The sequence below is a fragment of the Candidatus Omnitrophota bacterium genome (assembly GCA_028715965.1).
GTDB lineage: Bacteria > Omnitrophota > Gorgyraeia > Tantalellales > Tantalellaceae > JAQUQS01.
Window position 1 is genome coordinate 1 of record JAQUQS010000012.1, and the last position, 51,078, is coordinate 51,078.

1 protein-coding gene is annotated in these 51,078 nt (G+C 52.0%); it reads left to right on the forward strand.

Features of this window, described 5'->3' with window-relative positions; translation table 11 throughout:
- The coding region (locus PHH49_06110; GenBank protein MDD5488514.1) for a LamG domain-containing protein at positions 1–51,078 on the forward strand (51,078 nt) is incomplete at both ends.

Consider the following 51,078-nt stretch of genomic DNA (forward strand, 5'->3'; position numbering starts at 1 on the left):
CGGGGCGATAAATCCGGACCCGGCGACGGCCATCGACCAGCAGGTGATAACAACGACGAGTTTCGACTCGAGGGGCAACGCACTCGAGCAGGATATATTAAGGTATTACTGGGAGACGAGTGCGTTCGTGTTCGGCGAGGCGCAGCATATAACGAACGCGGGGCACGATATACATGACAGGGCGGCGACTTCGGAGATAACGAGTTATAGTAATGAAGCCATGACGGCCGTAACGGGCAAGCAGGATATAACGTACTCGAGCTATGACAGGTACGGCAACGTCCTCAGCCAGACGGTAAGTAAATACACGGTGGACGAGGCTACGGGAGAAGCAACGGTATACGCGGGGAAGAGCGAGATAACGAACGTGTACGGCGACGCCGTGGCCCAGAGGCGCGGGAACGCTACCGAAACGACGACTGTTTCATATAATTCCACTAATAACTATGTTGGTAAGACCATTACTCTTTCGAGCAACTTTACGACCGCCGGGTATGCCCAAAACCAGACGATAACGAGCTATGTGATGAACGGGTCGGCGGAAGAGAAGCTCACTAAAGTAACGGTTATCGTGAACGAGAATATCAATAACAGGGGCGATGCGGGCGCGCAGAGGATAACGGTAAGCCAGACGGACGCAGATGGGGCTAACCCGGAAGTCGTAAGCTACCAGGTGCTGACCAATAGAAGCTATGACGCGCAGCACAATATCGTCAACCAGGAAATATTTACCTATACGGAAGAGGGCGGTACGCTACTCGACGTACAGGAAATAAGGAACTCGGGATACCATTCCAGCGGCGTAGCGATGCAGCAACGAATAGCGACGTATTCGGACTCGGACAAGACGGAAATTCTGGACGTAAAAGTGATCGTTAACGAGGACATCGACGCGGACGGTAACGTGGGTACGAGTACGATAACGAAGTATTCGGCGAGGCTCGGTACGGACACCATGGAAGGGGCGATAAACCCGGATACGGCGACCACGATCGACCAGCAGGTGATAACGACGACGAGTTTCGACGAGCGGGGCAACGCGCTTGAGCAGGATATTTTAAGGTATTACTGGGAAACGGATGAGTTCGCGTTCGGCGAGGCTCAGCATATAACGAACGCGGGGCATGACATCCATGACAGGGCGGCGACCTCTGAGATAACGAGTTACAGCAATGAAGCAATGACGACAGTGACGGGAAGGCAGGAGATCGCGTACTCGAGTTACGACCGATATGGGAACGCCCTCAATCAGACGGTAAGTAAGTATACGGTAGACGACGCTACCGGAGAAGCTACGGTATACGCGGGATACACCGAGATCACCAATGTATATGGCGACGCGGTGGCCCAGAGGCGCGGGAACGCTACCCAGACGACGGTCATTACATATAACTCCAGCGATACGCAGACCGGCAGGACGGTCACGGTATCGAGTAATTTCACTACCACAGGATATGCCCAGGACCAGACGATAACGAGTTATGTGATGAACGGGTCGGCGGAAGAGAAGCTCACTAAGATAACGGTGATCGAGAACGATAGCATCAATAACAGGGGCGACGCGGGCACGCAGAGGATAACGGTAAGCCAGACGGACTCAAACGGCGAGAACGCACTGGTCTCTAGCTACCAGATACTCACGAACAGGAGCTATGACACACAGCACAACGTGCTGAACCAGGAGATATTCACTTATACGGAAGAGAGTGGGACATTACTGGACGTACAGGAGATCAGGAACTCCGGCTACCACTCGAGCGGCGTGGCTCTGCAGCAGACGATAGCGACCTATTCCAACGCGGGGAAAACGGACCTTCTGGACGTAAAAGTAATAGTGAACGGCGATATCGACGCGGACGGTAACGTGGGTACGACCACGATAACGAAGTATTCGGCGAGGCTGGGTACGGACACCATGGAAGAGGCTATCAACCCGGACCCGGCTACCGCGATCGACCGGCAGGTGATAACAACGACGAGTTTCGACTCAAGGGGGAACGCACTTGAGCAGGACATATTAAGGTACTACTGGGAGACGAGCGCGTTCACGTTCGGTGAGGCTCAGCATATAACGAACGCGGGACATGATATCCATGACCGCGCGGCGACCTCTGAGATAACGAGTTACTCGGACTCTGACCTGTCGGTCGTAACGGGCAAGCAGGATATATCGTACTCAAGCTATGACAGGTATGGGAACGTCCTCAGCCAGACGGTAAGTAAGTATACGGTGGATGAGGCTACGGGAGAACCGACGGTGTACTCGGGTAAGAGCGAGATAACGAACGTGTACGGTGACGTGGTGGCCCAGAGACGCGGCAACGCCACCCAGACTACGGTCATAACATATAACTCCAGCGATACTCAGACCGGCAGATCGGTCACGGTGTCGAGTAACTTCACGACCACCGGATACGCGCAGAACCAGACCATATCAAGCTATGTGATGAACGCTTCGGCGGAAGAGAAGCTCACGAAGGTAACGGTTATCGTGAATGAGGACATCAATAACAGGGGTGACGCCGGTACGCAGAGGATAACCGTGAGCCAGACGGACGCCGATGGGTTAAATCCCGAGGTCATCAGTTACCAGGTCCTGACCAATCGGAACTATGACGCTCAACATAATGTCCTGAACCAGGAGATATTCACTTATACGGAAGAGAGTGGGGCGCTTCTGGACGTACAGGAGATAAGGAACTCGGGGTACCACTCGAGCGGGGTAGCGATGCAGCAGACGATAGCTACGTATTCGGACTCGGATAAGACGGAACTTCTGGACGTAAAAGTGATAGTGAACGAGAATATCGACGCCGACGGGAACGTGGGTATGACCACGATAACGAAGTATTCGGCGAGGCTGGGTACGGACACCATGGAAGGGGCGATAAACCCGGACACGTCTACCGCGATAGACCGGCAGGTGATAACTACGACGAGTTTCGACGACAGGGGTAACGCGCTTGAGCAGGACATATTAAGGTATTACTGGGAGACGAGCTCGTTCGTGTTCGGCGAGGCGCAGCATATAGCGAACGCGGGTCATGATATCCACGACAGGGCCGCGACCTCCAGTATAACGAGTTACAGTGACTCTGGCATGTCGGTCGTAACGGGCAAGCAGGATATAGCGTACTCGAGCTACGACAGGTACGGTAACGTGCTCAGCCAGACGGTAAGTAAGTACATATTGGACGAGGCTACGGGAGAAGCAACGGTATACTCTGGGTACAGCGATATAACGAACATATACGGTGACTCGATAGCCCAGAGGCGCGGTAACGCCACCGAAACGACGGTAATAACGTATAATTCCTCGGACACCGAGACCGGGAGGACCGTGACCCAATCGAGTAACTTCACGACCACCGGGTATGCCCAGGACCAGACGATAACGAGTTATGTGATGAACGCTTCGGCGGAAGAGAAACTCACGAAGGTCACGGTGATCGAGAACGAGAACATCAATAACAGGGGTGACGCGGGCACGCAGAGGATAACTGTAAGCCAGACGGACGAGTCGGGCGAGAACGCCGAGGTCGTAAGCTACCAGGTGCTGACGAACAGGGGCTATGACGCGCAGCATAATATCACTAGCCAGGAGATATTCGCGTATACCGACGACACCGAGGCGACGCTACTGGACGTGCAGGAGATAAGGAATTCGGGGTACCACTCAAGCGGCGTCGCGATGCAGCAGACGATAGCGACCTATTCCAACGCTGGGAAAACGGAACTTCTGGACGTAAAAGTGATAGTTAACGAGGATATCGACGCGGACGGTAACGTGGGTACGAGCACGATAACGAAGTATTCGGCGAGGCTCGGTACGGACACAATGGACGGCGCTATCAACCCGGATCCGGCTACAACTGTGGATAAACAGGTCATAACGACGACCAGTTTCGACGACAGGGGCAACGCGCTCGAGCAGGATATACTCCGGTATTACTGGGAGACGAGCGCGTTCGCGTTCGGCGAGGCGCAGCATATAGTGAGCGCGGGGCACGATATCCACGACAGGGCGGCGACCTCTGAGATAACGAGTTACAGTGATGAATCCATGACAATAGTGACGGGAAGACAGGAGATCACGTACTCCGGTTATGACAGGTATGGTAATGTGCTCAGCCAGACCATAAGTAAATACGCGGTAGACGACGCTACCGGTGAAGCTACGGTGTACGCCGGATATACGGATATAACGAACGTGTACGGCGACGCGGTAGCGGCAAGGAGGGGTAACGCAACCCAGACGACAGTGATAACGTACAATTCCTCGGATACCGAGACCGGCAGGACGGTAACGGTATCGAGTAACTTCACGACCACCGGATACGCCCAGGACCAGACGATAACGAGCTATGTGATGAACGAGTCTGCGGTAGAGAAGCTCACGAAGGTGACGGTTATCGAGAACGAGAACATCAATAACAGGGGCGACGCGGGCACGCAGAGGATAACGGTAAGCCAGACGGACGCCGATGGGCTGGATCCCGAGGTCATCAGTTACCAGGTGCTCACTAACAGGAGCTACGATACGCAGCATAACGTGCTGAACCAGGAGATATTCACTTATACGGAAGAGAGTGGGACATTACTGGACGTACAGGAGATAAGGAACTCGGGGTACCACTCGAGCGGCGTCGCGATGCAGCAGACGATCGCGACGTATTCCAACGCCGGGAAAACGGACCTTCTGGACGTAAAGGTGATCGTTAATGAGAATATCGACGCGGATGGGAACGTAGGTACGACCACGATAACGAAATATTCGGCGAGGCTGGGGACGGACACAATGGCCGGGGCGATAAACCCCGATCCTTCAGCAACCGTAGACAAGCAGGTGATAACGACGACGAGTTTCGACGAGCGGGGTAACGCGCTCGAGCAGGATATATTAAGGTATTACTGGGAGACGAGCGCGTTCACGTTCGGCGAGGCGCAGCATATCGTTAACGCGGGCTATGATATCCATGACAGGGCGGCAAGCTCCGTGATAACGAGTTACTCGGATTCCGGCATGACGACCGTGACCGGTAAGCAGGCGATAGCGTACTCCGGTTATGACAGGTATGGCAACGTGCTCAGCCAGACGGTAAGTAAGTATACGGTGGATGAAGCTACCGGAGAAGCGACGGTATACGCGGGTAAGAGCGAAATAACGAACGTCTATGGCGACGCGGTAGCGGCAAGGAGGGGTAATGCCACCCTGGCGACGGTCATTACGTACAATTCCTCGGATACGCAGACCGGCAGGACGGTAACGGTATCGAGTAACTTCACGACCACCGGATATGCCCAGGACCAGACGATAACGAGCTATGTGATGAACGGGTCTGCGGAAGAGAAGCTCACTAAGATAACGGTTATCGAGAACGATAGCATAAATAACCGTGGCGACGCGGGCACGCAGAGGATAACGGTAAGCCAGACGGACTCGGACGGCGAGAACGCACTGGTCTCTAGCTACCAGGTCCTGACGAACAGGAGCTATGACACGCAGCATAATGTGCTGAACCAGGAGATATTCACTTATACGGAAGAGAGTGGGACGCTCCTGGATGTGCAGGAGATCAGGAACTCGGGTTACCACTCGAGCGGCGTCGCGATGCAGCAGACGATCGCGACGTATTCCAACGCGGGGAAAACGGACCTTCTGGACGTAAAAGTGATCGTTAATGAGAATATCGACGCGGATGGGAACGTAGGTACGAGCACGATAACGAAGTATTCGGCGAGGCTGGGGACGGACACAATGGCCGGGGCGATAAACCCCGATCCTTCAGCAACCGTCGACAAGCAGGTAATAACGACGTCGAGTTTCGACTCGAGGGGTAACGCGCTCGAGCAGGATATATTAAGGTATTACTGGGAGACGAGCGCGTTCACGTTCGGCGAGGCGCAGCATATCGTTAACGCGGGCTATGATATCCATGACAGGGCGGCAAGTTCCGTGATAACGAGTTACTCGGACTCCGGCCTGACGGTCGTGACCGGTAAGCAGGATATAACATATTCGAGTTACGACAGGTATGGCAACGTACTCAGCCAGACGGTAAGTAAGTATACGGTGGATGAGGCTACCGGAGAAGCGACGGTATACTCTGGGTACAGCGAAATAACGAACGTCTATGGCGACGCGGTAGCGGCAAGGAGGGGTAACGCGACCCTGACGACGGTGATAACGTACAATTCCTCGGATACGCAGACCGGCCGGACGGTGACGGTGTCGAGTAACTTCACGACCACCGGATACGCCCAGGACCAGACGATAACGAGCTATGTGATGAACGCTTCGGCGGAAGAGAAGCTCACCAAGATAACAACGATAGTCAACGAAAGCATAAATAACCGCGGCGACGCGGGTACGCAGAGGATAACGGTAAGCCAGACGGACGCGGACGGGGCGGACCCGGAAGTTGTCAGTTACCAGGTCCTGACTAACAGGAGCTATGACACACAGCATAATGTGCTGAACCAGGAGATATTCACTTATACGGAAGAGAGTGGGACGCTCCTGGACGTGCAGGAGATCAGGAGCTCGGGGTACCACTCGAGCGGCGTCGCTATGCAGCAGACGATAGCGACGTACTCGGACGCGGACAAAACAGGACTTCTGGACGTAAAGGTGATCGTCAATGAGAATATCGACGCCGACGGGAACGTGGGTACGAGCACGATAACGAAGTATTCGGCGAGGCTCGGGACGGACACCATGACCGGGGCTATAAACCCCGATCCGTCGACAACAGTGGACAAACAGGTGATAACGACGTCAAGTTTCGATGAGCGTGGGAACGCCCTTGAGCAGGACATATTGAAGTATTACTGGGAGACGAGCGCGTTCACGTTCGGCGAGGCGCAGCATATAGTTAACTCGGGCTATGACATCCATGACAGGGCGGCGAGTTCCGTGATAACGAGTTACTCGGACGAGGCTATGACGGCCGTGACCGGGAAACAGGTCATAGCATATTCCGGTTATGACAGGTACGGGAATGTACTCAGCCAGACGGTAAGTAAGTATACGGTGGATGAGGCTACGGGTGAAGCTACGGTTTATGCCGGATATACGGATATAACGAACGTGTACGGCGATCCGGTGGCTCAGAGACGAGGCAACGCGACCCAGACGACGGTAATTGCGTACAATTCCTCGGATACGCAGACCGGCAGGACGGTGACGGTATCGAGTAACTTTACGACCACCGGATACGCCCAGGACCAGACGATAACGAGCTATGTGATGAACGAATCTGCGGAAGAGAAGCTCACTAAGGTAACGGTTATCGAGAATGAGAGCATAAATAACCGGGGTGACGCCGGCACGCAGAGGATAACGGTGAGCCAGACGGACGAGAATGGCGAGAATGCCGAGGTTATCAGCTATCAGGTGCTTACTAACAGGAGCTATGACACGCAGCATAACGTGCTGAACCAGGAGATATTCACTTACACGGAAGAGAGCGGGACGCTCCTGGACGTACAGGAGATAAGGAATTCGGGGTACCACTCGAGCGGTGTCGCGATGCAGCAGACGATAGCGACGTACTCGGACGCGGGTAAAACGGGACTTCTGGACGTAAAGGTGATAGTTAACGAGAATATCGACGCGGACGGGAACGTGGGTACGAGCACGATAACGAAGTATTCGGCGAGGCTCGGAACGGACACAATGGCCGGGGTGATAAATCCCGATCCGTCGACAACGGTGGATAAGCAGGTAATAACGACGTCGAGTTTTGATGAGCGGGGGAACGCTCTTACACAGGACATATTAAGGTATTACTGGGAGACGAGCGCGTTCACCTTCGGCGAGGCGCAGCATATAGTGAGCGCGGGCTATGACATCCACGACAGGGCGGCGAGTTCCATGATAACAAGTTACAGTAACGAAGCCATGTCGGTCGAGACGGGTAAACAGGATATAACATACTCGAGTTACGACAGGTACGGCAATGTGCTCAGCCAGATCGTAAGTAAATACACGGTTAACGATGCGACCGGAGAAGCGACGATATATTCCGGCAAAAGTGAGATAGCGAACGTGTATGACGACCCGGTAGCGGCAAGGAGGGGTAACGCGACCCAGTCAACGGTCATTACATATAACTCCAGCAATACACAGACCGGCAGGACGGTGACGGTATCAAGTAACTTCACGACCACCGGATACGCCCAGGACCAGACGATAACGAGCTATGTGATGAACGAATCTGCGGAAGAGAAGCTCACTAAGGTAACGGTTATCAAGAATGAGAGCATAAATAACAGGGGTGACGCTGGCACGCAGAGGATAACCGTGAGCCAGACGGACTCAAACGGCGAGAACGCTTTGGTCTCCAGCTACCAGATACTTACGAACAGGAGCTACGACACGCAGCATAACGTGCTGAACCAGGAGATATTCACTTACACGGAAGAGAGCGGGACGCTCCTGGACGTGCAGGAGATCAGGAACTCGGGGTATCACTCGAGCGGCGTCGCGATGCAGCAGGCGATAGCGACCTATTCCAACGCGGGGAAAACGGACCTTCTGGACGTAAAGGTGATAGTGAACGGCGATATCGACGCGGACGGTAACGTGGGTACGAGCACGATAACGAAGTATTCGTCGAGGCTCGGGACGGACACCATGGCCGGGGCGATAAACCCGGATACGGCTACGGCGATAGACCGGCAAGTGATCACGACGACGAGTTTTGACTCCAGGGGCAACGCGCTTGAGCAGGACATATTAAGGTATTACTGGGAGACGAGCGCGTTCACGTTCGGCGAGGCGCAGCATATCGTGAGCGCGGGGCATGATATACATGACCGGGCGGCGACCTCGGAGATAACGAGTTACAGTGACGAAGCCATGTCGGTCGTGACCGGCAAGCAGGCTATATCGTACTCGAGCTACGACAGGTACGGGAACGTGCTCAGCCAGACGGTAAGTAAATATGTGGTGGACGAGGCTACGGGAGAAGCCACGGTATACGCGGGTAAGAGCGAGATAACGAACGTGTATGACGACCCGGTAGCGGCAAGGAGGGGTAACGCGACCCAGACGACGGTAATAACGTATAACTCCTCGGACACGCAGACCGGGAGGACCGTGACGGTATCGAGTAACTTCACGACCACCGGATACGCCCAGGACCAGACGATAACGAGCTATGTGATGAACGAGTCGGCGGAAGAGAAGCTCACTAAGGTAACGGTCATCGAGAACGATAGCATAAATAACAGGGGGGACGCGGGCACGCAGAGGATAACGGTAAGCCAGACGGACGCCGACGGAGAGAACGCACTGGTCATAAGCTATCAGGTGCTGACTAACAGGGGCTATGACGCGCAGCACAATATCGTTAATCAGGAGATATTCACTTATACGGAAGAGAGCGGGACGCTCCTGGATGTACAGGAGATCAGGAGTTCGGGATACCACTCGAGTGGCGTCGCGATGCAGCAGGCGATCGCGACATATTCCAATTCCGGGAAAACCGATCTACTTGATGTAAAAACGGTCGTGAACGAAGACATAGACGCGGACGGTAACGTGGGTACGAGCACGATAACGAAGTATTCGTCGAGGCTCGGGACGGACATAATGGACGCAGCGATAAACCCGGACCCGGCGACCGCGATCGACAAGCAGGTGATAACTACGTCGAGTTTCGATGAGCGTGGGAACGCCCTTACACAGGACATATTAAGGTATTACTGGGAGACGAGCGCGTTCACGTTCGGCGAGGCGCAGCATATCGTGAGCGCGGGGCATGATATACATGACCGGGCGGCGACCTCGGAGATAACGAGCTACAGCGATGAAGCCATGACGACTGAGACGGGTAAACAGGATATAACATACTCAAGCTACGACAGGTACGGTAATGTGCTTACGCAGGTCGTGAGCAAATACATCCTGGACGATGCTACCGGCGAGGCGACGGTATATGCCGGTTATAGTGAGATAACGAACGTGTACGGCGACCCGGTGGCGGCAAGACGTGGTAACGCGACCCAGGCGACGGTAATAACATACAATTCAAGCGACGTTAAGACCGGCAGGACGGTGACGGTATCGAGTAATTTTACGGCTACCGGATACGCCCAGGACCAGACGATAACGAGTTATGTAATGAACGAGTCGGCCGTCGAAAAATTAACCAAGGTGACGGTTGTCGAGAATGAGAGCATAAATAACAGGGGTGACGCCGGCACGCAGAGGATAACGGTAAGCCAGACGGACGCCGACGGACTGAACGCGGCGGTCATAAGCTACCAGGTGCTGACCAACAGGAGCTACGACACCCAGCACAACGTGCTGAATCAGGAGATATTCACTTATACGGAAGAGGGCGGGACGCTCCTGGATGTACAGGAAATACGCAACTCCGCCTACCATTCCAGCGGTGTGGCCATGCAGCAGACCATTGCGACATATACCGATTCCGGGAAAACCGTCCTGCTCGATGTGAAGACGGTCGTGAATGACGATATCGACGCGGACGGGAACGTGGGTACGACCACCATAACGAAATATTCCGCGAGGCTCGGGACGGACACAATGGCGGGGGCGATAAACCCGAACCCGGCTACGGCTATTGATAAGCAGGTAATAACGACGTCGAGTTTCGATGACCGTGGGAACGCCCTTACTCAGGATATATTGAGGTATTACTGGGAAACGGATGAGTTCGCGTTCGGCGAGGCGCAGCACATAGTGAGCGCGGGCCATGACATCCACGGCAGAGCGGCAACTTCAAGTATAACGAGTTACTCGGACGAAGCCATGACGACTGAGACGGGTAAGCAGAATATAACATACTCGAGCTATGACAGGTACGGTAATGTGCTTACGCAGACGGTGTCGAAATACTCGGTGGATGCGGATACCGGTGAGGCGACGGTATACGCGGGTAAAAGCGAGATAACGAACGTGTACGGCGACGCCGTGGCCCAGAGACGGGGTAACGCGACATCGGCTACGGTAATAACATATAATTCCAGCGATACGCAGACCGGCAGGACTGTGACGATATCGAGTAATTTTACCGCTACCGGATATGCCCAGGACCAGACGATATCAAGTTATGTGATGAACGAGTCGGCGGTAGAGAAGCTCACTAAGGTGACGGTTATCGAGAATGAAAGCATAAATAACCGCGGGGATGTAGGCACACAGAGGATAACGGTGAGCCAGACGGACGCTGCCGGTCTGAACGCGGAGGTCATCAGCTATCAGATATTGACCAATCGTGACTATGACGCACAGCATAATGTATTGAGCCAGGAGATATTTACGTATGCGGAAGAGGATGGGACCCTTCTGGATGTCCAGGAGATCAGGAATTCGGCGTACCATTCGAGCGGTGTAGCGTATGAGCAGAGAATAGCGACATATTCCGATTCCGGCAAGACCAGTCTACTGGACGTGAAAGTGGTCGTGAATGATGATATCGACGTTGACGGTAACGTGGGCACGAGCACGATAACGAAGTATTCGGCGAGGCTGGGGACGGACGTAACGGCCGGGGCGATAAACCCGGACCCGACTACCGCGATCGATAAGCAGGTGATAACGACGTCGAGCTTCGACGGGCGGGGGAATGCCCTTGAGCAGGACGTATTAAAATACTACTGGGGAACCAGCTCGTTCACGTTCGGTGAGGCGCAGCATGTGGTAAATGCCGGATATGATATTCACGACAGGGCGGCTACCTCAGGTATAACGAGTTATAGCGACGTCGGCTTAACGGCCGTGACCGGCAGACAGGAGATCGCGTATTCCAGTTACGACAGGTACGGCAATGTCCTGAGCCAGACGATAACTAAGTATCTGGTGAATGAGGGCACGGGTGAGGCCACGATATACAATGGCTACAGCGATGTAACCAGTGTATATGGCGATCCGGTGGCGGCAAGACGTGGTAACGCGACCCAGACGACGGTAATAACATACAATTCAAGCGACGTTAAGACCGGCAGAACGGTGACCGTATCGAGCAACTTTACGTCTACCGGATACGCCCAGGACCAGACGATATCAAGCTATGTAATGAACGAGTCGGCGGTAGAGAAGCTCACTAAGGTGACGGTTATCGAGAATGAGAGCATAAATAACCGGGGTGACGCGGGTACCCAGAGGATAACGGTAAGCCAGACGGACGAGAATGGCGAGAACGCGGTGGCCATAAGCTACCAGATACTTACTAACAGGAGCTATGATACGCAGCATAATGTGCTGAACCAGGAAATATTCACATATACAACGGAAGGCGGGACGCTGCTCGATGTGCAGGAGATCAGGAATTCGTCATACCATTCGAGCGGAGTAGCCTACGAGCAGAGGATAGCGACCTATTCCGACGCGGGAAAGACCAGCCTTCTGGATGTAAAGGTAGTAGTGAACGCGGATATCGACGTTGACGGGAATGTCGGTACTAGCACGATAACGAAGTATTCAGGGCGGCTTGGGACCGATACTATGACCGGAGCAATAAACCCGGATCCCGCTACCGCCATCGATAGACAGGTGATAACCACATCGAGTTTCGATGAGCGCGGGAACGCGCTTACTCAGGATATCTTAAGGTACTATTGGGAAACAAGTGCCTTCGTGTTCGGCGAGGCGCAGCATATAGTGAACGCGGGCCATGACATCCACGATAGGGCGGCAAGTTCGGCAATAACGAGTTATAGCGACGCCGGCTTAACGACCGTGACCGGCAAACAGGAGATAACATATTCCAGCTATGATAGGTACGGTAATGTCCTTAGCCAGACGATAGCTAAATATGCGGTGGACGAGGGTACGGGGGCGGCTACCGTGTACTGCGGGTATAGCGATATAACGAGCGTATACGGCGATCCGGTGGCGGCAAGACGCGGTAACGCGACCCAGACGACAGTTATTGCTTACGACTCAAGCGACATTAGGACCGGCAGGACGGTAACGGTGTCGAGCAACTTTACGTCGACCGGATACGCCCAGGACCAGACGATAACGAGTTATGTGATGAATGGGTCGGCGGAAGAGAAGCTCACTAAGGTGACGGTTATCGAGAACGATAGCATAAATAACCGGGGTGACGCGGGTACCCAGAGGATAACGGTAAGCCAGACGGACGCCGATGGACTGAACCCCGAGGTCGTGAGCTACCAGGTCTTTACTAACCGGAGTTACGACACGCAGCATAACGTGCTGAACCAGGAGATATTCACTTATACAACGGAAGGCGGGACGCTGCTCGATGTGCAGGAAATGCGCAATTCCGGATACCATTCGAGCGGTGTGGTGATGCAACAGACGATAGCTACATATTCCGACCTGGGAAAGACCGAGCTACTGGACGTAAAGGTGATCGTAAACGGGGATATCGATATCGATGGGAACGTAGGCACATCCACGATAACCAAGTATGCGGCGAGACTGGGGACAGATACAATGGCCGGAGCGATAAACCCGGACCCGGCTACCACGATAGACAAGCAGGTTATAACGACGTCGAGTTTTGACGGGCACGGGAACGCGCTTACGCAGGACATATTAAGGTATTACTGGGAGACAGATGAGTTCGCGTTCGGAGAGGCTCAACATGTCGTGAGCTCAGGATATGATATACACGGCAGGGCGGCGGCGTCCAGCATAACCAGTTACAGTGACGAGGAAATGACGACCGTTATGGGCAAGCAGGTCATCACCTATTCCAGCTATGACAGGTATGGTAATGTTTTGAGTCAGACTGTAAGGAAATATGCGGTGGACGAGGGGACCGGGGAGGCGACCGTGTATGCCGGGTATACCGATATAACTAATGTCTACGGTGATCCGGTAGCTGCAAGGCGGGGTAATACGACCCAGACGACGGTGATCACATACAATTCAAGCGATGTGAAGACCGGCAGGACGGTGACGGTATCAAGTAACTTTACGGCTACCGGGTATGCCCAGGACCAGACGATATCAAGCTATGTGATGAACGCTTCGGCGGTCGAAAAATTAACGAAGATAACGGTTATCGAGAACGAGGGCATAAACAACCGTGGCGACGCGGGCACGCAGAGGATAACGGTAAGCCAGACAGATGCTGACGGCCTGAACGCGCAGGTCATAAGTTACCAGGTACTTACCAACCGGAGTTACGACACGCAGCATAATGTGCTGAACCAGGAGATATTCACTTATACGGAAGATGGCGGCACGCTACTCGACGTACAGGAGATCAGGAACTCAGGATACCATTCGAGCGGAGTAGCGTATGAACAGACCATAGCGACATACAGCAATTCCGGGAAAACCGCCTTGCTTGATGTGAAGACGGTCGTGAACGACGATATCGACGCCGACGGGAACGTGGGTACGACCACGATAACGAAGTATTCCGCGCGGCTTGGGACGGATACCATGGCCGGGGCGATAAATCCGGACCCGGCTACGGCTGTAGACAAGCAGGTAATAACGACGTCGAGTTTCGATGAGCGTGGGAACGCGCTTACGCAGGATATATTAAGGTACTACTGGGAAACGAGCGCGTTCGTGTTCGGAGAAGCGCAACATATCGTGAACGCCGGCCATGACATCCATGACCGTGCGGCGACCTCGGTAATAACGAGTTTCAGTGACGTCGCCATGACGACCGAGACGGGCAAACAGGAAATAACCTACTCGAGTTACGACAGGTACGGCAATGTGTTGGCGCAGACGGTCCGGAAGTATGTGGTGAATGAGGGTACGGGGGCGGCGACGGACTATGCGGGATACAATGAAATAACAAACGTTTACGGGAACGCTGTGGCCCAAAGACGCGGGAATGCCACCCAGACAACGACTATATCGTATAATTCAGATGATGACAGGACCGGCAGGACGGTCACGGTGTCGAGTAACTTTACCTCTACCGGATATGCCCAGGACCAGACGATATCAAGCTATGTGATGAACGCTTCGGCGGTCGAAAAATTGACGAAGGTAACGGTTATCGAGAACGAAAGTATAGATAATCGTGGTGACGCGGGCACGCAGAGGATTACGGTGAGCCAGACCGACGCTAACGGGCTGGATCCCGAGGTCATAAGTTACCAGGTACTTACCAACCGGAGCTACGACACGCAGCATAACGTGCTGAACCAGGAGATATTCACCTATACGGAAGAGGATGGTACGCTACTCGACGTACAGGAGATCAGGAATTCGGGTTATCATTCAAGCGGCGTAGCTATGCTGCAGACCATAGCCACATACAGCAATTCCGGGAAAACCGCCTTACTTGACGTGAAAACGATCGTGAACGAGAACGTCGATGTCGACGGGAACGTGGGTACGACCACGATAACTAAATATTCCGGCCGTCTGGGGACGGATACGATGGCCGGGGCGATAAACCCGGACCCGGCTACGGCGATAGACAAGCAGGTAATAACGACCTCGAGTTTCGATGAGCGTGGGAACGCGCTCGCGCAGGATATATTAAGGTACTATTGGGAAACAAGCTCTTTCGTGTTCGGAGAAGCGCAACATATCGTGAACGCCGGACATGATATCCACGACAGGGCGGCGACTTCGGTGATAACGAGTTACAGTAACGAAGCCATGTCTGTCGTGACGGGCAGGCAGGATATAACCTATTCGGCCTATGACAGGTACGGCAATGTGCTGACCCAGACTGCGCTGAAATACGCGGTGAACGGAGCGACCGGCGAGGCTACGGTATACGCGGGTAAGAACGAGGTGACGAACGTATATGACGACCCGGTGGCCCAGAGGCGCGGGAATGCCACGAATGCCGAAGTGATATCCTATAATTCGGACAATGACAGGACGGGCAGGACGGTGACGGTGTCCAGTAATTTCACGGCTACCGGATACGCCCAGGACCAGACGATATCAAGTTATGTCATGAACGCTTCGGCGGTCGAAAAATTAACGAAGGTGACGGTTATCGAGAACGAAAGCATCGACAGCCGTGGTGATGCCGCCACGCAGAGGATAACGGTGAGCCAGACGGACGCCGACGGACTGAACCCGCTGGCCATAAGTTACCAGGTCCTAACTAACCGAAGCTATGACACACAGCATAACGTATTGAACCAGGAGATATTCACTTACACGGAAGAAGGCGGTACGTTACTCGACGTACAGGAGATCAGGAACTCGGGGCATTATTCAAGCGGCGTGGTCATGCAACAGACGATCGCGACATACAGTAATGCCGGCAAAACCAGCCTTCTGGACGTAAAAGTGATACTTAACGAGGATGTCGACGTTGACGGGAACGTCGGCACGTCCACGATAACGAAATATTCCGGCCGGCTTGGTACGGATACAATGACCGGGGCGATAAACCCGGACCCGGCTACCGCGTTAGATAAGCAGGTAATAACGACGTCGAGTTTCGACGAGCGCGGGAACGCCCTTGAGCAGGACATATTGAGGTATTACTGGAAAGACGGTTCGTTCGTGTTCAGCGAGGCACAGGCCATAGTCAACAGCAACCTGGATATCCATGACCGGGCAGCCAATTCCGTTATTACGACCTATAATAACGAGGCCATGACGGTCGTGACGGGCAGGCAGGATATAGATTATCTGGCATACGACAGGTATGACAACGTGTTGAGCCAGGAAGTTCGGAAATATCTCGTGAATGGATCGACCGGTGAAGCTACGATATACGCGGGTAAGAGCGAGATAACGAATGTGTACGGGGACGCGGTAGCGGCAAGGCGCGGGAATACTACCCAGACTACGGTAATAACCTACAACTCCAGTAACACGAAGACGGGCAGGACGGTAACGGTATCGAGTAATTTCACGGGTACCGGTTACGCTCAGAACCAGACGATATCAAGCTACCTTATGGACGGTGCCTCCGAAAAACTCACAAAGGTAACTGTTATCGTCAGTGAGGACATAAATAACCGTGGTGACGCGGAGACACAGAGGATAACGATAAGCCAGACGGACGCTGCCGGCTTGAACCCGGAGGTCGTGAGCTATCAGGTGCTGACGAACCGGAGCTTTGATACGCAACATAATGTGCTGAACCAGGAGATATTCACTTATACGGATAGTTCCCAAAACGATCTTCTTAGCGTGCAGGAAGTGCGGAACATAGGCTATCACGCAAGCGGGATCGTGTTGCTCCAGAAGGTCGTTTCCTACGCGGAGGCCGGGAAACTAACGATCATCGACGCCAAGACGGTGGAGAACAGCAATATCGACGTGAACGGGAATATCGGTATGACCGAGATCATCAGCTATTCCGGTTGCTCCATCGCCGGTGGCGGTGTGGGGGATATCACGTTCTCCGACCCGATACGCAAACAGGTCATAGCGTCCGACTCCTTCGACGTCTCCGGGAATGTTCTGCATCAGACGGTAAAGAACTACATTTACGATGATGGTTCCAGTGGATTTGTTTTCGCGGATGCGCAGGAAATAACCCATACCGGATACGATATGCATGGGCGCTCCCAGGAAGCGACGGTAAAATATTTCTCTAACGTGACCATGACCACACTGTACAGAATGACAGTGATAGATTACGGCAATTATGATATTTTCGGCAATGTGATCGATCAGGTGGTATACACCTACTCTGCCGGAGTTGTAAGTGAAGCGAACCTGACCTATTGCGAAACTATCGTAAATGAATTCGATGATACGGTCGAAAGAAGCCGCGGTAATCCCGCCGGTACGACCGTCGTCAGGTATTCCGACAGCGCCCGTACCACCGAACTGGTCCGTACCGTGACGGAGATGACGTATACCACTAAGGGGAATGTCATGCGGATGACCCGTACGGTCACGGAACAGGACAAGGTCACCGTAGAAACTGATCTTTCCGACAGGACGTATGACGAAAAAGGCGACCTGTTATATTCTTATGTGCAGGTTTCCGAGACCGGAGGGGACCTGGATCACACGTATACCGTAGAAATGAGTATCGACGCGGATACCGGATATAACGCGTTGGGCCAGGTCATACGGATGACGCAAACTACGGTCGACGGGACCTTGACGGTGGAGGAAACGGACCAGGCCGACCGCACATATGATATGAGGGGAAGGTTGCTGACGTCGCAAGCCAGTATACATGAGTCCGGTGAATGGACGAATAACTCGGACCCGGAAAACCCCGTGACCTATGGGCTAAACCACACCTACGCGACATCGGTATCGATAACCAGCTATGATGATCTCGACAGGGTGCTACGGATGGAGCAGGTAACGACCGACGGCACTTTAGTGACGACCCAGACGGATACGGAAGACAGGACATATGACGGGAGAGGGCGGCTTTTGTCATCAGTAATGGACATAAATGAAGCGGGTGGCGACCTGGACCACACATATGCGGTCACGACCACGATCAATTCATATAACACGGTGGGGCAGGTAACCGGCAAAACGGAGGTGATGACCGATCTGGACCTTATAACGACTACCACGGATACCGAGCTCCGCCGATATGACTCGGAAGGCCGGCTCACCTATTCGAAAACATCGGTCCAGATGGCGAATGCGGCGGGTTCTTCGTTGGAATTGTCGAACAGCTATACTGTTGAAATGACCGTGCTGGAGTATACGACACTGGGGCAGATAGGAGGTATGGTCCGCAAGACGGAAGATGGAGGGCTTGTAACAACGGAGACCGATCTTCTGTTCCGGCAATATGACATATATGGAAGATTGACGTATTCCTGCTCGGAAGTCCATGTCGAAGGCGAGGACCTCGTTAACGGCGGCAGTATCGATACCCTTAACATGGTGGAAACCTTTATTTCCAAGTACAACACACTTGGGCAGATATTGAACATGGCTACCGCAACCCATTATCAGGACGGCAGGATAATTTTTGAGGCGGACTGGAACTTTGACGGAGTGTTGGCGATAGCGACTAACAGCATATTGAACAACTATGATTCACAGCTGCAGTTTGAGCGCCGATATGACTCGAACGGACGCCTTATACATTCGAGGTCCACCGTGCAGGAACAAAGGGTCGACGGCGGGACGATAGAACATGTCACGCGTGAAGTGGTCGAAACCGACATATATTCATACAATGATCTCGGCCAGGTGGATATGATGGAGGTTAAAACGCAGAATTGGGTACTGGACCTTAAGACCGCCTCAACGATGGTATTCGGCATAGGGCTGACGGTTGTGGCGACCGACCTGGATTCGCGGGAATATGACGAAAAAGGGCAGCTTGTGCACTCCAAGACCAATATGCGCGAATTGTCGGATACCAATGTTAACGGTGACGGCATTGCGGATGATTATTATTACGTGTATATAGGGGACGGCGAATATATGGTATCTTTCGCGGCCGACGCCAGCACGAATACCGTAGTTATGGGAACGGACACTCAGCTCGCCCATGGAGACTTGATCGAGATAACCGGGTCCGCCATACCGGAAGGATTAGTGGCCAGTGGCCAGTATTATGTGGTTTACGAGAATCCCTCGAACCCCGGGACAGTGGGGACGTTCAAGCTGGTGGCAAAGGCGGATTACGAGGCCGGTAGCACGACACAATATGCCGAGTTCACGACCAACGGGGCGAACCTGAGCTATTCGCTTGTCGCGGATGCGTGTATATTCCACGCCGATGGCGATACGATAGAGTCCGCGGGACATGGCCTTATGGAGGGGGAAATGGTCATGGTAGGACAGATAGATGGCGACTATTACTATGTTGTAAATGTCGTGGGGGACACGTTCCAACTGGTAAATAATGAAGATTACGCCCAGTACCTCGAGGGGGATACCAGTGTAGTGGTCGATATCCCGGCCGGCAAAGACGGGCTGGAGACCACATATTCCAAAGCGTATATTGAGAAACAGGACGTGGAGTATGTCCTGGAGACCATCATACACAGTTATAACGACCTTGGACAGGTGCTTCAGATGACACGGATAACTTCCGAGGATACGGCTATCACATGTTTCGTGAACGCCGGGGATGATTTCATTACCAAAGAGAACCATGGGCTTGCGACCGGGGACCTGATCCAGGTAAGCGGCTCCGCGGTCACGGGGGGGATATCCGAGAATAAGGTCTATACCGTCATAAAGGTAGATGATGATACGTTCAAGCTCTCCGAGGATGGGGTCAACCCCATAGGTATTCCTTTTGGCGGCGGTAGTGTTACCTATAAGACCGTTTCAGCGTCCTATAGCTGTTCGGTGAACGCTTCGACCGACGAAATAACCATCACCGGCCACGGGTTCTATGACGGTGACAGAGTAAGGTTCATGTCGGATAACCTTCCGGAAGGGATAGAGCCCGATCAGTATTATTACGTTATAGTGACCGGCGACAATACTTTCAAATTAGCTACGGACGAGACGCTGGATACGGTCGTGGTGATCGGTTCGGCGGGAGCGAATGTAGTGTGCAACCTGCTTACCGTCACGACCTTTGAAGTGGACTCGGTTAACAGGCAGTATGATTCGAGCGGCCGAATAACCTATTCCAAGGTGGATATTACGTCGACCGGGGCGATGGACAGGACGGTCGAAACGAAGATAAATAAATATAATGACAGGGATTTGATAGCTAATATGGAGGTATGGACCTATCTCGCGGACGGAAGGATAACGGTCGAGAAGGATGAGATACAGGACATGGTCTATACATATGACGGGAACGGTAATATAAACGGCGTAGTGTATCTGTATGGATTGGATGATACTGGCGCTACGGTGCCCATTGGCATACAGTATACCGGGTTTATCTCATGCGACCGGGTCTATGACATGCAGGGACGTCTTAGGGAAAGCGCCGTCCACAAATACGAACTGGTATCATGTTCTATCGAGAGCAGGAATGTCAGCGGGACGAATTATATCGTGGTTACGCTTCCGGACGAGGCTACGGACCCATATGTGTATTTTTCCGCCGACCAGTTGCCGACCGGGGTCAACAGTACCGACCAGTATGTGCTTGTTACGACAACGGCCGGTGTGCCGGAGTACTATCTTATCAGTAGCCAGGACGCGTCGGGATATATAGCGGCAGGACAACCTTATCAGATAATACAATACGCTGATGCCGGGAACAATGTATATATCACGACGAACGATACTTTCGACTACACGGTCAACCGGGCTATTACGAGACTGGGGAGAGATGTTATCGTTTACACGCAAACGCGGGATGTGAACGAGACCATGTTCGCCATTATCTACCATTATTACGGGCTGGACCTGGGGTCCGCCACTTCGTATACCTATAATTCATTCCTTTCCACGACCCTGGACCTTGCCCCTCGGCAGTTCGACAGCGAAGGGCGCCTTGTCAGGTCTTACGAGATGGTCAGGAACATATATTCCTATCTCGGCATGACGAATTCACAGGGCAATATCGTCATTAAGGGGAACGGACTGAGCCTCGGGGATACCGTTTACATTCTATACGAGGAGGACGGAGAGGTAAGGCGTGCCATGTTCTACGTTATAGGCGTGAACGGGGACGAGTTGATATTGTCTGCCACGCCCGACGGCGAAGCGGTCGCGTTCGAGGCCGGGACGTATCGCGTGGTATTAGAAGAGGTCTCGTACATACTGACGGAGATACTCGCGTACAATGGCTTGAACCAGATAGCGAAAATGAGGACAACTACGGTAGAAGATACGCTGACGACCGTCGCGGAGGATATGGAAGCCAGGGTCTATGACGACGAGGGCAGGCTGATATACTCGAACATAGAATACCATGAGACGGACGTGGCCGGGGATGTAGATGAGACCTATACGGTCGAGACCGTGATCCATTCTTATTATGAGGGGACCAACAACGTGAAAAGGATGACCGTGACCACCGCGAAAGATGGCACGGTTACGGTCGAAAAGGATATTGAGGACCGGAAATACAACTCTAATGACCAGTTGGTATACTCGAAGACAGAGGTTACCGAGACCAAGGGGGACGCCACCGAGGTCTACACCGTTGAAAGGAAGATAGATTCATATAATTCCCAGGGCCAGGTCCTGAGAATGACCCAGACGGTCATCAAGGATGATAAAGTGACCATAGAAAAGGATATAGAGGATCGAGTGTATGATACCAAGGGTCGGTTGGTATATTCAAAGATCGAGGTCAGCGAGGGTACGCTGGAGGATGCGCCCAGAGGATCGCTATTTCCGCCAACGGATGGTACGGCGGGTTCGTTCACGCCGCCGGAAGAAGTCATATACGGCCCGGTGCAGCAACCGGCTAACGGCGGTGAACGGCGGCTCTTGATAGATCCCAGAAGCTTGTCGGGAGAAAAGACCGTGGTCGTAGACGAGACTTATACGGTCGAGACGGAAATATCGCAATATGACTTGCGCGATAACATAGTGAGGATGAAGGTCACGACCACGAACGACGATGGGTCGGTCGAGGTGCGCAATGATATATCCGACAGGGAATATGACAGCAGCGGCAGGTTCATCTATTCGGAAGTGGAAGTAACGGAATATGGCGTGTCCGGGACCACCAATGTGGTCATAGAAAATATCAATGACGGTACGTTCCTTGTCGATGGGCACGGCCTGGTGGATGGGGATATGGTAGAGATCACCGGCTCAGTGGATGGGGCGGAAGTGAGCGGGATATATTACGTGATCGACGCGAGCGAGGATGAGTTCAAATTATCTGATGACGTGAATGGCGCGGAGATCGACTTACCGGATGATATTGAAGATGTGTCGATCAACATGGTGAAAACGCATTATACAGAGGAAACGTCCGTGACCAAATACGATGACAACGACAACGTGTTGCGGATGAAGACCGTTACCACCGAGGGCAATAATGTCCAGACGATCGAGGATATCGCTGACAGGCGGTATGATACTGAGGACAGGCTTGTCTATTCCATGCAGAAAATAAGCGAACTTGACGGGATATCCGAGGATGTGAGTTTCCTGGAGACCATTATCGATTCCTATGATGAGGACGACAACGTTCTACGGATGACGCGCAAAACATTCGAATATGATGTCCTGGACGCGTCGCCGAATGCCAATGATATTTCAGTCAACGGTACAATAAGTTTCGTGGAGGTGCGAGAAGGCGATGATGTGGCCTATTTCAACGGGAATACGTTCCTGAACCTGGATGATCCATACACGAGCGCAAACGAAGTATTCGACCAGCCCATAGATGATCGCAGCGGCGGGTTATGGTTCAACGCCGAAGACGTGGAGGGGCTGCAGGTGCTTTACGAGGAAGGCGACGAAGAGAGCGGATTGAACCTGTATATATATGAAGGCCGGCTGTACGCGGGCGTATGGAACGGCTCGTTCGAAACGTGGCTAAGTGTTGATATCGAGGTCTCGGAATGGTTCCAGGTCGCGTATACGTTCGACGGGAACAACCCGGGCGGCGAGGGTGGGTCCTTTAAGTTATACCTCAATGGGGAGCTGGTCGATGAAGCCGTTTTTGATGGTTCTGAACGTGTTGACGCGCATGGCGGTAATGACGCGATCGGCGCCATGAATGATGGTTCCAGGTTCCATACAGGGAAAGACGCGTCGGAAGATGTAGACCACTACTTCACGGGCTCCATGGATGAAGTGGTGATCTATGACCGTGTTCTTGAGAAGAACGAGATAGAGGTCCTCGCGCGGGAGAACGCGAGCATGATAAGCCCGGAGTCGCTTTCCGCTTATTATTCGTTCAACAACAACTTGACCGTGACCGTCGAGACGGACCTTGAGGACCGGACGTATGATGACGATGGGAATCTCTTGTCATCTAACATACGTGTGACCGAAACTGGGAGCGCGGGAAGTGTTGTGACGGATGTAACGATAGATGGGGATACTATATCCTATGCCGGACACGGTTATTCCGAAGGAGATAAGGTCCAAATAGCGGGTGCTTTAAGCGGTATCTACTACATAATCTACATTGATCCTGATACGTTCAAGCTTTCCGCCGAAGCCGGCGGACCTGCCGTTGATGTCGGAGATTTGATCTCGGGTGGCAGTAATGGCTTGAATTTCACCTTATTGACGGAGACGACATACACGGTTGAGACGATCTTTACCGCCTATGACGGGGATGGTAATGCCCTGAGACTGATGCGGACAATAATTGAAGGGGATGGCGTAACGGAAGAGATAGATGTTGAGGACAGGGTATACGATTCCAGGGGAAGACTCATCCACTCTAGGACGATAGTGCATGACGCGTCCAGTGGGGTTACAGTAGTGAACGTATCCGAGGTTGACGCGGCTTTCAATAAGATCGTGGCGGAAAGCCACGGGCTTAAGAGCGGGGATATCGTCATGCTCAAAGGGCTTGTAGGGGTCTCTTCAGAGGAGATGTTCTATGTCATCTATGCGGACGAGAACACATTCCAGATATCTTCTGTCCTTGATGGCGACGCGATCGATATCAAGGGAGACCTGGGAAATGTGACATTTGTGGCAGTTGACGTATATACGGTCGAACAGGACGTCCATCGGTACGACGCGTCCGGGAATATCCTGCGCATGACGAAGTCCGTGACCCGCGGTGATTCCGTGACCATAGAAAAAGATATAGAGAACCGCAGGTACGATTCGCGTGGACGCCTGCTTTATTCCAAGATAGAGGTGACAAGTACTGTAACAGATCCACAGATAAGCGGCATATCGGGGATCATCGTCAACGAGAACACCTTTGTCAAGACCGATCATGGCCTGGAGGTCGGCGACCAGATACGTGTATACGACGATATGGGTGGGTATAAGGATTATTTCGTCGTATATGTGGACGGGGACAATTTCAAGGTTTCCGCGAGCCCTGAGGGGACAGTCACTGACATAGGTACATATAATTACGCCAGTTTTGAGAAGATCGAGAGCTATGTGGTCGAAACCAACATAATAGCCTATGACGTCGAGAACCGTATAGTGGCGATGACGGAAAAACAGATATTCGACGGAGGGAAAACAGTTTACGAGACCACGACGTCGATAGGAGCCTTTAATTCAAGGGACCAGATACGCAGAATGACCAGGACCTCCAAAACCTATGAGGATGGAGAGCTTACCGGCGATGTGACAGAGACGGATATCTCGGACAGGAAATATGATTCTAAGGATAACCTTACGTATTCCAAAATACATGTTACGGGTACGGATGGAGATTATACCCTGGAAAGGAACATGGTTTATGACGACAACAGCAATCTGATCCGCATGAAGCAAACAAAGAAAGAGGGGTCGGAGACCACGATCAATGAGGATGTGGAGGATAGGCAGTATGACTCTAGGGGTCGATTGACCTACTCCAAAATGCGGACGACTGTGTCTGACACATCGAACGATGAGGTCTTTGTGACCACGGAAGAGACCAGGATCCATAAATATAATTCTGAGGACCAGGTCGTAAGGATGACCCGGACCACGATCGACGGGGAACTGTGCACTGTAGTTACCGACACCGCGGATAGGCAGTATGACGCCAAAGGCAACCTTATTTACTACGATACGGATGTGACTGAGACCGCAGGAGAGAACTACCTTGGTGAATTAGTGAGCCTTGGCAATGGTGAATATTCCCAGAACGTATATTCGGATGAAGCGATGACCAATTTCGCCTCTGTATACTACTTTAAGGACATTGGCGGGCAGAGATACATCACGAGGAAAGAAACCATTGAGGATGGCATCGCGGTTACCTATTACTGGGCTACCGACCAGGGAATAGAGAACAACCGAATAGTAAGGAAAGTGCTTATTTCGCCGGACGAGAACGGATGTATCGAATACCGGTATATGAACGAGGACTGGCAGGGACGTGGTTACGGCAGGGTCCAGTATGCCTTTTTCGCGGAAAACCAGGCCGCGCCGGATGGGACGGGGTACAACATATCCGAATACCGGTACAATGACGAGGGACAGGTCATAAGCGAGCGCTTGTTCAGTGAAGTGTTCTCTTCGGCTACAGGGAACGTAAGAACGATATATTATGACGGATATGAAACTGTCGATGATGTGGCGTATGTGGCGGCCCGTTATGTTTCCGCCGATGGCGAGGAATACCAGATGATCGATTATTCCGAAGTGGAGAGCCTCGTTGGATTCATCGGGGACCTTGCGGAAGCTTTTAACGAAAATGATTATTTATTCGGGGATCCTGTCCAGGTCCGGACGTCGAGTAATTATATCTACTACAGACAGATGCTGTACTTGGGGGATGAAAGGACCGATGACAACAATGTCGGTTATTACGAGTATTATGTGAAAAAAGGCGATACGGAGGCGCACCCGGGTACTATACATCTCAACAAGGACGAATATTCGTTGGAATATCAGTATGGGCAGGAAGACGTGCTGTATTATCTGACGATAACCCCGTATGGCAGCACGGATATGAGTGACAAATTCGGCAGGGTCTATGTCTATTATGACAAGACGGACGAAAACCGCGTCAGCGCGGTGTCTTTTTCGAAAAAACAAAAAGACACGGTCTCCGGCAAGGACTATAACACCGTGTATTATTCATATGATGGATCCGGGAACGTTATAGGCGCGGACCTGTATGACGGTGTTGGACAAAGCTACATAGGCGACAATAACTCCCTCCTAGCCAGTTATTCCTTTGAGGGTCAGGTGGATGGGGCCATCATGGTGGAATGTCTCGGGCGTGACGGAGAGCTCATGGTCTCGAAACACATAAAAGATCCAATGAGGACGATGGCGATAACCGAACAGGAAATAACGTTCATTGGCACGAACAAGGGATATGCGGTGAACCATACTTACTCTGTAGAGGTCTCGATAGATAAATATGATTCTCGTGGGCAAGTGCTCAAAATGACCAAGACAACTACGGACGGTGATGATATTACCGTCGAGAAGGACATAGATAACCGGGCGTATGACGCCGAGGGCAACCTGTCTTATTCAAATGTCGCCGTATACGACCATTCCACGGGAGCGGATATTTTGATGAATGAGGACGGTTCGGGACGTTTCTGTGGGGATCTCGTCGAGGTCTCGACCGGAAAATATGAAGTGAAGGTCTATTCCAATAGCTCAATGACAGATATTGTCGCGGTTTATACATACGCTAAGGTCGACGTGGGGGATGGCGTATATAACATGATGCTCTCTTCCATAGAGACCGAGGAGAACGGGGCGAAGGTAATTTACGGGTTCAACGAGGCAGGCGGTTTTATCGTATCGAAAACGATCGAAACGGCCGATATGGGCACGCTCGAGTTCGCCTATACCGCCTCAGGCGAGGTAATATCGGTCCGGCAAACTCCGGAAGGCGGGGCCCAAACGCCTGATGGGAACACGGCCACATCGGTTATTTACTATTTTGACGGTAACGGCGCTATGAACCGTAAGGATTTCCTCGACGCCGAGGGAAGTGTGGTAGGTAACAGCCGGTATGTCAATAGCGGCGGTGTGCTCGTTAACCGGTATTATCCTGGTAGCACATCTTCCAGCGGGAATTTTGTCGGAGAGTATGCCGTGGGAGCGTCTGAATTCATCGAAGTAACCGGGATGACTGATATTGACGGGATATTGACCACATTTAACACGCCATACACGATAGTAACTACTACCATACATGAATATGACAGCGAGGGCCGCGCGCTCAGAATGACGCGAACGACGGTGGACGGTGGCCAGACGACTACGGATGTTACCGGGAATATCGACGGCCGTGGCCGTACAAGTATAGTGAACGGTGAGATCGTGGTCGACGCCGTGATCGTCAAAAATCATGGGCTTGAAGGCGGGGAGCGGATACAGATTGATGGCGGGGCGTTCGCCGGGACATGGTATGTTGTGTACATCGATAAGGATACGTTCGCGTTATCTTATAACGCCAATGGCACCAATATCGCGACCTTCGAATGTTTCTGCGCTAATTATTATGCTGACCCGAGCCTCATAATGGACCTGATATCCCGGGGTATCGACCCGGCTACATATAATCCGGATAATCGCGAACATCTATTGCATACGGATTGGTCCCTGATAGACCCAGACCATTATGACGGGTCGTTCAAGGTCATATCAGGAGGAAAAGCCGCTTCGTGCAATCACATTACAACGGTAGAAACGGTCATTGACAGTTATAACGCCAAGGGCGAGGTCCTGCGCATGACGCGTACTATCACCGATGGAAGCAATATGAGCGTGGAAAAGGACGTTGTGGACCGGGAATACCGTAACGGCTTGTTAGAGTATTCGAAGGTTGAAGTTACGGAGATCGAGGATTCCGTGAGTAGCGAATATATGGTCGAGACCCGGATCCTTAAATATGATCTTTCCGGCAATGTTGTCAGGATGGACCGGACAACGCGGGATAATGAAAAAACTACCCGAGAAAAAGACCTGGCCGACCGCGTATATGATTCTAATGGACGTATTGTGTATTCCAAAATGGTGGTCGGGGTCACTGATAATGCCAAGAATGAAACTTCGGTCACTACGGAAGAGACGATCATACACGCCTATAATGATGACGACCAGGTGCTGAGAATGACGCAAACCACTGTTGATGGCGATCTTTGTACGGTCGTGACCGATACCGCGGACAGGCAATATGATAATACCGGGAACCTGGTTTACTATAACACTGACGTAACGGAGACCGCAGGGGAGAATTATTTTGGAGAATTAGTGAACATGGGAGGCGGCGAATATTACCAGAACGTATATTCGGACGAGGCGATGACGAATCTTTCCGCGACATACTATTACAAGAACATAGGAGGCAAACGATATACGACCAGGAAGGTGACCACGGAGAATGGTATCGGCGTTACATATTATTACACTACGGACCAGGGGATTGATAAGAACCGCGTGGAGAGAAAGGTCCTCGACGAAGCCGATGCTAATGGGTGTACCGAATACGGGTTCTATAACGAAGACTGGCTGGGGCGAGGGTACGGCAGGGTTGAATACGCTGTATTTGCCGAGACCAGGACGGCGCCGGACGGGGTAGGTTACACGGTCGCCCGGTATGAGTATGACAGCGAGGGAAAAGTCTCAAGTGAAAGTTTCTATGACGGAAGCATATCCGATGGGACCTATGTAGGCACAGCTTCTTATTCCGGTTATTACGCTTCGGGTAGTACCGAGTACGCGTATATGAGCTATGTGTCTTCGTCCGGCGAAGATCATATGATGGTAAGCTTTATCAACCAGTATTCAAGCGTTTCCGAGCCGCTTACTGAAGATTCATATTACTTCGGTGATATAGAGGAAACCTCTTCCTCCGGCAAGTATACATACTTCACGCAGAAGGTATACAGTGACGCGGACAAGACTAACCTTGTCGCGACATACCAGTATATGCAGGTAGAGGGTGAGGATATGTACCTGAGATATAAGATACTGTCTTCGGAGGATGGTTTCAGGACCATGTATTACTATAACGCTGACGGAAGTCTTTTGTATAAGAATGTTTACGACGGATATAACGGACAGGATGTAAAGGTGTACTACGACCGGGACAATAATGACAGGGTGTCGTATATTGTTTTTGATTCAGCCCAGACGGACGTGTTGAGCGGAGAGAGTTTCAAGGCCGTTGAGTATGTCTATGATCCTAGCGGTAAGATAATAGAGGCGAAGTTGCGTGACTACGAAAGCGCTGTGGGCAAGAGTTACGGCCTCGTGGCATCATACCTGTTCGACGGCGCCAGCGGGACGGTGTCGTGTGTGGACGACACCGGTGAGTTGGTCGCGGTAAGAAAGAACATGGGTACGATGGACCTCTCAAAGACCACACAGCAGTCTACCATGCCGCTGAGCCTGAACAATTCATACTCCGTCGAGGTCTCTATAGACAAGTATGATGCCCGCGGCTTGATACTGATGATGACCCGTACCACTACCAGGGACGGCGTGGTGACCGTGGAAAAGGATGTAGAGGAAAGAACGTATGACGCGAGCGGTAACCTTACCAACTCCAATATCGCGGTGTACCAGTATTCCCTGGATCCCGATACGGCGATGAATGAGAACGGTAGCGGGAGTTTCTTCGGTGATATCATGGATATCGGAAACGACCTGTTCCAGGTCAATGTTTACAGCGACGAGGCCATGACCGACCTGGTCTCGGTATATACGTATAAGAAGGTAAAGGACAGCTCCGGTGCGTATTCAATGGTCCTGTTAAAAATTGAGACTACTGAGGATGGCAATAAGGTCACGTATAATTTTAACAGTGACATGAACTATATCGCGTCTAAAGTGGTGGAAACCGCGGATGGTGGTTCCATTGACTACCGCTACCGCAGCGATGGCCGTCTTTACTATATGATACAAACCCTGCCGGGCGGTATTACTGCCCCAGACGGCTCCAGGGCGGACGACGCGATATATTCTTACAATTCCGACGGCACTCTCTACTGTGTACAGTATCGTAAAGATGGAAATATAATAGGCAGAAGCAACTATGATACGATCGGAGGGAAGACCACCAAATCATATTATTCCGGCAACAATACTTCTGACCGTGATCTGATAGGTGAATACACGTTTACCGATGACGATAACGAATACATGATGCTTGACGCAAAAGGCGATATTACGGGCGTTATGGCTGATATGGACGTGCCGTTCAGTTTCGTTTCGACGACGGTCCACAGTTATGACTCCAAGGGGAACGTAAAGCGTATGACGCGGGTAACTTCCGAGGGCATGGTCCGCATGGTGGAAAAAGACACAAGCGACAGAAGATACGACGCGGCCGGTAACCTTACTTATTTCAGCACTGAAACAACGATCACGGAGAATGGCGATTTCCTGAGCCGGACCGTTGAGGAGACCAACATCTATTCCTATAACTCACTGGGACAGGTCGCGCGTAAGAGAACATCCATAGATACATATAACGAGAGCGGAAGCCGTATCGGCGAAACGACCACGACCGATATCGCCGACCGCAAATATAACCTTGAGGGCACGCTTTCTTACTCGTATGTCACGGTCTCCGAATACAAGGGCGGATATACAACGGCTTCCACCATTGAGACGGAACGCGCATACGATACGGATAACAATGTGGTTAAGGTGCGAAAAACAACTACGGAAGGCACAAAGTTGACCATAGAGGAAGACGCGGTGGCGCGACAGTATGATACTGAAGGACGGTTGGCATACTCAAAGATAACAACGACAACTGTGGACAACAGCACCGGGGAAAGGACGGTCTCTAGCGAAGAGACCGTTATCCATAAGTACAACTCGAAGGACCAGGTAGTAAGGATGACGCAAACCCGGGTAGACGGGGCTGTCTGTACGGTCGTTACCGATGTCGAGGACCGTAGGTACGACTCTAAAGGTAATCTTGTTTACTACAATACGGATGTGACGGAGACCGGAGGGGAGAATTATCTTGGCGATATCGTAAGCCTCGGCAACGGGCAGTATAAACAGAACGTGTATTCGGACGAGGAGATGGTGAACCTGGTGTCCGTATATTACTATAAAGACATAGGGAGCGATAGGTATACAACGAAAAAGGAAACAACGGAAAATGGCGTTGGAGTAACGTATTATTACGCCACGGACCAAGGGATAGACAAGAACAGGATCGTCAGGAAAGTGCTCGACGCGCCGGATGCGAACGGATGTGTTGAATACAGGTTCTATAACGAGGACTGGCAGGGACGTGGGTATGGGAAAGTACAATACGCTTTCTATGCCGATACACAAACCGCACCATATGGCATGGAATACACAATTTCCCGGTTCATCTATGACGGGGAAGGCAATTTGACGGAAGAAAAGTTGTATAACGGTAAGGTGTCAGCGGAGACTTACGTTGGCAGTGCTAAATACAGCGATTATCACGTTAGTAATGGTGCCGCGAGGACGGAATACATATACGTTACTTATGAGCCGCGTATAACCGAAGATCCGGACATCGTCGGGATGATAGAACAATACGGATCTATGCCTGGCTCATTGGCTGGGAAGTATATGGGTGATATGGAGCAGACCAGTACTTCCAGCAGCTGGACATATTACCGGCAGTATGTATACGCGGATGCGGCCAAAACACAACTGGTCGCTACATGTTATTACAGGGAGTCGGCAAGCCAAGGAGTGGACAGGTTCATGTACAGCATGTCCGTCAATGAAGACGGCGTCAACGCAAGCTATAACTACGACCAGAACGGCAATATTACGAGCAAACGTATAAACAATGCTTTCGATTATGTTGATGTTGAGGTGCGTTTTGATCCCGAGAATAGTGGCCGAGTGAGTTCGATAACATTCTCCTCCTCCATAGGCGACCAGTATAGCGACCTGGAGTTCCAGGGAGTATCCTGCGAATATGACCAGAGCGGTAAGCTCGTTTCCCTGCATGCCTATGAATCCAAGTATAACATGGACCAGGATGACCCGGTCAAATTCAGCTATACCCTGGGCTCGGATGGCTGGACCCGCGGGGGAGAGGCTACGCGTTCATATATAAGTTCCAGCAATTCGGACCTATTCGATATCATAGCGGTCAAGATCGACACCTCGAGGCTCGATCATGCATACAATGTAAAAGTAGAGGTGGACTTATATGATTCCAAGGGCCAGGTGCTCAGGATGACAGAGACCGTTACGGACGGGAACAACATAACGGTAACTGCCGATATATCCGACAGGGTGTACAACGTCTATGGCGACCTATTATCGACAGAAAAATCCGTACTACAGGCTACAGCTGATCCCGAGCTGGCCGCGAACCAGAACAGTGCCGGGTATTATTTCAGCGGTTTCACATCAAGCGACGGCAAGAGCTATACGGTGAAGGTCTACAGTGATGAAGCCATGACCGACCTTGTCGCCACCCGTTACTATACCAAAAGTGTGGAAGGTGAGGGGAACGATGCTGTAACGGTCATGGTCCTGAAAAGCATAACGGCGGTAGAGGACGGATGCAATGTGGTTTACAAATATAATTACGCTTACGGGTACCTTGACACGAAGATCGTGAACACCGTTGATGAGAGCGGGAACCCGGTCACATACACATATCATTACAATGGTGAGAATGTCACCAGCATTTATTATGCCGGCGGCGACGGAATAACGGCGCCTAATGGTGAAACGGCCGCCAGGGTCGATTTTTCATATGACAGTGAAGGCCGTGTATACCTGAAGAGGTTTTACGATACTACAGGCGCGAGCCATGAGATCGCGAGCTGTAAGTATGAGTATGATGCCGAAGGCAATGTGACAAAACATTTCTACAATGGCTCACATTCCAGTTCGTCCGCCTATGTGGGGACCCTCCCGATGGACGAAGATGAGTTCCTGGCTGCGGATAAAATGAACGCCGGCATCATGGTGGATAAGTACCACGCGCCATACACTATCATACTCACGACCATCAACAGTTATAACGCGGACGGGAATGTTAACCGAATGACCCGTTCCACCCTTGATTGTGGGTCAACTTCAAGAAATATCGGCACATTTACCATTGAAAAGGATAGCCGTAACCGGACATATGACTCCAGCGGTCGTCTTATCTATTCGGATGTCTCTGTGCGAAAGGGCGAAAGTTCGTATAACATCGATGGAGGAAACGAACACCTGTCGGTACAGCCTGAAAAATACAGTGTCGAGACGCGGTATGCCTATAATTCCTTGGGGCAGGTCGCGCGGATGTACGTCGAGACCGATCGGACGTCCGGTATTGATACCATTGAGCAGGACGTTGAGGACAGGAAGTATGACATGAACGGGGCGCTCACGTATTCTAACGTTCATGTCCACCAGGGGTATACGTCAAGGACCGAGCTATACACACACGGCGTGCAGGATTATCATAGTAAAACCTTCTTTGAATATGACGAGGATGGCCGTGTCATCAATTCGCTGGTCATCGACTCCGCTTCGGACAGCCACGGGGACAATATCTTCACATACACTACTAATATCCATGTTGATGAGTATGATGCGATGGGGAGGATAGCCCGCGCTACAACGACAGTTACGAAAGAAACGCAATATGTGAAGCTGGAATCCGTTGAAAAAGATGTTGCCGCGCGCCGATATGACAACGCCGGGAATATCGTGTACTCAAGGACACAGAAGAGCGAAACAACTACGGATCTTGTGTCCGGAGAGGTCTTTGCCCGGAACTATATCGAGGAGCATACGATACACGAATATGATAAGGACGGCAACGTGCTCAATGAGACCATGACCGTCATCGAGAACGGGAGAACGACGACAACGCGCGACCTTACTAATAAGGTCTATTATAACGGGGTTGTCGCCCGTTCCTATGTGGAAGTATGTGAGTCTACCGGTTCGGGGAACGACCATGTCTATACGGTAAAAATAGATGCCGGTACCTACGAAGGTAATTATTATTCTGGTACCGTGCTGCCCAAAAGGGTGACCGTGACCATCACCGACGGGGATACCATAACGGTCGAGCAGGACGTAAAAGACCGGGAATATGACAATTTTGGCCAGCTTATACGCGCTTACATGCGCGTGTCCGAGACCACGGGCGATAGCGTTGTGACGACAAATAAGGTAGTGAACATAACTTCCTATGATCATTTTGGTAATGTGTTGAGCTATAAAGAGGATATCTTGAAGGGGTACGCGGGCAGTTCATATAGTTCCAAGGACATCATTCGCACTAACACATACACGCTTAATTACGATGATGCGGGAAATGCCATGAACGCGACCTGTACCGTAAAGATAACGGGCGGGAGTACGACAACGACCACGGTATCGTCTGGGGAATTCCGGTTGCCTGCTACGCTGAAAACGTCACGTCAGGAGATGATCTTTATCTCGAACGCTTCCATTGGGAGGCGGACATATTATTATAGCCCGCCGCCACCCCCGAGAGTTTCAGTAACGAACCAGACATTCGATGAGAATGGTAATGTGCTCAGGGAGACTGTTACTATTCTGGATGGCGGCAAAACGACCGTCATTACGGATATTGAGGACCGGCAATATGACGAGAACGGGAATGTTACTTATTCCAAGAAGGAAACGACTGTTACCACTTCCGGAGGGTCCAGCCAAACATCCATACAGGAAATAGTCGTGCATGGATATGACGTGGACGGCAACATATTGCAGATGACACAGACCACGGTATCCGGGGGTATCACTACGGTAGTTACGGATATGTGTGACAGGACATATGATGAAAATGGACGTTTGACCTCATATTCGCAAAAGGTGGTTGAGACCGGCGACGGACTTGATCATACATATTTCGAGTCGCTACAGATACTTTCTTATGCGAATGGTACGGACGATATACTTCGCATGACAAAGACCATTACGGATAACGGGGTCACCACGGTAATGACGGACATTGCGGATCGTGAGTACCAGGCCGGCGGGCTTCTCCGCTATTCGAATGTGGAGATACATGAGACCGGGGAAGGGCTGGACCATGTTTATACCAAAGAAACAGATATCGTGATGTACGACCAGTATGACCAGGTCCTGCGCATGAACGTTACTATCCATGATGGGGGGCTGACATCGATAGAAAAGGATATAGCGAACCGGACATATGATGACTTCGGGAATCTTCTTTCAGCGACGACAGAAGTGACCGAGCTTGGAACCGGCCTCCGCCATGTATACACTGAAACGCTGGAGATAGCTTCTTACAACGGTCTGGGACAGATAAACAGGATGACGAGGACGACGGTCGACGGCGTGACTACGACCATCGTCGAGGATATCGCTGACAGGGGGTATGACAGTGTAGGAAGGTTCATCAGCTCGACCGCGAATAAAAGCGCGTACGAGATGTCCGGAAAAGATCGGAACACATTGTATGAGAACGTAAAGTCGATAACGCAGGTCAACGCGTATAATAGCGTCAGCCTTATATCGCGAATGACCACGATAGAGAACGGCGTTACGAAGAAAGATGTAGCGGACCGGCTTTACGACCTGCAAGGCCGCCTTCTGTACTCCAAAGTGTCTGTGCCCAAGAAACAGGTCGCGTTATCTTCTGCCACGACCAGGACATATCTGGCGTATGTTGAAGAAACGACTGTGCAGGAATATAACGATCTGGGCCAGATAATGTACCAGTCAGTCGTAAAGATATATGAGGACGGGGATAATCGTTCATTTGAGAACATCCCCGACCCGATGGAATATGACAGGGAGGGTAACCTCCTGGATGATTTCGCGTTCCCGGATGATCGGAGATATGTTGACCAAACGATGGCTGAACCGGAGGCCGAAGCGAGTTCAAGCGCCAAATCCACGCTGAACAACAGGCAAATTGTCCAGAAGCAGAAGAGCGGGGCGATAAATTCCGGTGGATCGTTCAATTTCGGGGGCTCGCAGAGCTACACGCCGTCATATTCTCCATCTTACCCGACGAACTCATATTCGAGTTATTTCGGAGACTTCTATTCGGATCCCTACTCATTCAATTACTCTACCTATGAGGCGCTGCCGTTGTATGACTTCCTGATACCGGCGTCGGAGATGATCGTCCCACTGTATGATTTCAGCTCCGGGGATTATTTCTCGTCATCAAGTTATTCTTATCCAACATACCAGAACTATTATGACCCGTATTCGAACTATTTCAATAATTCGGGAAGCTACTATTCTTCGTCGTATAGTTTCGAAATGTTCGATTACGGGCAGGATTATTCCATACCGATATCTCCCTATGCCGGAAATCTCAACCAGGCCTGGTTCGGTTCAGACAACTCTTACTATGCCGCGACCACTTCGGACAGCATGTGGGCCTCGTCTGGATATAACTTCTTTGATTTTACCGATCCGGGGATTGGCCTGGACGGCCTTTATTCGGACGATTCCTGGCTTACTTATTACGCGACGGACAATAAGAATCCGTATGATGTCGGTTTGTGGAATTCGGGTATGTTCAATAGCACCATACAATCAGTAATTGATACCGGCACGGCGAGCGCAGAGTACGGCTATCTGGACCTTATGGGGTCGGTAGCGAAGGGTTACAATGACATCTATGGAACTAACCTGGACATCTCAAACATCTACGACTATGTTACGGTCCTTGATTATATATCAACATACGCCGAAGATAGTGCTATATACGGCGTGACCGGGGCGGATGTCATGTTTGAAAGTTCATATTTCTCCGCCGGTTCCATATACGATATGATCGGGTCCACCTATGACGACCTTAATAATTTTGACTGGAGTGCCTTTGCTCTGGAGAACGATACTGAAGGTTATGGGACCGACACATCATCAAGTTGGTGGTCCGATCTCTATGACAATAGCGGTTCATTCTTCCAGGATGTAATGGATGAGAGCTTGACGGTATTCGATACGATACAAGATATCGTCAAGATCGATTGCGATGGCGGCGCCGCTCTCGGTTATGAATATTTTTCCTCCATGGCAGATGAGTGGATCGATGCCGGTCTGGGCGTTATGCGGCAGGGCGATGATAGCATGTTCAACCATGCGATAGCTTACGCGACCAACGCGATCACCGGTACCATCGGTTTCTTCAGTAATACCGATTTCATGCTGACCACCGCTACTAATCTCGAAGAATTCGCTTCGGGGTTATGGGATACCATGACGGTGCCAGAATCATACACATCATATGACTATATGAGTACCTATGACCTCCCGACCGTTGATTATACGGAAACATATAGTCAGCCGGTCCAAATATATGATTCTCCTTTGGTCTATGAGCCATCAGGAAATAACGAGATATTCGCGACCAGTTCTATGAGCGGCACTGACTATATCAACCTGTACGATCCATCTTATTCGTCCCAGTCGACCAAGGTCGAAAGTTATGTATATACCCAAACTGTTCCCGCGGCAGTGTCACTTTCCAGCACGTCGTACCCGGACCTGGCCGCCACGGAAAGCTACGGAGGAACGATAGACTCTGCGGCCGGAGACCTCTTGCAGAACATTACATATGAAGCCGATACGTACATGCAGTACATGGAAAGTACCGTGGACATAGGTTCCTATATGTCGACCGGGGTAGAAAGCTATAACAGCGCCATTTCCACGATACAGAACCCACTTGATTCGATCAGCATGCAGGATGTATATGAAAATAACGTGGGCGGGCAATTGGACCCGGTTGTGAGTTATACTCCCGACATCAATAACTTCATCGGAGACGATATATTTGCGGGAATATCTTCCGTAGGTTCGTTCGACATGCCCGAAGCCGGGGCCCAGGGGATCAATGCCATGTTCGACCTGCCTGACATGGACATGCACGCAGGGATAGATGACATCAACATGGGAATGCAAACGCCCAATGTGGGGTCGCTCAACATGCCGGATATGGCGCATTTCGATCCGGGACTCGAGCCGGGGGTAGGGTTTGATCCCGTGGACAATGTGTATATGCCTGATATCAACGCCCAGATAGACGTTGTAGATAAGGTCACAGGCCCGTTAATGAGCGCAAACGCGGGATCTGTGGACATATCGGACATCTCCGGAGGATTCAACGCGTTCGACACCGCGGCCGTTCCTGAACTGAATATGGACGTTACCCAACGTTCCTTCGACATGTTCGACCCAGGTACTTTGAATAAAGACTCTCTTATTCAAGCTGTTTCCGATATCCAGATGAACGTTCCTTCGGCTATACCATCCGGAACAGGAATGGGAGCAGGCCTGTTGATGTCCCTGACGTCGGATGCTTTCTTTGACAAAGGCGTAAGCATTGCTGATATTGAGAACATGAACGCGCCGACCACATTGCCGTCAGGAACAGCCGTGTCCGAACTCTACGATACCAGCGCGATAAGTACGGCTTCCATACCAATGCCGCAACCACAAAATTATGAAACTGCCGCTATGAGCGAACCGGCTCAACTTGACCGGACAGGCAATGTCCAGGCCCCGATATCGGCTATGAATGATCTCAGCGCGATGTCCGACGCCGGATCGACGTATGAAGCTCCTACGACACTTAAATTGCTGGACGCGTTTGGCGATGGCCCTTCCGGTGCCCTTTTTGGCGGGGAGAGTATAAACACACATATCTCCCAGCTGGTAAATAACGCTATCCTGTCGGGTGATGCGGGAAGCGCGGATACGGATATTAACCTTGAATCCAGGTCCATGAGCCAGGATATCTCCCAGGCTATAGACCTGCGCAGCACTATAGGCGCGGATATGTCTACCATACCGACATATGACGGAAATGTGCGGAGTTCCGCGGGTAATGAGATCTCCATGAATTACGGTGTTCCAAGCGCTTCTGGTATTTCCGGAGTTACCACTAACAGTGAATTCCTTGCAAACACGGGCATGCCAGGTAGCGTAAGCTCGATCGACCCTGCTGCGACCGCGATACCAAGTCAGTCTTACGGAACTACGGCTGCCGGCTTGGGAGAAGGATCTCAAAGTATTCCATTCATGACGGACAGTCCGCTTGGCAATGCTAACTACGACACGATGAACACCGATATCCGACAGGCTGGTATACCATCGACCACTACCGCTTTCGGATCGTCGAACGAGAACGCGGTTTTTGACGATCTCTCCGGTTCCAGTGAAAAGATGGGGATGGAAGCTATCTATGGGTCATTGCCAGGACAGAATGTCGGCAATATCGGAGATATACCCGCTATTTACCAGAGAGATGTCGCTGGCACGAATGCCGCCATATATCAGGATAATGGCGCAACCGGTGAATTATCCCCACTGAACAGTTTTGATCCAGGAACGACCATGTATGGGATGGACAGCGTGGGGTCATCATATGCGGGGTTGCCTGATATCCTGGGTGGTTTTGACCCCAATGGATATTCTAGCGGCATACAAGGGGCGGATCATATGTCCTTAATGTCTGCCGGGGTAGGCGGCGAGGTAACTTCCGCCGCGGGGATAGATCTGAACGCCGGGATATCGGGGGCATCCATTAACATGACGGATGCCGGATTCAGCGGCGAACTTTACGACGGGGGTATGCCGGTATCGTACGGTATCGACTATGTCAATTCGTCAGCGTCCCTGGGATATGGAACAAATGGTGGCGGCCAGGGTCGATCCGGATCGGTAGATGCGACCTTTGACATTACCGGTGCCGGAATGAACACAAGTATCCTTGATATGCGATCCGGTCCGGGTGAGCAATACATGGATACATCGATCGGTGATATCGGCGGAACAGGTTATTATACTAACGATATATACGGCCTTGGCTCGGGAAGCATGGGGCAATACGCTAACGGAGGTAATATTGGTCTATCGAGTATTTCCATGGCGGATACAGAGACCTTGTATGGGCTGGGGGACGGACAGGGTATGGGAAGTTCCATGGCTAATACGCGTGACTTTGCCGGTTCGGGTGTTACGTCGAATATCGGTATCCCGGGCAGTACGGATAACACCATGTTCTATGGGGCCGATATGGACATTTATTCCTCGACCCAGGCCATGATCGGGGAGGCCACAGGCCTGGACGTATACCAGACTTCGTCCTTTAACGACCTGTCATGGGGTATGGGGTTGGACGAATATAATGTGGACATTAACGGGATGTCTCTCACCGACCTTCCTTCCTTGGACAACGCGTATATCGATACTAATGGATATCAAGATATCTTCTCCGGCGGGAACGCATACGGTATGGCGGGCTATGAGTTCGACACTGTAGACCTTATGGGGGTCGGAGCCGAAGACGGTTCGTTCACAGGTGCCGGATATGACGCCGGTGCTTATGACGGTATCTTCGGTATGGGGCTGTACACGGATGATATGGGGTACGGGGCGCTATTCTCGGATGCGATGTATGATCTTGACAGTGCCGTGGCGGGAAATATGGACTTTGGCGATCTTACCTCACAGATATTGAGCAGCCTGGACACGTATGAAACCTCGATATACGGGACAGATATATTAGGCCTGAATGAGCTTGCTAATATGCTCGCGGAATTCGGCGACCTGTCTATGATGGATGGGTTTTTCGCTTCCGCTGTGTCTGACGATCTCTCGGGTATATATAACGCTTTAGATAGCGGAATGATGGGCTTATATGATACCGCGTCAGGGTTGTATGGGGAAAGTATCGTGCCGGACTCGATGGGGGCCGCGACCACCAAGACAGGCTCTCAAGCATTAACTGATGTTCGATCTCAGGATGTCGCCTCTGCCGTGAGTAATGCAACGGACGGCATGGGCTTGCAGGATACGCTTGGTCTTTTTGACGTGTTACGCGACGATACGGCTATGCAGGCGGCAAAAGAACTTATGGCTCCGCTCGACCAACCGTCAATGCCGCTTGGGTTCAAGACGCAGGGCTATATGGCCACAGTTGAGATAGATGGTAAAGTTGTACCATTCGACGCAAGCCGTAACAAGGTGTTCCAGATCGAAGCCACCCCAAAGACGATACAGGGGTTCGAGGGCTTCGATATTGGGCGTGATACGGCCGAGCAGCTAAGCCCCGGGGACAGGGTACAGACGACATTCACCGGGATAGACGGCAGCCAGAGCTCGGAATGGTATATCGTAAGCGCCGACAGCAAGAAATTGCAAGTTTATAACAGCGAGGGCAAAGTTGGTATCGCGGAAGAGACGGGCATAACGATGACGACGACGAACGGGCTTGGCAGGGAACACGCGCTTACGAACGCGCAAGTATTAACGCTGGAGCTAGGGAGCCAACCGACTAACATGTATCCATTAGCAACGGCCCGCATATTGTCGAACTCGACGAATTATGTACGTACCGATATCCCGGGTACCGGAGACTCAAGAACAGGGTCGTCGGTATACGAAGGCATGCATACGAACGCGACGGTAACGAATTATCATGAAGTTGGACTTACGGGAAACTGGATACAGCTTGACGGAAGTATTGTCGAGCAGTTCGGTGGTAACACCGGGTATAACGCGCAGGGCAGGAATGTTGAATGGAACACCGCGGGAACGACATTGAACTTCGCTTCACCGGAGATAGGGGTAACAGGGTTCCTGGACAATGGCCGAGCTATATACACGGGTTCTCTCACCTATACGGGAGACAGGAACTCCCCAATAAATTTCTCTGACGGCACACGCATGGATATCCGTACGGGCGCGGCAAAACTATATGACAGCACTGGCCTGACCCAGGTGCCGCTATATGAAGGGGTGCAGAACGGTAACATGGTTGTACTGTGCCGTAACGAAATAGCCGGGCAGCAGGTAACATTGGGATCGGTCGTGAATAAAGCGTCGTTCAACCTGACGGTAGGCACCTCAGGCGCTTTTGACCCCGGCTACAGCGTTATTGATGCCGTATCGGGCAATATGATGACCGAGGAAGGGTTCAGGTACACCAATGGTGACCGTATCATTGGCGCTAGCGACAGGGAAGTTACGGTGGATGTCCTCAGCAATTGCCTTATTCTTGGGGATTCGCTGCGCATTGACGCGTATGGGAACACGATACCTGTTAATTTGATCCGAGATAACTCAAGGATCAACAAACCGGATTCAGTATTGCAGCAACACGCCGGAGCGGTCCTTAACCTGGACACGTCGAGCAACAGTTTATCTGTTGTCAGGTCCGACTACACCGTGATAAGCGATTACCATTATACCGGACAGGGAAGTACGGTCTACTCGAGCACTATGTTCAGTGAAGGGGCGCCGTTGTCGGGCAAGAGCTCTTCGGGTATGAGGGAGATAGAGGCACTGATGAACGTCGAAGGAATGATAGACATCGTGAAGGGATCGAGGTTTACCGAGGAGAACGGCAAATTCGTCATGAAAGCCGGTGACGTGATAACGAACGTTGGGGATAATGGATCGATCCGGGTGAACGTCCCTGTAGACATGGCTGATACAACGAGGTACGCTCTTACCGATATAGATGCTGGCGAATCAGGGGCCGTGTATAAGAACACATACATGGTGATCTCTGGTGAAGAAGCGATCAGGAACACTATAGTGCGTGCGGGGGATGTAATAAACAATATATCAATAGACGAGAAAGTATCACTGGAAAAAGTGAGGGGCGATCACGGCTTTACGTTCAATAGCGAATATGTCCAGGGGAATATAGCTGTACATGACATCCTGCAGGCAACGGTAGGGGGCAAGAGTTTAAGTGTTCCGATACTGAACGACCGGATCGACGGCGTTGAGGTTTTTGCCGCGCCGATAGCGGCTCTGGGGTTAACTGCGCAGAAAGAGCTCAACAATGGTTATATAAGCGTTGGGATAACGGGTGAGAAAATGTCATCCGCTCCGAACTATATACAACTAGGAGAGCTTAACGGCACACTTCATGCCGGGGAAGGCTTCAGGTTCACTAATACGGACAGCGTTGTGCGCGCCGCGGGCACGAATTCCACCGGGATAGGGATAACCTGGGACATCTCAAGCGGCCTGATCACGACGACCGATAGTGTGCGGCTAAACCATGGCGCGGGCGATTATTCAGCGGGCATGACGTTCACACAGAACGCGGGCGCTAAAATGGCCCTTGCCGGCAGGGATATGGTCATATTATCGTCCGAGAACACATATACCGGAAAGATCGGCACAGATGTTGCGGGCCAGGACAAGTTCGCGAGCATAACATTCACTAAAATATTGGGCTCAGACAGACAGGAGAACATATCGTTCAAATGCCCGGGCGAACAGGAAGTCGTGGACCAGACGGCGTTCTTCAGATATAACGGGTACAAAAATGTGGTCTCGGAAGTGGAAAAAGGCGCCGTATACAGCACTCGCGAGATGGACGGACATCCTCTGGGATATAACATCGTGAGGATCGGCCAAAAATTCGGGAGCGACGGATCCATTAGTATTCCTGACGGCAGTAATATATTGGACGGTGCGGGCAAGCTGTACGATGGGGTAACGGAGAGGACCGAAAAGCTGTTCGAGGCCGGCAAAACTATTACAGCCAAGAAATCCGACGGGGCGCAGTATATCCATCAGGTCGCGCAGACGTTCGAAAAGTTCTATAACAAGTTCGGTTTCGAAGCCGAGTTCTCTCGAAATGGTGTTATCGAAACGACCGCGCAGGTCGTCGTGGACAAGAACGCCACGTTCAGGATAGAAGGCGCGGCAATGTGGGAAACCGCGATGCCGGATGGCGTAGGGATAGCCAGTGTATCGACATACAGACAAGTGAACGGCGAAAAGATCTCCACGAGGCAGGACGGCGCGATAAAGACCGTCGACATCCTGGGTAACGCTTCGGGGACAACGCCGCTAATATCCGTAAATGACGCGGAAAGGCTCGGCCATTATTTCACGACTACCTCAGACCCAAATATCCCGGGATGGATGGAGGATAATTCGGTCACGGGAACGCTGCTTAAGAGCATGACCTACGACTGCATACGGAAGGGCGGCAAGGAATACGGGTTCGATGGCGGAGCCAAAATAGATGGCGGGAACCTGGTACTTGAATACGTTGGCAAACTCCGTTACACCTCGACAGAAAAAGACGGTACGATATTTACCTGCGATATAGGTACCGGGTACGAGATGCCCGGTAAGAAATATTCGCCCGCCGACCTGGTATACTCATCCGCCGGTGGGGTAACAGCGGCCAGCAAGACGATACTGGACACAAGGGGGGTAAAACATACCCTTTCATACACCATGGACCTCACAACGGATTACAGGACCAACCTTTATGGGTTACGGCACTTTGATTCTTTTGTAGGCGATCTTCGACACGAAACAATGATGTATTCATCCATACTGGGCGACCAGAGCCTTATGGGCGCCGCCCAACTTATCGCCAATAAGATGTTCGACCGTGGCACGTATGACAAGGTCAATTACAAGACCATATCTTATACGAACACGGATAAGAGCGGGGACGCGTACAAATTGACCTCATACGCGAACAAGGTCGAAGGCAACAAAACCGCCTCGTTGTCGGTCTATACACGCGGCGCGCAAGCCACAGCGGCACTGATGGGGCAGAACTGGTGGGATCTAGCGGGGCTTAAGGACGATATGACGAGTGTCCTCAAGTACAATGGGGACATAATGGGCGTCACGAACGCCATGCGTGACATTTGTGGCGATCATTATATCAGTTCGATATCGTTCCCGTGGAAGACGGAAGGCGGGCAATTCCAGGCGCATGAGGTAACGCAGCTCACGTCAAAGATCATCGAGGACTATGGTGTTGACGGTAAGAGCGTGGAGTTGAACCTGTATGACGCCCAGGACAATGTCCGGGCGCGGCAATACGCCAGATACGACGCGGATGGCGCGCTCAAAAGCCAGACCGCGTATCTAATGGGTACCGACTCGAGAACGATAAGTGACGTAACGCTGTTCGGTGACCACACAGCCGATATACATACCGACGGCAAGGACCTGTATCTTGTCGTAAAAGGTCTGGACAGTAATCCTCTGGCCGCGAGTATAGGAACGCATGAGTTCAGCGAACAATATTCCGGTGACTTTAGCGGCAAGCTTATCGCGAAACTGGATATGAACGGGCAGCTTACCCCGGTGGAGCAGGGAATATTGGGCACGTTCAAGGCGGCGAACGGTGCCCTTGATATGAAGCTGGACGGGAATGAGATATCCGCTAGCCGGATGATGATCGGCAATAACGGGCTCATGCAGATGGACGCGGTAGTGACGATAAACGGCAATTCCGGCGGGACAGCCATTGACGCGGACGTATTCGGGTATACGGGGCCGGAGATGGCGCAGGGGAATAAGGGTGAGGGTCCTGTCCCGGTCCAGACGTACCGGTACACATATGAGGACGGGAAGATCACGAACGGCACGATCGCGGTAAAAGGCGGCGTTTTCGCGAACGTGGTCAACTTGACGACGATCGTGGACGAATACGGATATGAAAGGGTCTATACGGACATAGTTGGTACCGGCGAGACCGGTCTGGAACGGGGCGCGGCGTATTATAGCACAAAGAGCGCCGTGGACCATATAGTAAGAGATCAGGTCTGGGAGACACTCTCGAACATGGGATTCAAATACGAACATTCGGACGTGATAGGGGAATACCGCACTCAACTCGAGGGGAACCTGAAGGCCGGTAATTATGTGGAATCAATAGCGACACTGGGGAAAATAAGCAATCAGGCGTTCGGGGAAATGTTCGTCAAAAAATCCATGGAAGTTGTAGCGGACTCCACCGGAGTGAAGGACGTACTGCGGAACCGCGCGCTTACTGATCTCAAGGCGGCGTACAAGAATTCAGATGGCGAATACAAGCTGGCTGATGATATGGCCCGCAAGGTGCAGACGGCTTTGACCGCCCATACGGGCTATGAGAGCGAGGGTGAATTCGTAAAGAGCCTGTCGAATTCGATGCAGTTCTACCAGGGCGCGGTAACTTACATGCAGGAGAACCTGTACAGTAAATGGTGGTATACGGCCGCGGGCGGGGAACTGCTTTTTGAGGATAACTACAAAGCTGAAGCGCTTATGGCGGTAAAGGTAGCGGCACTAGTGCCGGGGCTTATATACGCCGCGCCGGCGACACTCGTATCGATGGGCCTATGGGCAGGCGTAAGCGTGGGGGTAGACGTCGGGGTGGCTATATACACCGGTCAGGACATCAACACGGGACAATTGATCGGCAATGCGATCAATAGCGCTTTGACCGCCGGAGCGTTAAAAGGCGGACTGGTCATATTCAATGGCCTCAAGACCGCGTACAACGTATATAGAGGTGTAGGGACGGTCAAAGGAGCCGCGCAGGCGATAAGGGCGGGCGAGATAGCGGCGAATGTCGAAAAAGGCATTGAGATCAGCGCGAGGACGGCGGAAGCGGCAACAAGAGGGGCGCAGATCGTATCGTTCGCGAAGGCCGCGGGTCTGGCAGCGGGTCTTAATACGGCATGGTACGTAGGGTCGATGGCCCTTGACCCGAAAAGTGAGATCACGGCAAGCGGTCTTATGGACGCGGCGCTTAAAGGCGCGGCTTTCGGGTTGGCCGTAAAGGGTTTAGGTCAGATGAACCTGTTCGCGAAGATCAGTCCGACACTGGCGGCAGGCGCGACAAGAATGGCCATAGCTGGAGCGACAATGGGGGCTCTTAACCTCGGATATGACGCTCTGGCGAATTATGTCAGAACGGGCACCGGATTGAGCACGTCACAGATCGTGAACAGTATCGGACAAGGCGTTATGTGGGGCGCTGTAGCAGGTTATCTCTCCACCCCGGCAGGCATGAACCACCTGAGCTCAATAGGATCAAGGGCGCAGGAGATGGGAATAACGAACCGTCAATTAGTGGCGCAAAAGGGCGGCGGGCTGCTCTCGGCGCTCAAGGACCCGCTATTCCTCTCCAGTGCCAAGGGAGCAGCAAGCTGGGCGGCGATATCCCCGTTATTCACGGCCGCCGAAGGCATGTGGACAGCTTTGGCGACAGGCATAGAGGGAGCCATAAAGGGTAACGGATTCCTCGAATCAGCTAAATTCGAGACCGCGAACGGGCCTGTTACAATGGAGATGCTGATAAGAAGCGCTATCGAAGGCCCGAAACAGGGTCTCTGGATGGGACCGATGATACATATAATGGGGCAACCATCCCTGGACGGGGGAGTAGCGGCAGCTTCCGCGGCGGAAGAAGGGTTCCTGAGCCGGGTCAGTACGAATATCGCGAGCGGTAACATCGGTACCGCGGCAATGGACATCATATCCACGTCCGCGTCCTGGACATGGGGCAACGTCGAAATGGCGGGATTTGTCACCGGTATGCACAAACTATTGGATAACTTCACATCACGCGAGGGCGACGGTGGTATCGGCATATCGACGGTGGGAAGCAATATGGGCATATCCGAACTCGATATACTCAGCTGGGCGGCACTTTTCATGAAACCACATCAGCTCAGCCTCATTCCTTTAGCAAAACTCGGCGCAAAAATGTGGTCTGACTCACGCACATTGGCCTCAAAAATAGGCGACGTTGTCGACACCAAAGGCGATGCAAGGATAAAGGCCGAGTCGGCCCTGCTCGATACGCTACTTTCACCGAGCACACGGTTCATAGGCAAAGGACAACTGGAGAAGCTGAATAGTGAGGGCATAACAGAGCTTCGTAGGTCAGGGGACGCTCAAGGCGACACGATGAGCATAAAAGACGTAGTCAAGGTCCGCCGCGAGAGATACGGCGATAGACAGCTCGCGCATGACTATATACAGGTATATGGAGAGAATATGGACGCCCTGGCGAGGGCGGAGATGTATGTCGAGTTCTCGATATCCGACATGATGCCGACCTCACTCAAGGGCGATGTGGCAAGGTCCGGTTCGGGTAACATCCCGAGCCTGAGAGCCCTGGCGGAAACCGCGCTACGCGCCCAATCCAGTGGCGGCAAGATCTCGGAGAACCAGGTAGACGTCATAACCTTCCATATGTGGCATCTTAACAAGAAAGCGGAGATACAGGTCAAAGAAGCGATAGCGGAAGGAGTTAGAAGTATTTCAGGCAAGGTGACATTCGACAGTGAGAAAGCGCGGTTCGAATCTACGGATCCCGCGTTAAAAGGCCGGGTCGATGCCGCAAATGAGGTAATAAGGAGTTTTACCGAGAACACGAGCTGGGACTGGGGCAATAAGTCGTTCGCCGCGAAGTTCGAGCAGATGCTGACCACGCCCGAAGGGGTGTTCGAGCTTTTGACCGGAAGCGGCAAGACGGCGGGATTGGCCCCTTTGATGACGCTACTTGTGCCAACATTATACGAGGGCACGATAAAGACGATGAGTGTCGTATCGGTAGAAGCCGGCAAGAACACACAGGGCTGGGAGGCGTTCCTTAAGGCATACGGTATCACGGACAGGGCGGTCGAAGGCTGTGAGGGCATAAGGGAAGCGACTGTCGATATAGGCGGCAGGGCATACAGGGTGATAAAGGTAGAGCAAAGCGCTCTCGGCAAGGACGCGGACAGGGTCTTTGGTGAGATAGCCGGCAGCAAGTTCGACTCAGTATTCATTGATACGGACACGCTTAAGAACCTTAAAATGGACTCAAGGGGCAAGGTGTCCGGCGGCATGAAAGAGTTCTACGCGAAGATAACGGATTCTTCCTGGGCGTTATATGACGAGGCGCACGCGTTAGCAGGTTCGGCGGACCTCATAACGTCCGATGGGATGGGCAAAGGCATGCATGAATACCAGATAAGCTCTCTGGCGGAGATAGCGGATCTTGTGGGAGAGGTAAGCGGGGGACGTACAAGTGAAGAGTTCAGGTCGCATATGCGGGAGAACTACATGTTCGAGGATAACGGCACATACAGGTTCAGCGACGCGTTCTATGAAGCTGTATACATGAAATATTACGAGAAGAGCGGCAAGATAAGCTATGAACAGTTCAGGGGAGGCGCAGGGGAGCACTGGGGAGCGATAAACGGGTTCGAGGACGCGATGAACATCAAAAAAGGCGGTCGTGACGCTGTAGGGTACGGTGTACATGAGGGCAAGATAGTCCCGATGCAGGGCAATAAGGTAGCCGAGAACATGAGGTGGAGCCAATGGAACGTTGCCGGCGCGAGGGAGATAACCGCGCGCGTATTTGAGGGGGACGCGAGCGCGTTGACAGGCCAGGCGAGAAGCTTGCTTGAGAAAGTAACGACCAACCCTGATTCTGTCAGGGTGAGCGACCTGTCGGTATTACGGGATTTCAGTGTGAGGAGTATGATGACCGGTACGACGAACCTCCTGACGTGGTATGGGCTCTTGGAGGGCATACAGGACCGGTCTATGGGCTCAGAGACGAGTTTTGGCAGGCTGGATAAAGACGGCATGAACGAGCTTCTTTCGGGCGAGATCACCAAGGGTAACCTGAAAAAGCTTATAGGGTCATTACCCAGAACGCTGGATAAGCTGTACGTGGTCTGCCAGGAAGCCAACGTTAACAGGGGCAGATTCGTCGATAGTTTCAAGGAAAGATACGGGAATGACGATGTATGGGTAGTGGAAGGCGCGAACGTATCCTTGTATAAAGGCGGTGAGCGTGTCGGGAGATATGACCTTGAAGGCGCGAACGGGATGGATAAGGCCCTGAAGTCTAAGATGGAGACCGCGCGAAACAACGGCGAAACCTACAAGGGAGTGATACTTCTGGACAGAGCTACCGTGACCGGGTTCAACCTCGAGAACGGTATATATATCCCGCGGGACGTGCTAACCGCTGCGAAGACCGTGAAAGAATCCATGGGCGAGAACGTTTTCCGGCCCGGTGAACGGGGCCGCCAACAGGCGCAGGCCGACACCAAGGGCAGAGAGGTCGGGGAAAGCTACAGAAAGGTCCAGGACTATCTCGACAATTCGGTGGAATTCGTACACGTATTCGATGCGGGATCCACGAAATCGGTCATTGAGCAGTCGGTAGGCCGAGACAGAGGTATCATCGGCAAACGCGGCGATAGCGCGGAATTCGGATATCACGAAAAACGCGTATGGGTCGTAGATGATATGGCTCGTGGCAATATCGAGAGCATAAGCGCGGACGGTTTCAAGGACATGGCGACCAGGAGTGAAAGAGAAGCCTTGAAGAGTTCGTTCACGAAGAGCATGTCGGACGCGCTGCACGCATCACTGGTGGACAGGTTCAGCGTGATGCGGGACAACGCGACTACACAGATGGAACTTGATACTATAGACAGGATGCAAACGGAATTCCAGTCGGAAACGGGTATTAACGATACTCCGGGCACCGGCAAAAAAGGCGAGCTTACGACGATTAAGGATGTGATCGAGTCGGACTTCACGCGCCAGCTTGCGAAGTTCGAGGCCGCGACTCAGCGCGGCAGGTCAGGTCTGAGCGCTGCCAACAGAGAATTCGTAGACGCCATGTCCACGATCGATCACATGCTCAAAGGCGCGGATGGCAAGGTGAACATAGATTTCGGCGAAGGCAAGGTCAGCTACAAGGACGGCAAATGGCAAACATCGGAAGAGGCGGGACGCACACAGTTCTCAAAATTAAACACACCGGAACTCATGAGACAGGCACAGGAATTCATACCCGACAGCCTTGCGCGTGAGACGGTGGACCGGAGGACCCGTCCGGACAGCTCGGTCACCAGAAAAGCCGAAAGCACACTGGGAGAACTGGGCGCAAAAGGCGTTACCCGTGATCAGGTGAACGGCGCGGTCTCTGAGTATTCCAG